The sequence below is a fragment of the Sphingomonas sp. GW821-FHT10C01 genome (genome assembly GCF_059415525.1).
Genome location: NZ_JBWKNK010000001.1, coordinates 2,082,310 through 2,138,545, shown reverse-complemented (window position 1 = coordinate 2,138,545; position 56,236 = coordinate 2,082,310). Strand labels below are relative to the sequence as shown.

Here is a 56,236-nt window from a genome sequence, read left to right as displayed (position 1 = left end):
TAGACCGCGCCCTTGGACAGGCCGGTCGCGGCTACCAGATCGGCCATGCTGGTGCCTTCATAGCCATGCTGGATGAACAGCCGGAAGGCGCTTTCGACAATGGCTGCGCGCGTATCCTTCATTCCGGCTCTCCAAAGGGCAGGAACATGCAATGGGCATGGACCGGGCCGAGGTCCAGTATCGTACGGTTTCGGAAGCCCCAGCGCTGGTAGAGCCGGACATTCGCCTCATTCTCGGTATCCAGCGCGACGCCTGTGGCGCGAGGATCGGCGCGAGTCCGTGCGATCGCATCCTCGACCAGATGGCGCCCGAAGCCGTGCCCCTGCGCCCCTGGCCTCACACCGACCATGACCAGATAGCCATGCGGATGGCGCGGAACCGCCGCGCGCGTCTGCTTCGTATAGGTGTTGAGAAAGACGGTTGCGCGCATGGGAAGTGCAAGCGCCACCGGAAGGAAACGAAGCGCGGACAGGGATGCGCCGAGCGTCGAGGCCAAGGGAGAAGCGGGCGGTTCGAGGAGCGCGCACGCGGTCAGCCGTCCGTCGACGAACACGCCGCGCGGCGCTCCGCGCATCAGGCGATTCATGTCGAACATGAAGGAGAGGAACGAGCTGACCCGGCGTTCCCAGCCCCGCTCCCCGCGCACGCCAAAGGCGGCGAGGAACAGCGGGTCCGCTTCGAATGCATGCGCCATCACCTCGATAAAGTCGGCTCGGTCGCTGGCGCGCAGGTCCCGGATGCGCGGTGCGTCAGCCATGGCGATAATGGTCGACCGCGAAGCTGAAGAGCACCTTGAGCATGAACAGTGCGCAGACCGCGGTCATGAAGGGCGACAGACCGGGCCACAGCGCGATTCCGGTGAGGCCGATCGCCAGCAGCAGGCCCGCGGCAAAGGTCTGAGACGGCTTGCCGGCACGCAGGTTGACGAGGATCGCTCCGGCGATGGTGAAGCCCCAGACGGCGATCGCCGGAACCAGGTCTGCGTTCAGCAGCGCCGCGACGGCGACGACATGGAGGTGGATGGCGATGAAGACCCAACGATTATGGGGACGCCCGGCATAGAAATCGCTGGTCCCGCGCGTGAAGTTGGCGACGCAGCCCGCCGCGATATCGAGCACCAGCAGCAGCGCCAGAACGGCACGCCACGGGGCCACGGCGCCGATCAGCCCGGGCGACGCCATGGCGAGGATGGCGGGCGCGGCGATACCGAACGCGAGGATCGAGACCAGCTGCCCCGGCCGCTGGGTTTCGCCGAATACGTCATGCAGATGACGATGCATATGAACTGAGTTCAACCTCACCTCCCGAATCAGACCGAACGGTCGGTTTGCAAATAAGGGTGGCACTTGCCCTGTCAATCGGCGCGATGACCGCCAACGAAAAACGCCCCAGCCACGTTATGTGGCCAGGGCGCTAGTCGTCGAATTCAGATGTCCGGCGGTGCCGGATCAGCCGCGGCCGATCAGCCGCTTTGCGATCGTGTCCGCGACCTCGCTCGCCGGGGCGCCCGAGCGGGCGCTTTCGTCCCAAACCTCGTTGAGGCGATCCGGGATGCGGGCGATGCGGGCCTCGACCTCGGCGCGGTTGCCCATGCCGAGATACTCGAGGCCGACATTGATGATGCCGCCGGCGTTGATGACGTAGTCGGGCGCGTAGAGGATGCCGCGCGCATGGATGCGGTCGCCATCGGCGCGCGTCGCGAGCTGGTTGTTGGCGCCGCCCGCCACCACCTTGGTCTCAAGCGCGGCAATCGACTCTTCGGTCAGGATCGCGCCGAGCGCGTTCGGGCTGACGATGTCCGCGGGGACGCGCAGGATCGCGTCGGCCGCGACGACGTCGGCCCCGAGTTCCTTCGCCAGCGCCGCCGCCTTGTCGGCGTTGACGTCGGCCAGCGTCAGCTTGGCGCCGTCGGCGGCGAGACGGCGGGCCAGACCGCCACCGACGCTGCCCACCCCCTGAACCGCGACGTGCACGCCGGCCATCGAATCGGCGCCCAGCGCGCGCTTCGCCGCAGCCTTGACACCGAGATAGATGCCAAGCGCGGTGAACGGGCCGGGATCGCCGCCCGCTTCCCCGCCTTCGACCGGCAGACCGGAGACATGGCGGGTACGGGTCGCGATGACCTTCATCCGCTCTTCCGACATGCCGACATCCTCGGCGGTGACGTAGCGGCCGCCGAGCGATTCGACGGCGTCGCCGAACGCGAGCAGCTGCGCTTCGCTGATCGTGGCGCCACGCTCGGGCGCCAGGACGACGCCCTTGCCGCCGCCGAGCGGAAGGCCGGCCATCGCGTTCTTGAACGACATGCCGCGCGACAGGCGGAGTGCGTCGGTGACCGCGGCGGCGCTGTCGGCATAGTGCCAGAAGCGCACGCCGCCCGCCGCCGATCCAAGCTTGGTCGAGTGAATCGCGATGACGGCCTTGAGTCCGCTCTGCGGGTCGCAGATCAGGTGCACGCCCTCGTGCTCGTCAAAATCGGGAAGATCCCAAACCGCGCTCATTCAACCTCTCCAATGACGCTAACAATATTTCCGGAGCGCGTAATATTGTTCCGCGCACCAGAGCGCCAGCCCCAAATTGAGGGTGGCGTATAACTGCGAAGGAGAATGGGGCGACCGACGGGACTTGAACCCGCAACTTCCGGCATCACAAGCCGGTGCTCTAACCAATTGAACTACGATCGCCGTGGAGGGGCGCGCTTAGCGGCACCACGGGCCAACCGTCAAGCCACTCCCTGCCTGATCATCGTCGAAGGCAAAATATGTGGGTGATTTACACCAATCGCGGAGCCGCCGGCGGTTGCGCGGGCAATCCGAATCGCCTCCTCGGTGGTGATCGCCCCCTCGCGTGCCAAGGTACGCGCGGACGATGCCAGAGTCGGAGCGGCCAGGAACGCGTGACGCGCGAGCAGAGCGGTATCCGCCCCCTTTGCAAGGAGTTCGTGGAGCGATCCGTCCACCACGACGGTCTCGAACACCAGGGCGCCGCCGGCATAGCCGGTCCCGTCGCAAGCCCCGCAACCCGCAGCACGGTAGATCACGGTGCCGGGATCGATACCCAGCAGCGCCGATTCGGACGCCCGGCCCTGCACCGGCAGGCGGCAATCACGACACAGCCGTGGAGACGCATGAGCGGCGACGGCAGCGCGAAGCGCCGCGCCCAGCAAATGTCGCTCAGCCTTTAGCGCGCGAACCTGTTCGATCGCGGCGACCGAACTGATCGCGTCGATCGCAATCACCATGCGTTGACCGGCCCTGGCAAGCTCAAGAGCAAGTGTCACAGTCGCACGATCCGCAACGCCGTCGATCAGGATCGCATCACAGTCCATCCGCGCCGCCGCATCGAGCGCGGAACGTTCCCCCTTGATCCACGGCGCATAGCCAGCGGGCGCGGCGAGCGTCTCGGCCAGATGACGGCGGGTTGCGGGCGAGGGGCTGGCGGCCAGCACCGCGCCGCCCGGAAGGTCCAGCGCCGCATGCAGCCTTGTCCGCATCGTACCCGGCATGCCGAGACCAGCCAGCGCGTCACGAGCCACGCCATGCGAGTCGATCCGGATGACGATGCGATCGTCCATCCGCGCGGCGCCGGGGTGGGCATGGGCGCTATCCAACCAGGGTATCGTAACCTCGAACTGTCCGAGCGGCGCCAGCACGCGCCCCTGCCGCGCCATCGCAGCCACCGAATTGCCGTCGAGATGGAGATGCAATGCGGTCGCGCCGTCGCGCACGGCAGTACCGATCAGGTCTTCGAGCGCGGGAACCGATGTCATGTGTCGCAGCTATGGCGCATACGTGACAAATCGACTGCGTTTTGATGACAGTTTGAGGACGGTCGTGACGGCTGGCGATGCCGTCACGCTTCTGGCATCTAGCCGGCATGATCGCACCTTCAGGCTATCCCATCGAACCCGTCATCGAACGCCTGTCGGTACAACCCGGCATCCAGAAGGTGCCCAGCCCCAAGCTGACGCTGTTCGTGCGCAAGAACTTCCTCGAGCCCGAACTCTGCGCCGAGGTGATGCGGCTGATCGATGAGAACCGCCGTCCGTCGCTGATTTCCGACTATAATGGCGACCCGGTCTTCCGGACGAGCGAGACCTGCGACCTGTCGAGCGACCTGACCGTGACGCAGGAGGTGGATCGGCGGATCACCGAGTTTTCCGGCCTCTCCCCCGCTCATGGCGAACCGCTGCAAGGGCAGCGTTACGAGGTCGGGCAGGAGTTCAAGGCCCATACCGACTATTTCGAACCGACCGGGATCGATTTCGAGAAATTCTGCTCAGTCGCCGGCCAGCGGACGTGGACGGTGATGATCTACCTCAACGAGGTGGAGGCCGGAGGCGCGACGCGGTTCAAGGCGATCGACAAGATCATCCAGCCCGAGACGGGCAAGCTGCTCGCCTGGAGCAATCTGCGCCCGGACGGCACGCCCAACCCGACGACACTGCATCATGCGATGAAGGTGCGCGCGGGGCTGAAGTACGTCATCACCAAGTGGTTCCGCGAGCGCCCCTGGGGTTGATCCGGCACTGGCCGCCGGTGCCCCGATAAGCGCGCGAACGAAAAGGCCCCGGTCGCATAGGGTAGCGACCGGGGCCTTCCCCCTTTTGCCCTGACCGGCGGGGGTAGCCGGTCAGGATCTTGCGTCAGAATTTCGCGCTGGCACCGATGCTGAACACGCGGCCCAGACGATAGCGGTTGATGTAGACCAGTCCGTGGTCGCCGAAATCCTGATATTCGTTGTACTTGGTTCCGGTCAGGTTACGCGCCTCGAACTTCAGTTCGAACTCGCCGCCCAGCAGTTCCACGCCCTGACGCGCGACCAGATCGAGCCGGAAGCCGGGCTTCTCGATGATGTCGGGCAGCAGGTTTGGGCCACGGTTGGTAACGCGCTCGCTGGCATAGTTGACCAGCAGCGTCAGCTGCGAGAGCGACTCGGTATCCTCGATCCCGAACTGGAAGTTGACCAGATGGTCCGACTGGCCGGTCAGCGGCGCGCCGTCGCGGAAGATCAGGTTCGCCGGCAACATCACCGGAGTGCCGCTGCCGTTCTGGATCGGGCTGGGCACCAGCGTCTTGTCGGCTTTGATCTTCGACTGGGTGTAGGTGTAGTTGAGCGAGAGCATCAGGCGGCGGGTCGAGAAGAACCCCTCCCCCAGCGAGTCGAGCGGAATGTACTTCACCGCCTCGAACTCGGCGCCATAGAGCTTCGCCGCCGGCGCATAGGAGAAGCCGGTCTGCAGCGGCGATTCGTTGGTCGGGAAGAACGCGACCTGCTCGGTCGGGTTCTTGATGTCCTTGTAGAAGCCGGCGACCGTGATCCGCTGCCCCTTGGGCATGAAGAATTCATAGCGCGCTTCGAAGTTCTTGAGCTCGGAGTCGCGCAGCTGCGGGTTACCGAAGAACAAGCGGTCCGATTCGAAATCGCGATAGACCTGCGGCGCCAGCTCGCGGAACTGCGGGCGGGCGATGGTCTTCGACCCGTGCAGGCGCAGCTGCATGTCGGGCGCGAAGTTCCAGGTGACCGTCAGAGCGGGCAGCCAATAGTTGTTGGCGAGCGTCGTGCCGACGAACTGCGCCGAGCTGGTCGTCACCTTTTCCTTGGCGCTCTCGTAGCGGACGCCGGCGGTGGCGCGCAGGCCATCCGCGATCTCGCCCTCGGCCTGGAAATAGCCGGCATGGATGCGCAGACCCGCCTCATAGGCGGCGGCGCCGTCGGCGCCCGAGACGTTGAACAGACGGATGCAGCCATCGCCCGCCGGGTTGGCGCAGGCGTTCATGATCCCGTCCTGCGACAGGATCAGGTCGGGGCGCAGATAGCTCCATGGCGCCGAGATGCCGCCGCCGAGGTACGAACGGTAGCGGAAGTCGTAGCGGAACGAGTCGCGCTGCGTATCGCTGTAGAAATAGCCGGCCGAAATGGTGATCGGGCGCGCGGTCGGCAGCTTGTAGGCGAAGTCGGCCTGGCCGCTCCAAAGCTCCTCATTGAGCTCGCTGAACGCAATGGTCGCGGCTTCGCCAAGGCCGTTGAGGCTGTTGACCCACGCCCCTTGCCCACGAGCAGCAGCCTTATCGTAGCGATAGCTGAAATAGCGCTCATACGGAGCGTTGCGTTCGGTCTTGGCGTAACTGCCGCGCAGATCGACCTTGAAGTCGTCGAATTTGAATTCGCCGACCAGCTGGGTGTTCATCAGCTGGCGTTCGAACCAGCTGGTGTTCTGCTGAAGCACCTGATCGCCGTTGCTGTTCGGATAGACCGTCGCCGCGCCCATCCGCGCCTGCTTGAGCGTGTCGTGGATATAGACATTGGTCCAGCGAATCTTGTGCTCGCCAAACTCGGCGCCGAAGCCGATCAGGCCGTTCACCACCGCGCGATTGTCGGTCAGCACGGTACGGAAGTCGCTGCGCAGCGCGCCGTTGGTGTCGGTCGTGTCCTGCTGGGTCGCGTCGCGGGTGCGGAAGCTGTTGCTGACGCTCGCCGAAGCGATCACGCCGAGACGGACCGAACCGACATCGACCGAGTGACCGAAGTTGAGATCACCGTTCCAGTTGGGCGGGATGTGGTAGTTCGCCTCGACCAAAGTGGTCTCCGCGTTCGTCAGCGAAGCAGCCTGGGCCGAACTGAAGACCGGCGTGGTCAAGCCACCCGCGCGGATGAACGCCGGTACGTCACGCTCGCCGGTGTCGTAGCCCAGCGTGTCGAGGCGGCCGCCGTCATAGACATAGCCGAATTCGCTGCTGGTGACGGTGTCGAACGCCACGCCGCCGCCGAGCTGGATGAAGCTCTCCTCCGGCACCGCGCGCGTCGTGAGGTTGATCACGCCACCGCCGAATTCGCCGGGATAGTTCACCGAATAGGTCTTCTGCACCAGCGCCGAGCCAACGATCGTGGTGGGGAAGATGTCGAGCGGGACGGTGCGCTTGAGCGGCTCGGGCGACGGCAACGGCGAACCGTTGAGCATCGACGAGGAATAGCGGTCGCCGAGGCCGCGCACGAAGACGAAGCCGTTGCCGACGACGCTGAGGCCGGTGACGCGCGTCAGCGCGCCGGCGATGTCGCCCTCACCCGTGCGGGCGATGTCCTCGGCCGTCAGGACCGAGACCACCTGCGGCGTCGCGCGGATGACGTTGGGGATGTTGCGGCCCGTGACGACGATTTCCTTGCCGGCATCGGCATCGAAACCCGGCGCGGAGACGTCGACGGTTTCTTCGGCCTGGGGTTCGGCCTCAGGCTGGGTTTGCGCCGGGGCCGGGGCCGGGGCCGCAGGCGCGGCAGCGTCCTGTGCCAACGCCGCCGGCGACACCAGCTGGGTCGAGACGAGGAGCAAGGTTCCAAATGCGAGGCGCTTGGTCATGGTCGCGGGATCCGAAGTCTTGAGGTCTGTTCTTGTTGGACTTGTGCCGGGACGGCGGATGAAACCGCCGCCCCGGCACGTGTCCGTCGAGTGCTGGGCGCGGATCAGGCGCCGTTGCAGGCGAAGTAGACCGAGTTGAACTTCGGCGGGCCTTCCTCCTGCAGTGCCGGATCGGCCGGGCGGATCGTGGTCTTGCCGCCCGCAGTCGTCGCGCCGGCGACGATGTTGAGGCACGGGACCGACGACTTCACGATGCCGTTGACGAAGGTGTAGTCGGCACCGCCGCGCAGGCGGATCGCCGCCGGAGCGTTCGCGGTCTGGATGAAGGTGAAGTTGGCCATGCGGCCGAACTGACGCGGCAGCGCGTCTTCATTGCCGTTCGAGTCGATCTCGGTCGAGAAGGAGTCGCTGGTGGCGCCGTTCGGCTTCTGCACCGCGATCAGGAACTGGACGAAACCGCGCCAACCCACATCCGTATCGAAGCCGTCGTCATCGGCGCCGGTGATCGCGATGTACTTGAGGTTGGTGGTGCCGCCGAAGATCTCGATGCCGTCGTCCGAGCTGTTGTGGACATGGACGTGGTCGATCACGGTGCCCGAACCGGTACCGCCGAGCGTCAGGCCCTGAAGCTCGTTGCCCAGGCTGATTTCGATGCCTGAGTAGCGGATCTGGACATACTGGACCGTGCCGCTGCTGTCGTTCTGGACATTGCCGCCGTAGAGCGCGTTGCCGGTACCCTCGACCACGTTCTCACAGGTGGTGCTGGTGCCACCGGCATCGTTCGAGCCGCTCGAGCAGTTCGAGATCGGCGCGCGGCCGGCGAGGATGATGCCGCCCCACTGGCCCTGGGTCGAATCCGAGGTGCTGGCCGGGTTCAGGTTCTGGGCCGAGGTAAAGATGATCGGCGCGCTGGCGGTGCCGATCGCGTTCAGTTTCGAACCGCGGTTGACGACGAGGAAGTCGTTGGCGGCGTCCGCATTGTTGGCGACAAAGAGTGCGCCCGCACCGACGTTCAGCGTCGCGGCGGCACCGCCCGCGCCGGTGGCGCCGACATCGGTGCCGACATCGACGCGGCCGTTGATCTGATAGGCAACGCCATCAACCGCATTCAACGTGACCGTGCCCGACACCAGAGCCGGCAGGCGGCAAAGACGATAATTGCTGTTGGTGCCCGCATCGGTCGTGCCCGCCGGGCAGGCGCTGGCCGCCGGCGCCGCCGCGCTGCGAGCGAGCGAGGTGACGCAGTTGTTGGTCGCCGGGATCGACGCGGCGCCGGTGAAGTTCGCCGTGCCCGAGCTGCAGGTCCAGTTCTGGAACGCGGTGTCGCCCGAACCGCCGATCGCGCCGATGAAGCTGGTGTTCACGAAGAACGAGTTGAGCGTCGAAGCGTTGAACGGCGTCACCGAGGCGGCGGCGCCCTGGGGGATCAGGCCGTTGAGCGGACCCGAACCTGCAACGGTGTTGTTGGTGCCGGCATTGAAGACGGTGAGTTGCTCGTCCTGCGTCACCGTGACACCGCTCTGGGTGGTCTGTGCGAACGAGGCCGTGGGCGTCGGGGTCGGCGACGGCGCCGGGGTAGGCGACGGTGTCGGGGTGGGCGACGGGATCACAATCGTGCCCGGGCCGGGCGACGCGACGCTCGACGCACCGTCGCAAGCGGCCAAGGTGGCGCCGGCGACGCTCGTCATCAGGATGAGGCTCAAACGCTTGAAGTCGGCCATGAAATTCTCCGTTCCGGGGATCCCGGTTCTGTCAGGATTCGGGCGTGCGCCCCGGATCGACTCGGACATCCCCCTGCCGACCACGCCGGTCGCGCTAGGGGTGGCGCATGACGCGCCGATGGGATTTCGGAGAAACTTCGGTGACTCTGATGTTACGTCTTCGTGACGTTTGTTTCAGCGATGTGAAATGATGCCCCCGTGTCGTTGTCGGGTCGCGGGCACAAAAGAGCCCGCCAGACCTAGCCTGGCGGGCTTTTGTGGAACACCGTTTGCGCCCGGCATCTGAAGCGCGGCAGCGCGATCCGCTAGGTCAACCGGTCCGGATCCGAGTGGATCACACGGTTCCGTCCCCCGATCTTGGCCCGGTACAACCGCGCATCCGCAACGCGGAGCGCATCGTCCAACGGCTCGACCAGCGCGGTCACCCCCGCCGAAAAGCTGACCATGCCCAGCAATTCACCCGTTTCCCGCGCCCGCAGTCGGCGCCTGGACAATTCTTCCCGCACCTTGTCGATGCAGCGAGCGGCCGTCGCGGAATCAGCTTCGTCGAAGACGACGATGAACTCCTCCCCTCCCCAGCGACCGACCAGATGCGGCGCACAGCCCTTTTCCAGCGCGTCCGCGACAACCTTTAGCACACGGTCACCAACCTCATGGCCATGGCCATCGTTGATGCCCTTGAACGAATCGATGTCGCACAACGCGATCGTGCGGGGCTGCTCGTCGAGCGCCGCGACATGATCGATCACGCCGCGCCGGTTCAGCAGGCCGGTCAGCGCATCGCGCATCGCATCGCTGCGCGCCTGCGCCACCTCTTCACGCAGCCGATCGATCTGTTCGACAGCGACAGCCAGCTTCTGTTCCGACGCGCGGGCACGTTCGACCATCGTGGTCACGATATTGGTTACCGCCGCCGCTTCCTGATCCAGATCGTCGAGACCGGCAGACAGGTCGCGGCCAAACTGGCCGGTCTCCGCCGCCGCCTGAGACGCGAGGTCGGCAAGTTGCAACGTCTGATGCCGCAAGCGTTCCTCGCCCGCCGCCACCGCTTCGCTCACCCCCGCGGCTGCATCGGTCGGCCCGGCCATCGCCGTCAGGATCGCATCGGCAGTGGTGTGGGTGAGTACACCGTCGCGCTCGACCACCTCATTCACGGCATGCGCGGCAATGCTGGTTCGATCGGTCAGTGCGGCATGGACCAATCCGTAATAGCGTGGCTCGGACGGAATGCCGCGCGCGCGCAGAAACATCAGCACCTCAAGGCCAGGATCGCCATTGGATGACACATCTGTCACCGCATCCTGAGCGGCTTCGCGTGGACGTTGACGCAAACGAGAGAGCATTCGTGGACCTTCCTAGTCGAAGCCCCGCTCTAATGCCCAACTGTTGAAGAAATGCTTTGAAAGCGGCAAAAACTTGCCGGTCCGCTACCCATTTCGAGGCAAAAACTTGCCGCGGCCACAGTATCGAGGTTTGGACCTACCGAATAGTAGTCCTGCCGACTGCCCTCGTGACGAGGCTCCAGGACATCATCGAAGAGATTGAGAACGGCTTCGGTGCACTGAAGAACACCGAAGCCGGCATCCTGCCATTCACTTCAAAGGAGAAGAAAATGACCGGATAGCCGGCTCTTGGGTGGTGGGCGCGGCAAGGATTGAACTTGCGACCCCTGCGGTGTGAACACAGTGCTCTACCACTGAGCTACGCGCCCGATACCCTGGCTTTGCGCCCCGGTTTCCCTGGGGCGTTCCGGCGAGCCGGAACCCCCGAAGTGGCTCGGGGAGCGGTGCCTCTAGGAGGACGGGGAAGGCTTGTCCAGCCCCGTCCTCCCGGAAATCATTCGAAGATCAGTTGACCGCGTCCTTGAGGCCCTTGCCGGCCTTGAACTTGGGCTGCGACGACGCCTTGATCGGCATCGGTTCGCCGGTGCGCGGGTTACGGCCGGTCGATGCCTTGCGCTTCGAAACCGAGAAGGTGCCAAAACCGACGAGACGAACCTCGTCCCCCTTCTTGAGTGCGGTGGTGACCGCGTCGAAGACCGCTTCAACGGCTTTGCTCGCATCGCCCTTGCTGAGGCCAGCGGTGTCAGCCACCGTCGCGATCAGTTCCTGCTTGTTCATGCCCTTAGAACCCCTGCTCTTCTGTGGCTATGTAATGAGAAGACTCAACGGCGCCGAGACGCCGGTGGGGCAGCAAACAGGCTCACGCCCCCGCTGTAAAGGGGAAAGCGTGCCAACGCGCCGAAACGACGCGAGAATCTACCCTTACGCCTTCTCAACCTAGTGGCGAAGCGGCTCACCACCCGAAGTGGATACCGGCGGCTGCGCCGCCAGCTCGTCCGCCTCGGTCCAGTCGATCGCGGCGAGCGGATCGGTGAGCGCAAGCTTGAGCACTTCATCGACATGCGCGACGGGAATAATCTTCAGCCCTTCGCGGATGTTCGCGGGAATCTCGGCCAGGTCCTTCTCATTCTCCTGCGGGATCAGCACGGTGGTGATGCCTCCACGGAGCGCCGCGAGCAGCTTTTCCTTGAGGCCGCCAATCGGCAGCACGCGGCCGCGCAGCGTCACTTCGCCGGTCATCGCCACGTCCTTGCGCACCGGTACGCCCGTGAGCGTCGAGACGATCGCGGTGACGATTCCGATGCCCGCCGACGGGCCGTCCTTGGGCACCGCACCTTCGGGCAGATGGATATGGATATCCTTGCGCGCAAAGATGCTCGGCTTGATGCCGTATGCCGGGCTGCGCGCCTTGATGAAGCTGAACGCGGCCTCGACCGATTCCTTCATCACATCGCCAAGCTTGCCGGTGGTCTTGATCGCCCCCTTGCCAGGTACGGTCACGCTTTCGATCGTCAGCAGCTCGCCGCCGACCTCGGTCCAGGCAAGGCCGGTAACCGCGCCGATCTGGTTCTCTTCCTCACCCAGGCCGTGGCGGTACTTCTGCACCCCGGCGAACTCGGAGAGGTTGTCGGGCGTGATCGTGACGCTCTCGGCCTTACCCTCAAGAATCTTGCGCAGCGCCTTGCGAGCGAGCTTGGCGATCTCGCGCTCGAGGGTGCGCACGCCCGCCTCGCGCGTGTACTTCTGGATCAGTGCGCGCAGCCCCTCATCGGTGAGGGTGAACTCACCTTCCTTGAGGCCATGTGCTTCGATCTGCTTTTCGATCAAATGGCGCTTGGCAATCTCGACCTTCTCGTCCTCGGTATAACCTTCGAGCCGGATGATCTCCATGCGATCAAGCAAAGGTTGCGGCAAATTCAAGGAGTTGGCGGTCGTAACGAACATCACGTCCGAAAGATCGACGTCGATCTCCAGATAGTGATCGTTGAACTTGCTGTTCTGTTCCGGATCGAGCACCTCAAGCAGCGCCGAAGCGGGATCGCCGCGGAAATCCTGACCGAGCTTGTCGATCTCGTCGAGCAGGAACAGCGGATTGCTGGTGCCGGCCTTTTTGAGGTTCGACACGACCTTGCCCGGCAGCGAGCCGATATAGGTGCGGCGGTGGCCGCGAATCTCGGCCTCGTCGCGCACACCGCCGAGCGACTGACGGATGAACTCGCGCCCGGTCGCCTTGGCGATGCTCTTGCCGAGGCTGGTCTTACCGACGCCCGGAGGCCCGACAAGGCACAGGATCGGGCCCTTGAGCTTGTTGGTGCGTGCCTGCACCGCGAGATACTCGACGATACGATCCTTGACCTTCTCGAGCCCATAATGGTCCGCGTCGAGTACCGCTTCGGCCTCGACCAGATCCTTTTTGAGCTTCGACTTCTTACCCCAGGGAAGGCCCAGCAGCACGTCGAGATAGTTACGCACGACGGTCGCCTCGGCGCTCATCGGCGCCATCGACTTGAGTTTCTTCAGCTCGCCCTGCGCCTTGGCGCGCGCTTCCTTGCTGAGCTTGAGCGTGGCGATCTTCTGGGTCAGCTCGGCGATCTCATCGCCCTCGCCTTCCTCGCCCTCGTTACCCAGCTCGCGCTGGATCGCCTTCAACTGCTCGTTGAGATAATATTCGCGCTGGGTCTTCTCCATCTGGCGCTTCACGCGCGAGCGGATCTTCTTTTCGACCTGAAGCACGCCGAGCTCGCCCTCCATGAAGGCGAACACCATTTCGAGCCGCTTCTGGGGATCGGTCTCGACCAGCAGCGACTGCTTGTCGGCGACCTTGACCGCGATGTTGCCGGCGATCGCATCGGCGAGACGCGACGCCTCCTCGATCTCGCCGAGCTGGACCGCGGTTTCGGCGGGCAGCTTGCGATTGAGCTTGGCGTAGTTCTCGAACTGGTCGACCGCCGAGCGCATCAGCGCCTGGATCTCCTTGCCCTCGACCGCCTTCTCATCGACCGGCGAAACGGTCGCCGTGAGGAAGCCGCCGGTTTCCTCCATCGTCTCGAGCTTGCCGCGCTCCTTGCCCGCGACCAGCACGCGGACGGTGCCGTCTGGGAGCTTGAGCAGTTGCATCACCTCGGCCGAGACGCCGATGTCGTAAAGATCGTCGCGACCGGGATCGTCCTGCGCCGGATCGAGCTGGGCGACGAGGAAAATCTCCTTGTCGTCATTCATCGCCGCTTCGAGCGCGGCGACCGACTTGTCGCGGCCAACGAAGAGCGGCACGATCATGTGCGGGAAGACGACGATGTCGCGAAGCGGAAGGACGGGATAGGTGGACTTCATGTGTACTCCAGTACCCACCACGAAGGGCGGATTCGTCCAACTATATGGGGTGCGGGGGCGTCGCATCAATCGGCTCTTGGCTTCGGCGCTGATTCTTCTGTCTTCCCCGGCACTTGCGCAGAAGGGCGAGCCGCCGATCACCCCCACTACCAAACAGTCGGGCGGCGAGATCGAGCCGGAGCGCGCGGCACTCAAAGTGGAACATGTGGCGCTCGATGTTGGGATCGATGCTGAACGCAGGTTCCTTTCCGGGGTGGCGGAACTGACACTCTCGACACGCATCGCGCAGACCCGGCTGCTGATCGACCTGGACAAGAATTTCGGGGTTTCTGGAATCGAGATCGACGGAACGCCGCTGAAAGCCGGAAGCTGGCGCAACCTCGACGGACGGCTCGTCATCGACCTGCCGAGGCCGGTTGCGGCCGGCGGCAAGGTCGTGGCGAAGATCCGCTATGCCGGGCGGCCGCACGAGGCGGTCAACGCGCCGTGGGACGACGGCATCGTCTGGTCGAGCTGGCAGGGCAAGCCGTGGATCGCGACCACCACGCAGGGCTATGGCTGCGACCTGTTCTGGCCGTGCCTCGACTTCCCCGCAGGCGAGGTGCCCGAGATCAGGCTGGCGATCACCGCGCCGCGCGGCACCCAGGCGATCGCCAACGGCAAGCTGGTCTCGGTCGAACCGGTCGCAGGCGGCACGACGCGCTGGACGTGGCTAGCCAAGAACATCAACCCCTATCTCGTCGCGATCAACATCGGCCCTTATGGCGAGATCAAGGGGACATATGACAGCAAGTTCGGGAACAAGGTGCCACTGCACTTGTGGCACCTGGCCGGCAAGGAGAAGCAGGCGCAGGGGCTGTTCGCCGAATTTCCCCCGACGCTCGATTTCTTCGAAAGCGTGATCGGCCCCTTCCCCTTCGCGGACGAGAAGCTGGGCGTGGTCGAAACGCCGCATCTGGGCATGGAGCACCAGACGGTCAACGCCTATGGCAACGACTATAGGAAGGACGAGACCGGGTTCGACTGGCTGTTCCACCACGAACTGGCGCACGAATGGTTCGGCAACCAGATGACCGCCGCCAACTGGGACGATTTCTGGCTGCACGAAGGCTATGGCCAGTACATGCAGCCGCTCTACGGCCAGTGGCGCGAGGGCGAGGCACGTTACGCCGCGATGATGGCCAACCAGCGCAAGTTCATCCTGAACTATATGCCGCTGACGTCCGGCAAGGTCAGGGCATCGGACGAGGTCTACCGGACCGAGCTGGGCGGGCCTGGGCAGGATATCTACTACAAGGGCGCCTGGGTGCTGCACACGCTGCGCTACCTGATCGGCGACAAGCCCTTCTTCGACGCGACGCGGCGGCTGGTCTATGGGCGGCCGGACCCCAAGCCGGGCAATTTCAAGCCACGCTTCACCTCGACCGCCGAGTTCGAGGGGCTGATGAACGCCGAGGCCGGCCGCGACCTCAGCTGGTTCTTCGACGTCTATCTGCGGGAGGCCGCGCTGCCCGAGCTGGTCCAGACGCGCACGGGCGCCAGGCTGACACTGGCCTGGAAGACGGCGAGGGGCGCGCCCTTCCCGCTCCCGATCGAGATCGCGGTGAACGGTACGACGCGTAAGCTGGCGATGGCGGGCGGGCGCGAGACGATCGAGGTACCGGCCGACGCGCACGTGGTGATCGACCCGATGGCGCGCGTGCTGCGGCGGAGCCCGGCAATAGAGGCGATGCAGCGCAAATGAGAGCGCTTACCGCATCGATCGCCATCGCGCTGACGGCCACGCCGGGTGCAACCGCCGCGCAAGCGCTGGATCTCTCGGCGATGTCGGCGGAGATCGAGGCGGGCAAGTATCGCAAGATCGAGGCGATCCGCGTGATCCGGCATGGGGAAACGGTGTTCGCGGGCGACTATCGCGGCAACACCCCGGAGAGCCGGATCGATGCACGCTCGAGCGGCAAGTCGATCACCGCCATCGCGATCGGCATGGCGATCGACGACGGAAAACTGGCGAGCATCGACCTGCCGGTGTTCGGCTTCTTCAAGGACCGCGAACCCTTTGCCCATGACGGCCCGGCGAAACGCGCGATCACGATCCGCGATCTGCTGACCATGTCCTCGGCGCTCGACTGCGACGACTGGACAGACGCCAGCCCGGGGAATGAGGAGCGGATGTACGAGACGCGCGACTGGACCCGGTTCGCGCTCGATATCCCGATCGCCAAGGATTACGCGCGGGGTTCAACCGGACTGGGACGCTATTCTTATTGCACCGCCGGCGCCTTCCTGCTCGGCCGTATCGTTGAGCGAACCACGGGCGAGCGGTTCGACGCCTATGTCCAGCGGCGGCTGTTCGATCCGCTGGGCATCACCGGTGCGCAATGGAAGGCTTCCCCCAATGGCGAGATCCAGAGCGGCGGCCAGTTGAGCCTGCGCGCGCGGGATTTCGCGGCGATCGGCCAGTTGATCCTGGATGGCGGCATGGCGGGCGGAAAGCAGATCGTCTCCCGCGCGTGGCTGCGCGAGATGCTGACCGTCCGCGCCAAGGCGACGCCACTCGACGGCTATGGCTATCTGTGGTGGGTCCGCGACTATCGCGAGCCGGACAATCCCCGCCCCTGGCCGGGATTCTATATGTCGGGCAATGGCGGCAACAAGGTGGTGCTGTTCCCGACCCTCAAGACGGTCGTGGTGATCCTGAGCACCAACTATAACCAGCGCGACATGCACCAGTTGAGCAGCGCGCTGATCGAGCGGCACATCCTGCCGGCGCTGGTGAAGGCCGAAGCGCCGAGGGTGGCGGCCAAGAATCCCAGATGACGTTCACAGCCTATTTAGCGACTCTGTTCGCTATCCAATTGGCGATCACCCTGTCGGCGGCCTTGATCTGGCGTAGGCGCCCGGTCAGGGCGGTCGCGGGTGCGATACTGACCTGCTGTCTACTGGCGACGGCCTACACGATTGTCTTCGATGCAGACGCACAGGCACCGATCGGCCTGTTGTATTTCTACGTGCCGGCTGTGTTCGCCGGAATCCTTGTCCTGGGACTCTGCCATCTCGTCAGGACATTCAGTCGTTGGCTGGCCGCCAGGCGCAGCTAACCCAACGGCAACAGCAAGCCGGAGAGGCAATGCCCCTCCGGCCCTTACTCAGTGCTTATGCTCTTCGGGCTTGCCGTCCTTCGGGCAGCAGCTGCAGTCCTTCATGTCCTTGCAGCATTTGCATTCGGTCTTAGGCCCCTCGGCAGCGAAGGCGGCAGAGGGAAAGGCAATGGCAATCGCCACGCCCAGAATGATCTTCTTCATGTGTTTAACTCCGTTTGATGCTTGAACGTTGGAAGTTCAGGCGGCGCGCGGAGGGGGATAGTCGGGCGGGTCGCGCAGACCCGTAAGCGGCCGAACCAATTGGGGTGCGGCGAATTGCGGGATAGTGGCGAGTTCCGTCGGAGCGGGAAGCGCACCGATCACCAGCACGCAGGGCGCGCGGCATATCGTGTCGCCCGGCTTTACCTTGTCGGGCGTCGAATCGCCGGAGGGCATGCCGGGCATCGATGCCTCGCACTCGCTCATCGCGACAGCCGGCGCGGCGGTCGCGACGCCGCACATCAGCCCGCTCGGCCCCGACACCAGCAGGAAGAGCGGTGCGAGCAGGCGGAACCAGCGGGATAGGCTCAGCGAGAACATGGCGCGAGCTTATCCGTGAAGCACGCGCCGACGCAATCGCGGATCGGCGTTGCGGAATCCGCCGGGAGGCAAGCGGCTGCCCAGCGATTGGGCGGCATTGCCCCCAGGTGGTGTGGATCCCGGTACAAGGCCGGGACGACGGCTGGAGTGCAGTTCAGGCCTGTGGACGGAGCATCGACCAGAAATGCGGGCCGCCGCCGGGGACGTCCCATTCGCCGACGACGCGGAAGCCGAGGCTTTCGTAGAAGCCGAGATTCTTCGGCTTTGACGTTTCGAGATAGACCGGGGCGTTGCCGATGCGGTCGAGGCCCGCCTGCACGATCGCGCGGCCCAGCCCTGTGCCGTGATGCGCCGGATCGACACCGGCGATCTGAAGATACCAGAAGGGTTGTGGCGGGAAATGCGCCTCGACCGCCTCACCCACGCGCTTGAGGCGGAAGATGGCGCTGCCGGTCGCGCGCCACATCCGCCACGCGGCGCGCAAGCCGATCTCGCCGGGCGTGTTCGGCGCCTGCCACAGCGTTACCGCAGCGCAGTCCGGCGTGACGAGGCGCATCCCGGGCGGCGTGTTTCCCGAGAAGAACAGGTCGAAGACCTTCGGCACGGATCGCGCGCGGGCGGCGGTATCGGGGAAGACCCAGTCGAAGACCGGATCCTGCTCGAACGCCCGGCTTAGCGTCGCAACGACGCGCGACGCATCCGCCGGCGTGGCGTCGCGGATATCAATGGGCGTCGGACTTGCCATGGAACAGCTTCCCAATGACGAAGGCGATGACGGCGCCGACAGCGAGGCCGACAATGCCGGAGCCGGTGGCGGTAACGATCCAGGTGATCACGCCATTATGCGAGATCGCTTCGGCAACGTGGTGGATCGCCTGCTCGGGCGCGTGCCAGCCAAGCTGTGCGGCGCCATGGACGAGGATGCCGCCGCCGACCCAGATCATCGCGGCGGTGCCGATGATCGACAGCGCGCGCATCACTACCGGCATGCCCTTGACCAGGCCACGCCCGATCGCCTGGGCGAGTTGCGAGGGACGGCGAGCCAGATGCAGGCCAAAATCGTCCATCTTCACGATCAGCCCGACCACGCCATAGACCAGCACGGTGATGCCGATGCCGACAATGGCGAGCACCACGCCGCGTTCCCACAGCGGCTTGTCCGCGACGTCCGCCAGCGCGATCGCCATGATCTCCGCCGAGAGGATGAGGTCGGTGCGGATCGCGCCGGAAACCTTGGTGGCCTCCAGATGCGCAGGGTCGCCGATCGCCTCTTCCTCGGCGCCGTGATCGCCGGCGCCGAAGGCCTCGATCACCTTTTCCGCGCCTTCGAAGCACAGGAACGCGCCGCCGATCATCAGCAGCGGCGTGATCGCCCAGGGGATGAGCCAGCTGAGCAGCAGCGCGCCGGGGAGCAGCAGCAACAGTTTGTTACGCAGCGACCCCATCGCGATCTTCCAGATGATCGGGAGTTCGCGGTCGGGCGAGAGGCCAGTGACGTAGCGCGGTGTGACCGCGGCATCGTCGACCACCACACCCATCGCTTTGCTGCCCGCCTTCCCCGCCGCGGCGCCGACATCATCGAGCGAGGCGGCGGCGAGCTTGGTGATAGCGGCAACGTCGTCAAGAAGCGCGGCGAGACCGGACGGCATGCGAATCCTTTCGGGAAGTGACTGACGAATCGCTACGCGGCGCGACGCGAAATGTCACACCCCGGCGTGTGCGTGCCTGATCTCCGGTGCGATCGCCTTGCTGGGCGCCCCCGCAGGCGCGCCAAGATAGAAGCCCTGAACCTCGTCGCAGCCTTCGCTTTCGAGCATCTGGAGCTGGGCGGCCGATTCGACCCCTTCAGCCAGGACCGGCACGTTGAGGCTCTGTCCCAGCGCCAGCACGGCGCGGATGATCGCCCGCGCCTGTGGGCTTTCGCCCGAACCCAACACGAACGACTTGTCGATCTTGATCTTGTCGAACGGGAAGGAGTGGAGCGTGTCGAGCGACGAATAGCCGGTGCCGAAATCGTCCATCGCGATGCTGATGCCCAGCGCCTTGATCCGGCGCAGCACCTGAAGCGCGCGGACCTTGTCACTGATGATCGCGCTTTCGGTGATCTCCAGTTCGAGGCGTGTCGGCGAGAGACCGGTTTCGAGCAGGATTTCGGTCACGCGCTCGGCCAGGTCAGGCTGCATGAGCTGGACCGGGGACAGGTTGACCGCGATCTTGGTGTTACCAGGCCAGCGGCCCGCCTCCGCACAGGCTTCGCGCAGCACCCATTGGCCGATGCGGAAGATCTCACCGGTTTCCTCGGCCACCGGGATGAAGTCGGACGGAGAGATCCAGCCACGCGTCGAATGGTTCCAGCGCAGCAGCGCCTCATAGCCGCTGAGTTCGCCGTCACGCAGTGAGTGCTGGGGCTGATAGGCCAGCGTGAATTCGCCGCGGTCGATCGCCTGACGCAGATCGTTGGCGAGCTGGCGGCGTGCACGCGCGGTCTCGTCCATGCCAGGCTGGTAATAGCAGGTCGCGGCGGTGCCGATGCTGGCCTTGGCGCGATACATTGCGAGATCGGCGTTGTTGAGGACCGTTTCGCGGTCATTGCCGTCGGTGGGATAGGCGGCGACGCCGATGCTGGCGCCGACCAGGAAGCTCGAATCGCGATTCTCGAACGGGTCGGCGAAGCAGGTTTCGAGGCGGGTGACGAATGCTTCCAGATCGCCGTCATTCGCGAAGATCTTCGCTGCGGCGAACTCGTCGCCGCCGAGACGCGCGACGACCTCGCCCTCGCCCAGCGCGGCGCTGAGCCGGGCAGCGAGCGCCTCCAGCAGCAGGTCGCCGGCGGCGTGGCCGTGGGTGTCGTTGATCTCCTTGAACCCGTCGAGATCCATCATGACCACCGCCAGACGCTGACCGGCACGCGTCGCGCGTTCCAGCTCGAAATCGAGCCATACGTTGAAGCGCGCGCGATTGGGCAGACCGGTCAGGCCGTCATGCATGGCGAGAAAGGCGATCTTCTCCTCAGAGCGGCGGCGTTCGGTAATGTCGTCGAAGGTGCTGACCCAGCCGCCATCGGGCAGCGCGCGGCTGGCGATGGAGAGGACGAGATTGTCGCCGATCTCGGCAATGACGGGCGCGGCATCGGGATCGGCAAGGCTGTGCGAGAGCGTATCCTGCATTCGCGCATGCCAATCGTCCCCGGCTGGAAACGCGTCACGGCCCCGCGTCACGGTGGCCGCGACCGCCTTCAAGGTCATACCGGGCGTGCAATCGTCCTCGTTGAGGCCCCACAGGTCGAGGAAACGCTGGTTGCGCAGGATCAGCCGCTCGTCGCGATCGAACAGGCACAGCCCCTGATGCATGTTGGAGAGCGCGAGATCGAGCTGGACGCGCAGTGCCGCCTGGGTCCGCCGGGTCACCAGCACCGCCGCGCAGGTCAGCAACAGGATCGCGATCGCGCCGGCCGCAAGGGAAAGCGACATGGCTCCGGACGAGAGCAGCATCGCGGGGACTTCGTCGCCTGGAATGGGAATGACTTTCAGCGCGGTCATGCCGGTGAAGTGGAGCAGCACGATCGCGAGCGTCATCAGCCCGGCGCCGGCCACGCCGCGCCAGAACCGGCCGCTGTCGAGGGTCAGCACCAGTGCCGGATAGATGGGCAGCACCGCGAACAGCAGCGACAGCGCCACATAGCCCGCACGCCACGAAAAGGTACCCGGGAACTGAACCGCCGACATGCCGACATAGTGCATGGTGGCGATACCGCCGCCGACCATCAGCGCCGCCAGCGCCCGTCGGAACCGGTTACGGCGTTGAATCGCTGTGACAAATCCGATCGTTGTCAGCGCCATCGCGATCACCAGCGACAGCGCGGTATGCTCAAGATCATAGCCGACGACGATCCCGGGGTCGTAGCCCAGCATTGCGACGAAATGGGTGGTCCAAATGCCAAGGCCAGTGGTGATGCCCGCCACGATCGACCAATGGACACGCCCACGGCTCCCCGACAGCTTCGCCTGACGCAGCAGCAGCACCGCCGATGCCGTCGAAACCAGGCACACGATTGCCGCCAACACTACCAATCGGAGATCATGCTCGCCGGTGATGCAATAATAGAGATCGAACATGGACGCCTCCGGAACAGCAGGCGTTCAAGCGGCATTCGCGGTAAAGATTTCGTCAAGCAATCCGGGGCGGAGCTGAGAAAATCGGCGGTTTTGCGATGAACCGAAGCTTTGGCCTACCGCGGATGAGAAACCCTATCCATTCCGGGTATGTTCCGCGGGAGAAAGCGCTGGCCCGGCGAAGTCCAGCTGGCCCCGTCGAATTGGTTCTATATTGATATTGTAATTGGCATGATGAATCATCTCTCCAACCAACAGGGAGGGAGAAGGATGAAACATTGGATCGCGCTGGGGCTTGCCGCCGTGACGATGCCGGCCGGGGTGGCGCAGGGCCAGACCGCCGAGCCTGTGATGCTCAACGAGCCCAGCGCCAACTGGTCCGTCTTCGGCGCCGGACAGACCCACAAGGGACGCAAGGACCCTGCAGTCCAAGGCGGCGGAGCGATGCGCGTAACGGTCGCCGCTAAGCCGGCAAACGCGTGGGACGTCGGGGCGTCGGCGCCGATCAAGGGTGCGATCATCAAGGGCGACAAGCTGGTGATGGCATTCTGGGCACGACTGGCAGGCGGTGGCACTGGGGGCCGCACCCATATATCGGCGAGCGTCGTGCAGGCGTCGGCACCCTATACGCCGGTGCTGGGCGGGTCGGTCGAGCTGACCGACAGCTGGAAGCTGGTGCATGTGAAGGGCCTAGCCGCGGCAGACCATGACGCTGGAACCGTCAATGCGGCGCTGACGCTGGGCGGCGCGGCGCATACGGTCGATCTGGGTCCAGTGTTCGTGTTCAAGAACCCCTGACGCGAAACGGGCGCCGGTTAGAGCCGGCGCCCGTTCGCATTTCGGAATTGTCCGACTTGATCAGGCGGCGTCGCCGCTCCCCGACTTCTTCTTCTCCGCGTAGACGCGGATCGGTTCCTTGCGGCCCTCGACCACGTCCTTGTCGATCATCACCTCGTCCACGCCATCCATCGACGGCAGGTCGAACATGGTGTCGAGCAGGATGCCTTCGAGGATCGAGCGGAGTCCGCGCGCACCGGTCTTGCGCTCGATCGCCTTCTTGGAAACCGATACCAGCGCGTCGTCGGTGAAGCTGAGCTTCACATTCTCCATCTCGAACAGCTTCTGATACTGTTTCACCAGCGCGTTCTTCGGTTCGGTCAGGATCTTGACCAGGGCCGCGATGTCGAGATCCTCGAGCGTCGCGACGACCGGCAGACGACCGACGAATTCGGGGATCAAACCGAATTTGAGCAGATCCTCCGGCTCGGTCTGGCGTAGCACCTCTCCGGTGCGACGCTCTTCCGGCGCGGCGACATAGGCGCCGAAGCCGATCGACTTGCCCTGCAGGCGATCGCCGATGATCTTTTCGAGGCCCGAGAAGGCGCCACCACAGATGAACAGGATGTTGGTCGTGTCGACCTGGAGGAATTCCTGCTGCGGATGCTTGCGGCCGCCCTGCGGCGGGACCGAAGCGGTGGTGCCTTCCATCAGCTTGAGCAACGCCTGCTGAACGCCCTCACCCGACACGTCGCGCGTGATCGAGGGATTCTCGGCCTTGCGGCTGATCTTGTCGATCTCGTCGATATAGACGATGCCGCGCTGCGCCCGCTCGACGTTGTAGTCGGAAGCCTGGAGCAGCTTGAGGATGATGTTCTCGACGTCCTCGCCGACATAGCCGGCTTCGGTGAGGGTCGTGGCATCCGCCATAGTGAAGGGCACGTCGAGGATGCGCGCCAGCGTCTGTGCCAGCAGCGTCTTGCCGCAGCCGGTGGGGCCGACGAGCAGGATGTTCGACTTGGAGAGCTCGACATCGGCACCCTTGGCGCCGTGGTTGAGCCGTTTGTAATGGTTATGGACCGCGACCGACAGCACCCGCTTCGCGCGGAACTGGCCGATGACGTAATCGTCGAGGACATCGCAGATTTCCTGCGGAGTCGGAACGCCGCCGTCCTTCTTGCTGACGAGCGCCGACTTGGTCTCTTCACGAATGATATCGTTGCAGAGCTCAACGCACTCGTCGCAGATGAACACGGTCGGTCCGGCGATGAGCTTGCGTACCTCGTGCTGCGACTTCCCGCAGAACGAGCAGTAGAGCGTGCTCTTCGAATCGCCGCCACTCAATTTGGTCATTCAATCACCTTTCGCACCAGAAGGGGGCGCGTTCCTTTTCCGGGCACATATCCTAACGCGCACGGGTAAACCCACAATAAAAATCCGGCATCGCTAGCGAAGCGTCGCGTCGCTCTGCCGCATTGCCTCAATATAGTCATGGGCTTCCCTAAGCCCAACCCCGGTCCGGTCCCGCACCAGCTTGATCGCCATGATCGGATTTCCGGTGTGGATCAGCTTCCACAGTTCGAGCCGAAGCTCCTCGGAAATCTCGACCGGTTCCGCCGCGACCGGTGCGGCCGCGGGAACGGGAGAGGGCCGCGATTCGGCCCTTGGCGGGGCAATAAGATCGTTCCGTTCCCCCGCCCCCCGGCACAATACCCAGAAAAGCACCGCTAGCACGACGACCGCGCCGAGGATCAGCAGGGGAAGCGGAATGAAGATCGTCCGGTCCCCGCTCAGGCGGCGCTGCCGCCCTCACCTTCAGCCGGCTGCGGACGCTTCTCATAGACTTCGTCGACGAGGCCAAAGGCCTTGGCCTCATCCGCCTCGAGGAAAGTGTCGCGGTCCATCGCGCGCTCGATCTCTTCGAGCGACTTGCCGGTGTACTTGACGTACAGGTCGTTCATCCGGCGCTTGATGCGCAGGATTTCCTTCGCCTGGATCTCGATGTCCGACGCCATGCCCTGGGCACCACCCGACGGCTGGTGGACCATGATGCGGGCATTTGTGAGCGCGACGCGCAGGCCCGGCTCACCCGCAGCGAGCAGGAAGCTGCCCATCGACGCGGCCTGACCGATGCACACCGTGCCGACGCGCGGTCGGATATACTGCATGGTGTCGTGGATCGCCATGCCGGCGGTGACCACGCCACCCGGCGAGTTGATGTACATCCAGATATCCTTCTTCGGGTTCTCGGACTCGAGGAAGAGCAGCTGGGCGGTGATCAGCGAGGCCATATGGTCTTCGACCGGCCCGGTGATGAAGATGATGCGCTCACGCAGCAGGCGCGAGAAGATGTCGAAGCTGCGCTCACCGCGGCTCGACTGCTCGATAACGATGGGAACCAGCGCGCCGGTGACGGGGTCGGCGGTCATCTGACCGATAAGGGGATGCATGTGCGGGAATCTCGTGCGTTTGTGTTTGCCCGCGAACTACATCGGCGCTCGGCAAGCCGGGCGCAAGGGGGCAAGGTGGTGAACGGGCGGCTTCCGCCCTGCCCGGTCAGGTTCCGGTGCGAGGCAAGCGCACGCGAACGGTGAAGACGCCGCCTTCGCGCTCGAAGCCGATTTCGCCGCCATGGCTGCGCACCGCGTCGCGGCTGATGGTGAGGCCAAGGCCGGTACCGCCGGTTTCCCGCCCGCGCGAGCTTTCGAGCCGGACGAAGGGCGCGAAGGCGCGTTCGGCGTCCTCGGGCGAAATGCCCGGCCCGCGGTCACGGAAGGCGATCGAGACCCAATCCACTTCCACCGTCAGCACGATATGGACTGCCTCGCCATATTTGCAGCCATTGGCGATCAAGTTGGCAAAGGCGCGGCGCATCGCAACCGGACGGCAGTGGATGTCGAAATGCTCGGGCCCCTCATAGACCACGTCCTCGCCCAGATCGTGATGGGTATCGGCGAGGCTGATCAGCATCGTCGCGAGATCGACCGTCTTCGGCGGCTCGTGACTCGCCTCTTCCCGCATGAAGGCGAGCGCGTCGGCGACCATCGACTCCATTTCGGCGACGTTGGACCGCAACTGCTCGCGCTGGTCCCCGTCCTCGACATACTCGGCGAGCAGCCGCAGCCGGGTCAGCGGCGTACGCAGATCGTGCGAGATCGCGGCGAGCATCTGGATCCGCTCGTCGACGAAGCGCTTGAGACGCTGTTGCATCGTGTCGAAGCTGCTGGCGATCGCGGCGAATTCGGGCAGGCGCATGTCGCCGATCAGCGTCGGCTCACGATCGCGGCCAAGCCGCTCAGCGGCATTGGCGAGGCGGGTGAGCGGCGCGACGATGCTGCGCGCCATCCAGATCGAGAAGATCATCAGGATCAGGAAATTACCCGCGAACGTCAGCACCATCCGCATCTGGTGCCAGCGCGCATCGGTCGTGCGGCGCGCGGTGACCAACAGCCAGCGCCCGTCGGCGCGGCGCACCGCCATCTCGAGCCGACCGAGCACACTGCTGCGATTACTCGCCAGTTCCTCCGCTGTCAGCAGCATCGGCACCTTTGGAATGATCGCAACGGCGGTATCGGAGGACCGCTCCCACGCATTGTCACTGAAGGTATCCGCCCATATGCGGACATCCTGCTCCGGTCGGCTCAGCGCTTCGGCCAGCGACGCGCGGAGTCCACCGGCGAACGCCGCTCCGCGACCGCCCTGCTCGAACGGAGGCGCGGTCACGGTCGCGAACACGAGATAGTCGGCAGCATCCGCCGGGCGCTTCGTTCCTTCGGGCGCCCGCGCCGCGTCGGCGACGGTCGCGACCAGCCAGTCGCGCTCAACCATCAGGAAGGGCGGCGGCGGGATCATCATGCGCAGTGTTTGATCGAGCAGAAAGGACGCCAGCACCGCGAGGATGATCGCGATACCGAGCCGTACCGACAGCTTGAGGCGAGGCAGCTTGAGAAAGGGCTGGCGCGGCATCATGTGGCAGCTACCGGATCGACCGCGGCCGAGAAGAAATAGCCGCCGTTGCGGACGGTCTTGATCAGTTCGGGCGCCTGCGGATCGGGCTCGACCTTGCGGCGCAGGCGACTGACCTGGACATCGATGCTGCGATCGATGTTCAGGCTGGAGCGGCCATGGACATAGTCGAGCAGCTGGTCGCGGCTCAGGACCTGTTGCGGATGCTGGACGAGTGCCGCGAGCAGGTCGAACTCGCCCGTGGTCAACTCGACCAGCGAGCCGCCCGGCGAGACCAGCGTGCGGCGCCCCGTGTCGAGCACCCAACCGGCGAAATGAAAGCGATCCGCGACAATCTCCGGCGCCGCGCTCGCCACCATCGCGGCGCGGCGCAATGCGGCGCGGATCCGCGCGAGCAGCTCACGCGGGTTGAATGGCTTGGCCACATAATCGTCGGCGCCCAGCTCGAGCCCGATCACGCGATCGGTATCCTCGCCGCGTGCGGTGAGCAGGATGATCGGGACGTTACTGCGTGCACGCAGGCGCTGGCACAGGATGAAGCCATCGTCGCCCGGCATCATCACGTCGAGCACGACGACGTCGAAATTGAACTTGCCGATCAGGTCGGTCATCTGCCGCCCGTCCTCAGCCGCCGTCACACGCAGGCCATTGTCGCTCAAATAGCGGGCCAGCATCGTACGGATCTGCCGATCGTCGTCGACGACCAGAATGTGCGGGTTTTCCTGCCTTGCCATGTTCGCCAGATAGCGCCCGGCAAAGGCCGAGTCTGCACCCGTAACAATCTGCAACAATCCGATACCGGCGCGAAATCGGGGGCAGCGGCCAGCGGCGTATAGGCCGGACACCCCAATTCCATGGCCAACCCCTTGGCCCAATCCCCTGGAGTATCCCCGATGCCAGTCATGCTTGCACTCCGCTGCCGCGTCAGTCTCAGCAACCCGCTGCCGCTCCTGATCCTTCCCGCGCTCTGCCTGTTCGCGTCGCAGGCCCGCGCGCAATCCGCCGAAGCGCAGCAGGGCGACTGGCAGGTGATGTTGGGTGCAGGCGGCATTTATGCGCCCGACTTCGAAGGATCTGACGAGTTCGAATTCCAGCCCTTCCCCTTCGTCTCGGTCGAGTATCGCGACCTCGCCTACATCCGCGGGCCGGAGATCGGGGTGAACATCATCCGGCTGAAGCCGTCGGAGGATTTCGCGATCAAGGCCGGCCCACTGGTACGCTATCGCCGCGACCGGAAGGAGAAGCGCAACAAGGACCTGCGCGGACTCGGCGATGTCGGTACCGCGATCGAGGCCGGCGGCGCGCTCTCGCTCGAGTATCGCCAGGCCTGGGTCCGCGTCTCGCTCGCCAAGGATGTCGCCGGCGGACATGAGGGGCTGGTCGGCGAAGGCGAGGCCGGCATCCGCTTCAACCTGAGCGATACGCTTTTCGCATCGGCGAGTGCCAAGGCGAGCTGGGCCGACAAGGACTATATGGGCACCTATTTCGGGGTGACCGCGGCGCAGGCGGTGCGGAGCGGCCTGCCGGTCTATCGCGCAGAAAGCGGCCTGAAGGATGTCGGCGCGGGCTTGAACCTCAGCTACATGCTCGGCCGGAACTGGATGGTCACCGCCGTCGGCGGCTATTCGCGGCTGATGGGCGACGCCGCCGATGCGCCGCTGGTGGTGCGGCGCGGGTCCCCGGACCAATGGCATGGCGGGCTGTTCGTCGCCTACCGCTTCTAGGGTCCGCTCAAACGCCTCCCCGCCTTCCTCCTCCGCCATCTCCCTCCGGCGGGGGAGGATTTTCTATTCGGGGCGAAGCGGCCCAGGCACGGCCAGATAGGCGAGGCGGCGCATCTCGCGTCGTCCCCGCACCACCGTATCGAGGATCAATCCCGCGAACAGGCTGAGCGCCGACAGGATGACGAGGCCCGTGGCGAGGATCGCCGTCGGGAAGCGCGGAACCAGGCCGGTATCGGCATAAGTGAGCGCCAGCGGCACCGAAAGGATCACCGCCAGCAGCGCCAGCGCGGCGGCGACCAGTCCGAAGAACAGGATCGGCTTTTCGATCCGATAGAGCGTCAGGATGGTCCGCGCGATGCGGAAGCCGTCGCGATAGGTGGAGAGCTTCGACGCCGAGCCTTCGGGTCGGGCGAGATAGCGGGTCTCCACCTCCCCCACCGGCATCTTGAGCTCGAGCGCGTGGACGCTGATCTCGGTTTCGATCTCGAACCCGGCCGAGAGCACGGGAAAGCTCTTCACGAAGCGACGCGAGAAGACGCGATAGCCCGAGAAGATATCGGTGAAGCTGCGCCCGAACAGCCGCGCGAGCAGTCCGGTCATCGCGCGATTGCCGAGGACATGACCGCGGCGATAGGCATCGGCGGCCTCATGGATGCGGGTACCGACGACCATGTCGAGCCCGTCGTTCAGTACCTTGTCGATCATCGCGGGCGCGGCGGTGGCGTCATAGGTCGCGTCGCCATCCGCCATCACATAGATATCGGCATCGACATCGGCGAACATGCGGCGGACGACATTGCCCTTGCCCTGCATCCGCTCGCCGCGGACGATCGCGCCAGCCGCACGCGCCACCTCGACCGTGCGGTCGCGACTGTTGTTGTCGTAGACATAGATGGCGGCGCCAGGGAGCGCCGCACGGAAGGCCGCGACGGTCTGCCCGATCGCGGCTTCTTCGTTGTAGCAGGGCAGGATGACAGCAACGGAAGGATTCATCGCGTCAGCCATAAGGGGGATGCCGTCAGTATTCGACCCTTTTGTCGTTTGACGACGTGCTTTCCCGCCGCCATCTCGACCATAAGATCGGGGAGAAAAGATATGCGTGCAGGCGAGTTGCAGATTCTTGCTATCGTCGTGCCGATCCTTGTCTTCATCGACGCGATCATAATACCGATCCTGCTGGCTTGGTTGACCTTCGCTCCGGCATCCTATCTCATTTACGCCCTGCTCGTGCAGCATATCTATCCGTTTGCGATCATGGGCGTATGGGCTCTGACGCTGATCGTCTTCGGACGTTGGATCTATGTGGCGGGCCGCAACCTCGTCGATTGCGGGGTCGAGGGAATGAAGTTCAGCCCCGCGTCCCGAATCTGGTGGTTCGTGGTTCCTTTCGCCAACCTGATCATGCCTGTTGAGGCGATGCGCGAGCTATGGAACGCGAGCCACGGCGAAACGGACCATTCGAAGAATCATTGGGTGATCACCAGTTGGTGGATACTGTGGCTGGGCAATGGTGTCCTGGCCTTTCTTGTCCGCAGCTTCGGCGAGGAAAACGGCAATATTCCCTTGATGATCAAGGGTGCGGTCGGGCTGATGCTGGCCAGCGTTGCAATCATACTGGTCCGCCGGGTTACGGTTGCTCAACTGAAGCTCGGCAGCACGCCAAAACTGACCGAAATCTTCGCCTGAAACGAAGAACCCCGCCGCGCCGGGTGGCGAGGCGGGGTCCTTGTATCGCTTGCGCGTGAGAAAGCCTTAGTCGGCCTTCTTCTTGGCCGGAGCCTTCTTCTTCGGCGCTTCCTCAGCCGCGTCATCGGCCTTGGCAGCCGCCTTCTTGGCCGGGGCCTTCTTGGCAGGCGCCTCGGCTTCCTCAGCCGCCGTTTCTTCCTTCTTCGCCGCAGCCTTCTTGGCCGGCTTCACGTCCTCGGCCGGAGCGGCCTCGTCCTTCTTGGCCTTGGCCTTCTTCGCCGGCTTGTGGTCGTGGTCATGGTCGTGACCGCAGCCCGGACCGTGGACGTGGGGGACGGCGCCCTCCTCGCTCTCGATCGCGGCTTCAAGCTCCTCGCGCGTCACTTCGCGCTCGGTCACTTCGGCCTTCTCGAACAGGAAGTCGACGACCTTGTCCTCGTACAGCGGCGCGCGCAGCTGAGCAGCTGCCATCGGCTCCTGCTGGATGTACTGAACGAAGCGCTGCTGGTCCTCCGGACGATACTGCTGAGCGGCCTGGGCGATCAGGCGGTTCATCTCCGCCTGGGTTACCTCGACGCCGTTCGCCTGGCCGATTTCCGACAGGAGCAGGCCAAGGCGCACGCGACGCTCGGCAATCGCCTGATAGTCGCCCTTCTCGGCTTCCAGCTCGGCCTTCGCGGCCTCGGGATCTTCCTCGTGGCTCGCTTCATGCTCGAGCTGAGCCCAGATCTGCTGGAACTCGGCTTCGACCATCGACGGCGGAACCGGGAAGTCATGGCCGGCGGCGAGCTGGTCGAGCAGCTTGCGCTTCATATAGGTGCGCGTGAGGCCACCGGTCTCGCTCTCGAGCTGGCCCTTGAGGATACCGCGCAGCTGATCGAGGCTCTCAAGACCGAGATTCTTGGCGAAATCCTCGTCGACCTTGGTCTCGCCCGAGGTCTTCACCGAAGTGATCTTGAGGTCGAAGGTCGCGGGCTTGCCGGCGAGCGTGTCGACACCATAGTCCTCGGGGAAGGTCACTTCGATCTGGGTCTCGTCGCCGGCCTTCACGCCGACGAGCTGGTCCTCGAAGCCCGGGATCAGACGGCCGGTGCCGATCTCGACCGCCATCGCTTCACCGGTGCCGCCGTCAAAGGCGACGCCGTCGACCTTGCCGACAAAGTCCATCGTGACCTGGTCGCCCTGCTTCGCCTTGTGCTTGGCGGGGGCGTCTTCCCAGGCCTTTTGCTGGCCGGCGATCTGCGCGAGCTGCGCGTCGATCGCACTCTCGTCCACCGGAACGAGCAGACGCTCGAGCTTCAGGCCCTCGATCGACGGGGTCGGAACGTCGGGCAGCACTTCCAGTTCGACCTTGACTTCGGCGTCCTTGCCGGGCGCGAAATCGCCTTCCAGGCTGACCGAAGGCTGCATCGCGGGGCGCAGCTTGTGATCGGCCAGAAGCTGCTGAACGCCCTGCTGGATCGTGGTGTTGAGCGCGTCCTGGGTCAGCGCTTCGCCGTGCATCTTGCGGACGAGGTTCGCGGGAACCTTTCCGGGGCGGAAGCCGGGCATACGAATGGTCGGCGCCACGCGCTTGACCTCGGCATCGACGCGTGCGTCGATATCCTTCGCGGTGATCTTCAGGGTGTAGGCGCGCTTCAGGCCCTCGTTCAACGTCTCGACAGTCTGCATTTCTTTCAGGCTTCCTGCTCTGGAAGTGGAATCGGTTTCGCGGCGTCCAACCACGCGCGCCGGGCGGAAACTGGTGCGGGCGAAGGGACTCGAACCCCCACATCTTTCGATACTGGTACCTAAAACCAGCGCGTCTACCAGTTCCGCCACGCCCGCATTCAGGACACCGCAGGTCGGCGCGCTCTATAGCAAGGCAGGTGGCCGGGGCAAGCGGCGATGCATGCACGATGTGACAGAGACGTTGCGCGACGAGACTGGCGGAGATGAACCAGGGCTCGGCGTGGTGCGTTAACCGGGCAAAGGAGTCTTCCGATGCCCGTAGAACCCCCGATCCGCCCCACCGTGCCGCCACCGGAGGCACCCCCTGCCCCCAAGCCTGGACAACCGACACCGGGCGGACCGGAGATCCACCCGCCCCAGCCTGACATCGACGTGCCCGCGCCCGCGCCGCAGGGCGATCCGCCCGCGACGCCGATGCAGCCGGTGGCGTAAGCCTATTGCGTTGCCGTCAGATCGACGATGCGGTCGCGGTCGTATCGCATGACGCCCGCGATCGGCGGCATGCGCCCGACCGACACACCGAAATAATTGGGCATCTTCCCAACCGGCCAGAATTTGGCGGGCACGATCGTCGCACTGGAAAGCCGTGGATCGAGCGGCCATGAAGCCGGTGCTGCCTGGATGAACTGATAACCCGCTACCTTCTCGCCGTCGAACAGGCGGGTCGCGTCGCCCTCCTGCGGCTTGACCTCGTCCGGCATCAGTGCGCGCAAATAGCCGAGGTCGGTGACCTGTCCCGCCTTCACCTCGAACGCGACGCTGCCCATGCAGAAGCAGCCTCCCGCGGCGCCCGCGCTCGGCAGCGTCGAAAGCGTGCCATAGATGCGATATTTTCCGGGCGTGATCTCGTGGAGATAGGTCGATGCGCCCGCCTCCCCCTTGGCGAAGCGGAAGAGCGGGCCGATCGACACGCCCGTCATCAATCCGAAGGGAACGAACTCGAAATTCGCCTCGGTCGGCTCGACCAGCTCCACGGGCGGCACCGGCTTGACCACGGTCCTGGGCGACTTGTCATAAGCCGCCTTTGCCTTGTCATACGCTGCCCTCGCCTTCTCGTAGTCCGCCTTCTTCTTGGTGTATTTCTCACGTGCCTCGGCGAAGGCGTCCGCCTTCAGGGCATCATATTTCGCCTGATCCTCGCTGCTCGGGATACGCATCAAATGCAGCGGCATCGCGACGTTGGAGCGGATCAGAATATATGCGCGCGCAGGGTCGAGCGCGAGGGCGGGCTGGTCCTTCACGGCAGAGGCCGTGACGAAGACGATTTTGTCCTTCTTGGCCAAAGCGGGCGAGATGCAGACGGCAAGCGCCGCGGTGGCGATCAACACGCGCTTCACAGCCCCAGCTCCTTTCCTTCGGGTTTCGCGGACGCCGCGACCAGCGCCTGGCGCTTGAGATAGTCGAAGCGGCGGCTTTCAGGCATGTCGGAAAGCCCTTCCTCGAAGTGGAATTCCTCCCACAGATCCTTCTTAAGGCCGTGACGCGCATAGCCCTTGTAGTACATGCAGCTACGCATGTTCACGCGGCGCATGCGGCGTTTCTCGGCCGACCCGAAGATCATCATCGCCATCGCGTTGCCGATCATGCCGCCCGCCGCACCAGCGAACGTGCCGTAATAGGGATACGGGACCTGGGTATAGGTCACCCCGCTCTGCAGGCCACGCGCGTAGCCGTCGCACTCGACGATGTCGCGATAGGCATCCGCATAGGAAACCCCAGTGCGAACGAAGTAATAATATTTGTCGAAGTCCTTCTCGTCCGCGGGCGTCGAAGCGAATGCCAGCTTGGGCATTTCGAGCTTCGCGGCGTCCTCATCAGAGACCTCGACCGCGCCGAACGGCGAACCGCTATCCGTGAGATAGGCCGGCGCCGGCGCGGCAACCGCTGGTACTGCCGCAGCGGTTGGTTGTTGAACCGCCGAATCCTGTGCCGCGGCAATGCCCGGCAAGATCACGGCAACGGCCGTCAGCGTGGCGCACGCATGACGCACCAATCCCTTGGATGGCATCGAAATCCCCCTGTTCAAAAGCGTTCCGGCGAGTCGCCGGAACGCTGCCCCGGGAGGAAATTATCGCACGAATGGACGCGCGCAAGCGGGATCAGATTCCGCCAGACCGCAGCGCTAGCGGGTGCAGAATGTCACGAAGCGCTTGATCGCCTGCTTGCCTGCCGCGCTACCGGTCATGCCGGTCGCCTGGCCCAGCGCGGTCATCCGCAGCCAGCCATTGGCGGCGAAGGCACGGATGAACGGGGAGTTGCCCACGATCTCCTGCGAGGTGAAGTGCGGCGGCTCGTCCTCGTTCGCCTCGGTCGTGCCCGGAAGGCGCAAGCTTTGCGGGCCCGAACTGAGGACGATCCCGCGCAATGCCGGATCGCCGCCGGAAATGCTCGCGAAGATCCGGTTTCCACCTTGTTCGCAGCTGAAGTTGAGCGGCTGATCGTCGGTGCCGTCGACCTCATAGGCGAGGATAGCGCTCGGCACGCGGCTCTCCTCGTCGATGCGAATCGCCCAGTCATAGCCGTCGTTGACGGGCGGCGGAGCGATGCGTTGCGCCGTGGCCGGGCCAGCAAGCAGCAGGCCGAGCGCGGCAAGGGGCAGGAACGGCATGTGCTTCATCGATCTGTCCCCTGCCCGTTCAGCCGACGAGCGCCTTCTTGAGCAGCTCATTGACCACGCCCGGATTGGCCTTGCCGCCCATCGCCTTCATCGTCTGGCCGACGAAGAAGCCGAACAATGCCTCCTTGCCGCCGCGATATTGTTCGAGCTGGCCGGGATTCTTGGCGAGGACGTCAGCGATCACCGCCTCGATCGCGCCGGTGTCGCTGGTCTGCTTGAGGCCGCGTTCCTCGACGATCGCCGCCGGGCTGCCGCCGGTTTCGAGCATGATCTCGAACACCTGCTTGGCGAGCGTGTTGGAGATGGTGCCGTCAGCGACGAGGCCAAGCAATTCGGCCGCCTGAGCGGGTGCGACCGGGCTGTTCTCGATATCCTTGCCCAGCTTGTTGAGCGCGCCGAACAGTTCCGAGGTGACCCAGTTGGCCGCCGCGGGACCCTTGGCGCCCGCGGCGAGCAGCGCGTCGAAATAGCGCGCGGATTCGACCTCGGCGGTCAGCACGCCCGCATTATACGGGGTGATGTCGAGCGCGAGGTAGCGCGCGCGCTTGGCGTCGGGCAGCTCGGGGAGCGAGGCTCGGCACGCGTCGAGGAACGCGTCGTCAAGCTCAAGCGGGAGCAGGTCGGGATCGGGGAAATAGCGATAGTCATGCGCGTCCTCCTTGGAGCGCATCGACCGTGTCTCACCCTTGTCCGGATCGAATAGGCGAGTTTCCTGGACGATCTTGCCGCCGCTCTCGATCACGTCGATCTGGCGCAATGCCTCGATCTCGACCGTCTGCATGACGAAGCGGACCGAGTTGACGTTCTTGGTCTCGGTACGAGTCCCGAATTCCTCACCCGGACGCCGCACCGAAACGTTGACGTCGGCGCGCATCGAGCCCTGGTCCATATTGCCGTCGCACGAGCCGACATAGCGAAGGATCGAGCGCAGCTTGGACAGATACGCCCCCGCCTCGGCGGGCGAGCGCATGTCGGGCTTGGAGACGATCTCCATCAGCGCCACGCCCGAGCGGTTGAGATCGACATAGGACAGGCGCGGATGCTGGTCGTGCATCAGCTTGCCGGCATCCTGCTCGACATGAATGCGCTCAACGCCGATGGTCTTGGTGGCGCCCTCCACCTCGATCTCGATCTCACCCTCGCCCACCAGCGGGTGGTAGAGCTGGCTGATCTGATAGCCCTGCGGCAGATCCGCGTAGAAATAATTCTTGCGGTCGAACCGCGACCATTTGTTGATTTGCGCGTCGATCGCCATGCCGGTGCGCACCGCCTGACGGATGCACTCACGGTTGGGCACCGGGAGCATGCCGGGCATCGCGGCGTCGATCAGCGATACCTGCGTGTTCGGCTCGGCGCCGAATTCGGTCGCGGCGCCCGAGAAGAGCTTGGCGTTGGACGTGACCTGGGCGTGGACTTCCAGGCCGATCACGACCTCCCACTCACCGGTTGCGCCTTTGATGCGATAGGTCGAAGTTGAAGTCTCGGTCATGCCGAACCCGCTAGCACGGCCTTTTTGCCGACGACACCCCCAAGCGTTGCGGATTTTCCATCAGAATCGACCGCGCTGCGCCGCGCTCAGGGCCGTCCTATCCCGCTTGCGAATACCGGCATCGCTGTCAGTATCGGTAACGAAACGACTTTTGGAGGGGAAGTCAGTGGGGGACCAGGATACGGACAGCAATGATTCGGCTCAACTGCGTGCACTCAACTTCCAGAAAGTAGACGCGCTCTACCGCGCGCACATCGACTATGTCCGCCACGAAAATGAACTGATGCACCAGCGCACGACATGGTTTCTGGCCATTCAATCCGTGCTGCTGGCCGGCTTCGGCTATCTGGTCCTGAACTATTTCGAATCGACAACGCTGGCCGTTCAGGGTCGCCCCGACGAGGGCATTGTAAAGATCGCGGAATTCCTGCTGGAATGGTTTTTCATCGCAAGCTTCGGCTTCGCGTCCGCATTCTCGGCCAGCCTGTCGATTGGCGCCGCAGACACTGCGCAGCAGGCGATCGCCCGCAACTGGCAACGGGTAAAGGCTGAATGTGCCAACTCCGAACCCGCGCTCGAATATTATCCGGGGCTGCTGGGCGGCGGGGACGACAGTGCAGGCAGGCTTGGCGGCTTTCTGGCCACCAGCATCGCCTACGTCACCACTCTATTCTGGTTCGTCGCCTTAGCGATCCAGCTTATCACGAGCGGGGTCGTCCTCAATTGTTATCACGACGACCCGGCGATATTCGCGAAGGCGGAGCAGAAGAGTGCCGAACGTGACGACAAGCGCCGTTAGGCGCTTACCACCACTGCTCCGGCCGCGCCGTGAACCCGGCCCGCTGTTCGATCGCGAGTGACGCGTTGAGCACGCCCTGTTCGTCGAACGGCTTGCCGATGATCTGGAGGCCGAGCGGGAGCCCGTCCTTGTCGAGGCCGCCGGGCACCGACATCGCCGGGATGCCCGCGAGGCTCGACGGCACGGTGAAGACGTCGTTCAGATACATCGCCAGCGGATCGGCCGACTTCTCGCCCAGCGCGAACGCAGCCGAAGGCGCGGTCGGGGTGAGCAACAGGTCGCACTGCGCCCATGCTTTCTCGAAATCCTGCGCGATCAGCGTGCGGACCTTCTGCGCCTGCGTGTAATAGGCGTCGTAGAAGCCCGCCGACAGCACATAGGTACCGATCAGGATACGGCGCTGCACTTCGGGGCCAAAGCCCGCGGCGCGGGTCGCGGCGTACATCTCCTGAAGGTTCGCGCCATCAGGCAGGTCGCGCTGGCCGTACCGCACGCCGTCATAGCGGGCGAGGTTAGACGAAGCTTCCGCCGGGGCGATGATGTAATAGGCCGGGAGCGCGTATTTGGTGTGCGGCAGCGAGACCTCGACGATCTCCGCGCCCGCGTCCTTGAGCCAGTCGATACCCTGCTGCCACAGCGCCTCGATCTCGGCAGGCATGCCGTCAACGCGATATTCCTTGGGGATGCCGACCTTCTTGCCGCGCAGATCGGCGGACAGGGCAGTTTCCCAATTGGGCACGGCCATGTCCAGCGAGGTCGCGTCCTTCACGTCGAACCCCGCCATCGCCTCGAGCATGATCGCGCAGTCGCGCACATCGCGCGCCATCGGACCGGCCTGATCGAGCGAGCTGGCGAAGGCGACCACGCCCCAGCGCGAGCAACGGCCATAGGTCGGCTTGATGCCCGAAATGCCGGTGAACGCCGCAGGCTGGCGGATCGAGCCGCCGGTGTCGGTGCCGGTCGCGGCGGGAACGAGGCGCGCGGCGATCGCCGAGGACGAACCGCCCGAGCTCCCGCCAGGAGCGAGCGCGGCGTTGCCGCCGTCCTTGCGCCGCCACGGCGAGATCACATTGCCGAAATAGCTGGTCTCGTTCGACGAGCCCATCGCGAACTGATCGAGGTTGAGCTTGCCCAGCATGCCCGCGCCCGCGTCCCACAATTTCTGCGAAACGGTCGATTCATAGACCGGCGTGAACCCCTCCAGCATGTGGCTGGCGGCGGTGGTCTGCACGCCCTTGGTGCAGAACAGGTCCTTCATGCCGATCGGCACGCCGGCGAGCGGCTTGAGCGTCTCACCCGCCGCACGCGCGGCATCGGCGGCCTTGGCCGCGGCGATCGCATGATCGGGCGTCTCGACGATGAAGGCGTTGAGCGGCTTGGCGGCGCTCACCTTGGCGACGAAGGCGTTGGCGACCTCGACCGCGGAAAAGTCGCCGGTGCGGACACCGTCGCGCAGCGCGGCGACGCCGAGAGTTGTAACGTCGGTCATTATTCGATCACCTTCGGCACGGTGAAGAAGCCATGCTCGGCGAGCGGGGCGTTGGCGAGCACGTCGTCGCGGATGCCGCCGTCGGTGACGACGTCGTCGCGCAGGCGCAGCGTGTTGGGAATAACGGCGGTCATCGGCTCGACCGACGAGGTATCGACCTCGCCGAGCTGCTCGATCCAGCCGAGGATGTTGTTGAGCTCGGGCGCGAGGCGCTCGGCATCGGCATCGCTGATCGCGATGCGCGCGAGGCTCGCGACCTTCTTCACGGTTGCGGTATCTACGGACATGAAGGGGCGCCTAGCAGCGACGCCCCCATTGCATCAAGCGCGGTTATTCGAAGGGGTCGCCGACGGGCTCTCCGCCGACGAAAATCTGGCGGCGTTCGACCTTGCGGATCTGCACTGCACCGGATTTGATCCCTTCGGCAATCCGGGCGCGTGCAGCCGGGTCTTCAGCCCGACCTGGAAGCTTGTCGATACTGATCCACTTACCGCCGTTCAACACGTAGCGTTCCGGGCTCCCAATCGGACAATAGGCGCGCGCGGGCACCGTCACGACGGGTGGAGAACCGGCCTCCGCTGCCGGGGCGGCTGTTGCCGTGGGCGACGGCAGGTAGCAGGAATCGACCAACAGCAACGCCTCGCGCTCGCCCGGCTGGAAGCTCAGCGTGCACGGTTTGTCGCGACACTGCCAATTGGCCGCAATCGCCACGCGCAGTTCGGGTGCTAGCGCAGTTCCGGCGGGCAGGATACGCAATGTCTTGCCAAGTGCCTCCTCGCGCACTGCCTTGTCGCCATCAGGCGCTTCCCAGCGATCCTTTGCGGCGAACGCTTCGGTCGCCTTGGTGCGGATCGTCGAGATGGACGATTTCTTGAGCCGTTCGAGTGCGTGACGCCCCGGCGCTCCAAAGTCGAACGCAAGCGCGCGCCAATCAAATTTGTCCGGGCTGATCCGCCCCGATTCGAGCCGCGCGACCTGATCGCGGGTCGAGATCGCGTTGAAGCTGAGGATTGGCGTAGCAAGAAGCAAGGCAACGCCGCAGGTGACGATGGCCAGGTTGAGGTTGGCAGGACGCACCTTCTCTGCCCAACCGGCACGACCACGGATCACGCTGACGAGATAGGCCATGGCCACCACGCTGGCGAGAATGACGAAGGTCAGCGCCCAAAGCCGCTCGGGCGTGAAGCCATATTGGCCGATGCGAAGGCCCGTGGCGACTGCGGCGATCCCGGCGAGTGGGAAGATCACGAGTGCAAGCAACAACGCCGCCCAGCGCAGCACGCGGTTGCGCGATGTGTCGTCGGCGCCGTTGCCGATCACCGCGTTGACCAGCAACAGCGCGCCAAGTGTGCAGCCGAGCAGGATCGGGGTGGTCGACTTGGTCGCGTCCCACAGTGGCTGAAGCCCCGTGAAGGGCAAGGCCAGCAGGAACAGGCCCAGGCCTATCGCCAGCACCGGCGCCAGTACGCCCAGAACCAGCATCGCGACGCTCCGGAGCAGCGAAACGATCCGGCTATGCTCGCGCAGCAGCGCGAGGCCGACGCCGAAGGCCAATCCGATCAGCGGACGCCAGAACCATTCCTTCTGGAGCAGATCATTGAGGAAATCGATCTTGATCAGTTGGAACAGGGCAGCCAGCAGGAAGCTCAGCAACAGTGTCACGCCGACGAATGCCCAACCCAGACACCACAGGATGGCGTTGGTCCAGGCATGGTCATAGGCGAGCGGGTAGGAAATCGGCCGGAAGCCCGATTCACGGCCCGCCTGGAACAGCGGCGCGGCGATACCGATCGCCAGCGCCAGGCTGAATACGCGCCACCCCTCCGTATCGCCCCAGTCCGACGTGGCCCCGTTGAAATACAGGATCAGCGCCGAAATCACGCCGCAGCCCAATGCGAAGCCGATCGAACGCCGCAGATCATCGCGAACCGCCACAAAGGCAAAGACCAGCGCCGAGACGGTGACGAAGCTCAGCAACGCCAGGCGAACCGCACTGATCTGCGGCTGATAGCCGGTGCCGAGGATCAAATGGGCGACCAACCCGGTAACAAGGCCCAGGCCGGCCAGCAGGAAAGGTAGGAGCGGCCAGCGCTCATCTTGATCCTGAATGCGAATCGTCATGCGCCTGCCCTTCCCCTACGGTGCAACGTCATCAAGGTTGCATCCTTCGCAACCATCGCGCAACGGAACGCGATTGCCCGGCAGCGCATTATGCTGCAATGCACAACAGGAGCCCTGAGTGGCACGCAAGTTCCTCTATATCGTGGCGGTATTGATCGTGCTCGCGATTGCAGCAACCTTTGCCTATCGAATCTGGGGTGCCGAACTGCTGCGGCAGGCGATGGTGCCGGGCGGACGATTCGAGTCGCAGGCGGCGCTGCCCGCCGACAGTTACAAGCGCGCCGAGATGTGGCTGGCGCGGCCCGACAAGCCGGGCAATCCGGCGCTGTGGGTACCGGAAGGATATGCGGCGGCGAAGGAACCGGTGGCTGCGGTCTTCTTCATCCACCCGACCTCGTACCTCAATCGCGCGCACTGGAACGCGCCGTTGGAGGACAAGGAGGCGAATGACCGCGCCGCCCTGTTCCTGCGGGGGCAGGCAAGCGCGTTCAACGGCGCGGGCGCGGTGTGGGCGCCGCGCTATCGCCAGGCGACCTTCGGCGCGTTCCTGACCAGCAAGGAAGATGCGCAGCAGGCGCTGGACCTCGCCTATCGCGACGTCACCGCCGCGTTCGACCAGTTCCTGAGCGAAGCGGGCGGCCGTCCGATCATCCTTGCCGGCCACAGCCAGGGCGCGTTGCACCTGACGCGGCTGTTGCACGACCGGGTGGCGGGACAGCCGCTCGCGAAGCGTGTGGTCGCGGCCTATGTCGTGGGCTGGCCGGTGTCTAAGACGGCGGACCTCCCGAAACTGGGCCTCGGCGAATGTACCGCCGCCAACCAGACCGGCTGCATCCTGTCGTGGCAGAGCTTCGCCGAGCCGGCCGATCCCTCGCTGCTGCTCGACACGTTCGACGCCTCGAATGGCTTCACCGGTCAGAAGCGCGCGGGAACGCCGATGATCTGTACCAACCCGATCACCGGGACACCGGACGTGAGCGCCGAGGCATCGGCCAATCTCGGCACCCTCATCCCCTCCGCCGATTTTTCGAGCGCGGCGCTCCAGAAGGGCATTGTTGCGGCACGGTGCGACGCGCGTGGCGTCCTGACGATCGGCAACCCGCCCGAGGGAATCGGCGGGCAATATGTGCTACCCGGCAACAATTATCATGTGTTCGACTATTCGCTGTTCTGGGCGAATGTCCGCACCGATGCCGAGCGGCGGCTCAAGGCGTTCAAGTCTTGATCACGACCGATCGTGACGCCTTTCGCGAGGCGCTGCCACAGGGCGGGCGGCTGCTGGGCCTCGACGTCGGAACCAAGACGATCGGGACGGCGCTTTGCGATGCGGGCTGGTCCTTCGCCAGCCCAGCGCACCTTATCAAGCGAACCAAGTTCACCGCCGATAAAGCAGCGCTGGCAGTCCTGATCGCGGAGCAGCAGGTGAAGGGGCTGGTGATCGGCCTGCCCCTCAATCTCGACGGCACCGACAGTCCGCGTACCCAGTCCACCCGCGCCTTTGCACGCAATGTCGAGGACATGGGCCTGCCGGTGCTGCTGTGGGACGAGCGCTGGTCGACCGCGGCGGTCGAGCGGCAGATGATCGCCGAGGACCTGTCGCGCGCCAAGCGCGCCGAGCGCGTGGATAAGCTTGCCGCCAGCTACATCCTTCAGGGGGCAATCGACGGGCTGGCCACCGGCTGAGCGGTTTCCCGTGAGACAATGTTGCACAAGCGCTCGCGAATTGGCAGCGTCGCGCAACTTCTAGAGACTCGGGGGTTTCCATGCGTCAGTTGCTTCTCGCCGCCACCTTCCTTGCCATGCCCGCTTTGACACCGGTTGCGCTCGCACAGGATAAACCCGCCACACCCAAGGACGCCAAGGCCGAGGCCGAGGCCGCACAGGTCCGCGCGCCGGTCGAGGAGCAGAGCGCCGTCAGCAAGGGCAGCGTGACGGTTGGCGGGCAGCGCATCGCCTATACCGCGACCGCCGGCACGCTGACGATCCGCGATGACGATGCAAAACCCTCCGCGAGCTATTTCTACACGGCGTATACGAAGGACGGCGGCGGCGCGGATCGCCCGGTCACCTTCTTCTACAACGGCGGACCGGGTTCGCCGACGATCTGGCTGCATATGGGCAGCTTCGCGCCGATCCGCGTCACCACCGCCAACCCGGAATATATCCGCCCTGCCCCTTATGGCTTCGGGCCCAATCCCTATTCGCTGATCGACAAGAGCGACCTCGTCTTCATCGACATGGTCGGCGCGGGCTGGTCGCGCCCGCTGGGCGAGAAGACGGGCAAGGATTTCTGGGGCGTCGATCAGGATGCCGAGGGCTTCGCGCGGGCAATCACCCGCTATATCACCAAGAACAACCGCTGGCGCAGCCCTAAGATCCTGTTCGGCGAGAGCTATGGCACGCTGCGTAACCCGGTCGTCGCGGCAAAGCTGGAGCAGGCGGGCGTCAGCCTCAACGGCATGGTCCAGTTCTCGACGATCATGAACTATGGCGTTCGCCAGTCGGGCTATGACCAGAATTACCTGACTTTGTTCCCGACGATGGCAGCGACGGCGTGGTACCATAATCGCCTGCAGAACCGCCCGGCAGACCTGCGCGTCTTCCTCAACGAAGTACGCGGCTTCACCACCGGTGCCTATGCCGCGGCGCTAGCCAAGGGATCGAACATTCCGGCGGAGGAGAAGCAGGCGGTCGCGAAGCAGATGGCCGCCTATATCGGGCTCAGCGAAGCCTTTATCCTGCGCGCGGACCTGCGCATCGATCTGTCGCACTTCCAGACCGAGCTGCTGCGCGACCGGCGGCTGGCTGCGGGGCGGCTCGATTCGCGCTACACGCTCAACATGACCGACGCCAATGCGGACAGCCCGGGCGACGACCCCTCATCGACCGCGATCTCTGGCGCGTTCGTCGCGACATTTCAGGATTATGCGACGCGCGTGCTCGGCTACAAGACCGACCTCACCTATCGCATGACCGCCCGCGGCCCCGGCTTCAACTGGGACTGGAACCACCGCGCGCCCAATACGACACAGCCCCAGACCACGCCCAACACCGGGCTGGACCTCGCCTGGACGATGCGCACCAACCCCTATCTCAAGGTGATGTTCGTCAACGGCTATTACGACTTCGCTACCCCGTTCTTCGGCGCGGAGTTCGATGCCTCGCACATGCTGCTCGACGAAGGGCTGCAGCGGAACATCGACTTCACTTATTATGAGGCGGGGCACATGGTGTATTTGAACCCCGACGAGCTGGCGAAGATGCATGCCGACCTTGGTCGTTGGTATGACAAGGCGCTGTCGGCCCCTGCCCGCCCCGCGCCGCGGCCGGCGACGCAGCCGGGGGACTAGCCAGTTAGGCCGGGGGCGGTCCGTAGCGATTGTCCCCCGGCGTACCGCGCAGCATCGTGAAAAGCATGAGCAGCGCGATCGTGCCCAGATAGATCACGTTGTTGAGGAACAGCAGGGCAAGTCCCTGTAAATCCGATTCCGGCGCTGGATTCCCCAGTAACTGCTTCGTGCCCCACAGACCGGCGCACAGGAACGGTAGCGGTAGCGATGCCCAGAGTCCGCTGCGGTCGGTATCGTGAAGGCGACGGACAAGCGAAGCGCCGAGGAGAACGATTGCGATCATTGTGACAGCGGCGGTCAGTTCAATGAACGCGCCGAAATCGGGCATCAGTTCCGGATGGGATCCCTCGATGGTCACCGAATAATGGCCGGGGCCGACCGTGCGGGTGGCCAGTTCCGGATTTTCACGCGCGAAACGGTCCATTCGCGCGAAGGAACTGACCATCAAGGGCATCACGGCGAGAATGAACGCGATGAACAGCAGGCAGACCACCGTCCCTGCCCACGCCCAGAACCGGTCAACGGTATCGCGCCCCGAGAAACGGTGCAGGCTGGTGAGGTGATGCCGCAGGATCGCGAAATAGGTCTTCATCGCGCATCAACGTCTCGCAGGCGAAACGATCGGTCAAGCGGCTTGCACCCTCCGCCTTGCACCGCTAACCGCAGGGTTTAATGCAACCGCCGATCGATCATCGCCCCGGCGCCCAGATTCAGGGGCGCGCCGTGTTTCCGCACGCGCACCTGACGGGCATTTCCGGGCTTCAGCCGCACGAGATATTGTTCCTGCTCGACGAAGCGGAACAATGGATCGAAGCCAATCGCAGCCGCGCCAAGAGCGACCACCGGCTCGCTGGCCTTACCCAGATCAACGCCTTTTTCGAGAATTCGACGCGGACCTTGCTGTCTTTCGAGATCGCGGGGAAGCGGCTGGGCGCGGACGTGGTCAACATGCACGCCGCGCAGTCGAGCGTGAAAAAGGGCGAGACGCTGATCGACACGGCGATGACCCTCAACGCCATGCGCGCCGACGTGATCGTGATCCGGCACATGTCGTCCGGCGCGGTGCAACTGATCGCCGACAAGGTCGACTGCCCGGTGCTCAATGCCGGCGACGGCAGCCATGAGCATCCTACACAGGCGCTGCTTGACGCGCTGACGATCCGCCGCCGCCGCGGGAGTATCGCGCACCAGCGGGTCGTGATCTGTGGCGACATCCTGCACAGCCGCGTCGCGCGGTCGAACATCCTGGCACTGACCGCTCTGGCCGCCGAGGTGCGGGTAGTCGCGCCTTCGACGCTGATGCCGGCGGCGATCGAGAAGATGGGCGTCACGCCCTTCACCGATTTCGATGCGGCGCTGGAGGGGGCGGACGTGGTGATGATGCTGCGCCTTCAGAACGAGCGCATGTCGGGGGCGTACATCCCCTCGACCCGCGAATATCACCTCAATTACGGCCTCACCGAAGAACGGTTGAAGCGGGCCAAGCCAGATGCGCTCGTCATGCATCCCGGACCGATGAACCGCGGGGTCGAGATCACCTCTTCCGTGGCAGACATGCCAGGCCGTTCGGCCATCACCGAACAGGTCGAGATGGGCGTCGCGGTGCGCATGGCGTGCCTCGACGTGCTGACACGACGCGCGCGCGGCGTGGAGGGCTGGGCATGAACCTGATCTTCCGCAACGCCCGGCTGGTCTGCCCTGAGGGCGGCGAACGCCAGGGCGACCTGTTCGTCGCCAATCACGAGATCGCCGCCGATGCGCCCGATGGCGCTGAGGTCGTCGAGTGCGGGGGCAAGCTGCTCGCCCCTGCCCTGATCGATCTCGGCGCCTTCGCGATGGACAAGGCGGCGTGCCGTGCAGGCGGCATCGCGCGCATCGGGCTGATGCCCGACCAGTCACCGGTGCTCGACGGCCCCGGCATCGTCCAGCGCGCCGCCGACATGGGCAAACCCGAGCTGTGGGTGCACCCGATCGCCGCAGCGACACGCGGGCTGGACGGCACGGACCTCGCCGAATTCGCGATCAATGCGGAAGCCGGTGCCCGCGCGGTATCGACCGGGCGCCGCTGGATCGCCGATTCGGGCGTGATGCGCCGCGTGCTCGCCTATGCGCGCGACTGCGGCCTGACCGTCATCGCCCATGCCGAGGATGCCGGACTGGCCGGGCAAGCGGTGGCGACCGAGGGCGAGACCGCGACGCGGCTCGGACTTCCCTCGGCCCCGGCAGTGGTCGAGGCGCTGGCGATCGCGCGCGACCTCATGCTGGTCGAACAGACCGGCGCGGCGATCCACTTCCGTCAGGTGACCACGGCGGCGGGCTTCGACCTGATCCGCCGCGCCAAGGATCGCGGTCTGCCCGTCACCTGTGGGATTACCCCGGCGCACCTGCTGTTGTCGGACATCAACGTCACCGATTTCCGAACCTTCGCCCGCCTCTCTCCGCCGCTTCGCGACGAGAGCGACCGGCGCGCGGCACTCGCGGCATTGACGGATGGGACAATCGACATCCTGTGCTCGAGCCACGATCCGCGCGGGCCGGAGGAGAAGCGCCTGCCCTTCGCCGATGCGACGCCGGGCATGGCGGGCGCGCAGACGCTGCTGACGCTGGCCCTCGGCCTCGTCCGCGACGAACGGATCACGCTCGACCGGCTGTTCGCGCTAGTTGCGAGTAACCCCGCGAAACTGCTTGGGATCCAGGCCGGAACGCTAGCGACGGGAATGCCTGCCGACTTGGTCCTGATCGACCCGGAAGCGCCGTGGCAGATCAACTCGGACCGGATGACAGGCAAGGCGGGCAACACCCCGTTCGACGGCCTGCCGGTTCAAGGCAAGGCTGTTCGTCTGTTCAAGGGTGGCGCGGAAATCGCCTGAAACGGAAAAGGCCGGGCGACATGCCCGGCCTTCCCCCTTGTTCCTTGATCCGTGCGTTTAGCGCGAGGCGACCTGCACGCGTCCGGGCTTGCCCCAGCTCGCTACCTTGTCGCCCGCGCCCGAGCGGACGAAGCATTTACCGCCGCCTGCGCGCACCTTGCGGCACAGCGTATCGGCGCCGGCACGATCGAAGCCACCGACCGCGAGCCGCTGGAAATTGCCAGCGCCGGTCGTGACGCTGGCACTGGTCGGGGTCATGCCCTTGAGCAGCGGGGTACGGCGAACCGCGCGGCCCCACGCATCCTGTGCGACACCGGCATTGTCATAGGCGCCAAGCTGGACGGACCAGCTGCCCTTGCCGGGCTTGAATTCTTCCACCGGCGCCTTGATCGCGATGGCAAGCGGCTTGCGCGCGCCGACCTCGACGCGAGCCGGAGCCGGCTTGACCGCCGCGGCGGCTCGAGCCGGGATCGCCTGGACAACCTCCTGGCGCGGCGCGAAGACGATCTGGTTACCGCTGGGCGCGGTGATCGCCGGAGCAATCACGGTCCCGGTCATCGCGGTATCGACCGCAGTTGCCGCTGGCGCCGCAGCAGCGGCGGAAGCCACGCCGGTGTCGGGCATATACGCCTCAACTGGGTCGGCAACCTGCTGCGCGGCGACCGCTGTGGTCATCGAACGGGCGAGCGCGAGTTGTTCGGGCCGGCCGCGATCGTCAATCGGCGTCACGCCGAGCAGCGAAGCGACCTGATCATAGGCGTTCTGCGGGCGCGAGAAGCTGGCCCATTGCATGATCCGAGCGTCGAGCTGGCCGGGCGAGACATCGAAGCTCGCGACCGCACGTGCCTGCTGCCAATTGCCGGCAAGCGCTAGGCTGAGCGCGAGGTTCTGGCGCGTCTTGGCGTCGGCGCCTGGCTGACGCGCGGCGTCAGACAGCAACGCTACGGCGGTGCCGGGGTCACCCGCGAGCGCGATCGCGAGGCCGCGATCGCTGGCCGGGATGCTGCCCGCATGGGTTTCGAGCGTCTGGCGCGCTGTGTTCCACTCACCCACCGCGATCTGCGCGAGCGCGAGGTTGAGCGCGGTGCGACCATTGGCCGGATCGAGCGACAGCGCTTCGTTCAGCGCCTGCGTCGCCGAGACGAAGCGTCCGGCAAAGAGGTAGGTTTCACCCAGAAGCTGGCGATACTCGCCATTCTTCGGGTCGAACGCGACCGCCGCCTCGGCATGGGTCACGGCCTTTTGTGGGTTGCCACCCTTGAGCGCCTTGCGCGCCGCCTGGGCTTCCTTCGCGGCCCTTTGCATGTCCTGCGCGACGGCATCGCTGGCGACGGCGAGACCGCCGATCAGCGACGGACCGCCCACGATCGGCGCACCAAGCACGAAGGCCGAAACCCCGATGGTGAGAAAACGACGTGCGTTCATGGCTCCAATCCCCCGGTTCAGCGAGCCTTGCCCGCGGGGAGCCGGTCAGCCAGCGCCCCCACTTCGGGCAATGTGTCCAGAAACGCGTCGAGCGCTTCGGTAACGAGTATCTGCGCCGAGCGGCCTGACAGGGCCGAGGCGAGACGCAGTTTGAGATGACGTTCGGTATCGAGCCGCAGCGTGAAGGCAGCCTTACCCTTTTTCGAGGCGACCTCACGCCCGATGCGAGCGGCGGTAGCGGTCGAAACGGGGCGCGGTGCCGGCGTTTCAGGCGCTGCAACGATCACCGGCGCGCGTTCGGCGACGGGTTCAGGCTGTACGATCGGTGCGGGCTGCGCGACGGGCTCCGGCTCGAGAAGCGGCTGCGGCCGCTCCACGACTGGCGGTGCAACCGGCGGCTGCGGCGCGAACTCCTCGGCGAGCGCATGGCGCTGCGCGAGAACCTGCGGCATCTCATGATTCACGGGCGGCGCGGATTCGAAGCCCTCGAAGCCCATGTCGTTCCAGCCGAGATCGTCAAGCGACGTCCCCGGATTGAGGCCGACGAACCCCTGCGGGCGCATCGCGGGACGGGCTTGGCCCTTACGAGCCAGGAGGCCCGAGGAGAGCGACGCGGTGGGTTTTGCGGAACCGAACATCAGCTCACCACCCGGCGGCCAAAGCCACCCTGAGTGCGCCCCGTGAATGCGACATGGGTCGCGGCGGGCGCAGTGAAAACGGTACGGCGGAAATTCTTCTCGAGCCGATCGCCGATATACTGCCAGAGCGCAGTAACCTCAGCCGCCGACTTGCCGTTCGGGTCGATTTCCATGACCGTGCGGCCATCGATCATCGACGACGCGAAATCGGTGCGCTGATGGAGTGTGACCGGAGCGACCGTGCCATGCTGCGACAGCGCGACCGCGGCCTCGCTGGTGATCTTTGCCTTGGGCGTCGCGGCGTTGACCACGAAGATCAGCGGCTTTCCGGCGCGGTCGCATAGGTCGACCGTAGCGCCGACCGCGCGCAGATCGTGCGGCGAAGGTCGGGTCGGAATGACGATCAGTTCGGCGACCTGGATCACGCTCTGGATCGCCATGGTAATGGCGGGAGGCGTATCGATCACCGCGAGACGAAAGCCCTGCTGACGCAGCACTTCGAGATCGGCGGCGAGCCGGGCAACGGTGGTCTGGGCGAAGGCGGGGAAATCCGTCTCACGCTCGTTCCACCAGTCCGACAACGACCCTTGCGGATCGATATCGATCAGCACGACCGGGCCATGGCCCGCGCGCTGTGCCTGCACCGCCAGGTGCCCGCTGAGCGTGGTTTTACCCGATCCGCCCTTTTGTGATGCCATCGCGAGTACGCGCATCTACCCCTCTGAAAATCCCGGTTGCCCAACGCTGGGATGCCAGTGGGAAGCTAAGAAGCCGTTAATGAAGCGGTTAATGGGACAATCATGGGCGCAATGTTCATTTCGGGTATCATCGGACCGCGCTTAACGCTTGCTCAAGCATTACTTGGCCAGATGTTGGTTAACTGGCATTATCCAATGGATGCCGATGCGAGCAGGAATTGGCCGTATGCGTAAGATTTCCCTGGCGATATTGCTGACCGCGAGCCTCCTTACCGGAGCGCCCGCGCATGCCGATGTGAAAGCCGGCGTCGATGCCTGGCAGCGCGGCGACTATAAAAAGGCCCTCGCCGAATGGCGCGGCCCCGCCAATGCGGGCGACGCCGACGCGCAGTTCAACATGGGCCAGGCCTATAAATTGGGTCGTGGCGTTCCGGTCGATCGCGCGATTGCGGAGGAATGGTACCGCAAGGCCGCGCTCCAGGGCCACCCGCAGGCCGAAGAAAGCTATGGCCTGACCCTGTTCGAGAACAACAAGCGCGCGGAAGCCGAGCAATGGCTGATCAAGGCTGCCGGCCGTGGCGAGCAGCGCGCGCAATATGTGCTGGGTACGATGTACTTCAACGGCGACGGCGTGGCGCGCGATTGGGTGCGCGCCTATGCGCTGACCGTGCGCGCGGCGGCGCAGGGCATGACCCAGGCGTCCACCGCGCAGGCGCAGATGGACCGCCATATCCCGCTGGCCGACCGGCAAAAGGGGCTGGAGCTCGCCCGGCAATATGAACGCGACGCGGGTCGGCCTCAGGTCGCCGCGGTGCTGCCCCCGCCATCCTCGCGCCCCGGCAATCCGATCGCACGCGTTGACATCCCGGCGGGTCCGGTACCCATGGCGACCGAGGAGCGCCCGCCCCAGACCGGGCAGACACGCCCCGCCCCGCCAATCGTACGTCCGGCATCACGCCAAGCGCCCCCAGCGGTTCAACCCGCCGCCCCGCCGCGTCCGGCGCCGGTCCGCGATGGCGGCTGGAAGCTCCAGCTGGGCGCGTTCGGCGATCCGGGCAACGCACGCCGCCTTGGCGCGCAGATGAGCGGCCGCTTTCCCGGACGGCAAATCTCCTATGTGAAGGCGGGCAACCTCACCCGCGTGCTGGTCGGCCCCTTCGCGTCCAACGCCGAAGCAAGTGGCGCGTGCCGCGGGGTTGGATCCTGCGTGCCGGTGCGGAACTAGGCGGTCAGTCGATCCACTCGCCGCGCGGGATGCCCTGAGCATAGAGCAATGCGGTGAGATCGTTATGATCGATCCGCGCCCCTGCGGCGGCTGCGACGATCGGCTTGGCATGATAGGCGACGCCGAGGCCCGCTTTCCTGATCATCGCGAGATCGTTGGCGCCATCGCCTACCGCCAGCGTCTGGCTTGCGTCGAGGCCGAGTTCGGCGACCGCGCCAAGCAAGGTCGTCTCCTTGGTCGTGGAATCGACGATCGGCTTGGTCACGGTGCCGGTCAGCGCATCATTCTCGATCAACAGTTCATTGGCGATCACCCGGTCGAAGCCGATCTGTTCGCCCACCGGCTGGGCGAACCGGGTGAAGCCGCCCGAGACGAGGATCGCGGTCGCGCCATTGGCCTTCATCGTCTGCACCAGCGTCCGCGCGCCGGGCATCAGTTGCACGCGCTCGGCAAGGCAGCGGTCGATCGCGTCGGCGCCCAGCCCCTTGAGCAGCGCGACGCGGGCATCGAGCGCTTCGGCAAAGTCGAGCTCGCCACGCATTGCCGCCTCGGTCACCTCGGCGATCTGCGCCTTGATGCCGGCATAGTCGGCCAGTTCGTCGATGCACTCGACCGTGATCATGGTGGAGTCCATGTCGGCGACGATCAGGCGCTTGCGGCGGCCCTCGCTGGGCTGGACGACGATGTCGACACAGTCGAATGCGCCTTCAAGCGCGACGCGAGCCTGGTCCGGGTTGGCGACGAAGGGAATATCCACCGCCCTGCCCGCTTCCAGCTCAAGCACTTCGCCGGGCGCGCAGCCGGCATCGCGCAGCTTGTGTTGCGCGGAGGAAATATCGCCCGCTTCAAGCCGATCCGCTGCTATCAGCGTAACGATGAACATGCCGCACTCCCAAAAGCCAAGGGTGGCGCTCATTGCAGGACCGACCGCCAGCGGCAAGTCCGCTTTGGCGATCGCGCTCGCACAGCGCACCGGCGGGACGGTGATCAACGCGGATTCGGCGCAGGTCTATGCCGAGCTGCGCGTACTCAGCGCGCGGCCATCGGTGGAAGAGGAAGCGCAGGCGCCGCACCGGCTGTTCGGCCATGTCACGGGGGCCGCGGATTACTCGGCGGCACGCTGGGCGGAGGAAGCGAAGGTGGAGATCGCGGCGGCGCATGAGCGCGGGAGCCTGCCGGTGCTGGCGGGCGGGACCGGTATGTATATCCGCACCCTGCTCGACGGGATCGCGCCGGTACCGGAGATCGATCCCGAGATCCGGGCCGACGTGCGCGCGCTTCCGGTCGCGGAAGCCCATCGCCAACTCGACGAGGCGGATCCCGACGCCGCTGCACGCCTCAACGCGGCCGACACGACGCGCATCGCCCGCGCGTTGGAAGTCGTACGATCGACCGGCCGAACGCTTGTGGCTTGGCAGGCCGAGCGCATCGGCGGGATTGGCGAGGCGATCGACCTCGTGCCACTGATCCTGCTTCCCGACCGCGCCTGGCTCGCTGAACGTTGCGATCGTCGCCTATGCGCGATGTTCGACGAAGGGGCGATCGCGGAGGTCGAAAGCTTGCTGCAGCGCAGCGACATCTCCGCCAACGCGCCGGTGCGCCGGGCGATCGGCGTCGCGGAAATCGCTGCGTTTATAAGGGGTTCGCTTACCCGAGACGAGGCGCTGGAGCGTGCACAGGCGGCAACGCGGCAATACGCGAAGCGGCAGTATACCTGGCTGCGCCACCAGCCTCCAGCGGACTGGCCGCGCACAGATTCGACAGATATTACCAACCAACTCGCTAATTTAGCATGATTATTACAATCTTTATGCTTGACACGTAGTTTTAATACGCATAGCAGCGCCATTCCCCAACTGCTATTGCAGTGCGGAAAAACCGGAAGGAGACGTACAGTGACCGAGAAAAGCGGAGCAGACATCCTGATCGAGGCGTTCAACGACCTCGGTGTGGAAGTCATCTTCGGTTATCCCGGTGGCGCCGTACTTCCCATTTACGACGCGATCTTCAAGCAGACGAAGATCAAGCACATCCTAGTCCGCCACGAACAGGCGGCGACCCACGCGGCGGAGGGCTATGCCCGCGCCACCGGCAAGCCCGGCGTCGTGCTGGTCACGTCCGGCCCCGGCGCGACCAACGCCGTTACCGGCATCACCGACGCGCTGATGGATTCGATCCCGATGGTCGTCATCACCGGACAGGTGCCCTCGCACCTGATCGGATCGGACGCTTTCCAGGAAGCGGACACGGTGGGGATCACCCGCCACTGCACCAAGCATAACTATCTGGTGAAGGACCCGGCGCATCTTGGCGCGACCGTCCATGAGGCGTTTCATATCGCCACATCGGGCCGCCCCGGCCCGGTGGTGATCGACATCCCCAAGGACGTCCAGATCGCGACGGCCCGCTACAGCAAGCCCGGCCCGATCCAGCACAAGACCTATCGCCCGCAGGTCAAGGCCGACAAGACGCTGATCGAGAGCGCGGTCGAGATGCTCGCCGCGGCCGAACGCCCGATCTTCTACACCGGCGGCGGCGTCATCAACTCCGGCCCCGGCGCGTCGCAGCTGCTGCGCGAGCTGGCCAAGATCACCGGTGCGCCGGTCACGTCGACACTGATGGGCCTTGGCGCCTTCCCGGCCTCATCCGACCAGTGGCTCGGCATGCTGGGCATGCACGGCACCTATGAAGCCAATTATGCGATGAACCAGGCGGACCTGATCATCGCGGTCGGCGCGCGGTTCGACGATCGCGTGACGGGACGTCTGGACGCCTTCGCGCCGCATGCGCGGAAAATCCATATCGATATCGACCGGTCGTCGATGAACAAGACGGTGCGCGTCGATCTGCCGATCGTGGCCGATGTCGGCCATGCACTGGAAGACATGATCCGCATCTGGAAGGCGCGGCAGCATCCAAAGCCCGACCTGTCCGAATGGTGGCGGCGCATCGAAGGGTGGCGTGCGGTCAAGTGTCTCGACTTCCCCGAGGACGGCAACGAGATCATGCCGCAACGCGCCATCCGTGCGCTGTGGGAGGCGACCAAGAACAAGGCGCCGATCATCACCACTGAAGTCGGCCAACACCAGATGTGGGCGGCCCAGCATTTCGACTTCGAAAGCCCGAACAAGTGGCTGACGAGCGGCGGCCTTGGCACGATGGGCTATGGCCTGCCCGCCGCGATCGGCGCGCAACTGGGTCATCCCGATGCGCTGGTGATCGACATCGCCGGCGAAGCCAGCATCCAGATGAACATCCAGGAGCTGGCCACGGCGACCCAGTATCGCCTGCCGGTCAAGATCTTCATCCTCAACAACGAATATATGGGGATGGTGCGCCAGTGGCAGGAACTGACCTATTCCAGCCGTTATTCAGAGAGTTATAGCGACGCGTTGCCGGATTTTGTGAAGCTGGGCGAGGCCTATGGCTGGAAGGGCATCCGCATCGAGGGCAACGATCAGCTCGACGACGGCATCGCCGCGATGCTCGCCCATGACGGGCCGGTGATCGTCGATTGCCGCGTGGCGAAACTCGCCAATTGCTTCCCGATGATCCCATCGGGTGCCGCCCATACCGACATGATGCTCCAGTCCGCCGAGGTTTCCGGCGAAATGGACGACGAAGCCAAGGCACTGGTCTGAACCCATGCACATCAAGGAAGAGAAAGCCGAACGGCATACGCTTGCCGTGATCGTCGACAACGAGCCGGGCATCCTCGCCCGGATCGCCGGCCTGTTCACCGCGCGCGGCTATAATATCGAGAGCCTGACCGTGTCCGAGATTACGTCGGACAAGGCGGTGAGCCGGATTACCATCGTCACCTCGGCCAGCCCCCATGTGCTTGAGCAGATCGTGGCGCAGCTCGACCGGCTGGTCCCGGTGCACAAGGTCCACGACCTGACCGCCGAGGGCGACCACGTCGAGCGCGAGCTGGCGCTGGTGAAAGTGGCCGGCACGGGGGACCACCGGATCGAGGCACTGCGCCTGGCCGATGTCTATCGTGCCCGAGTGGTGGATGCGACCACGTCGAGCTTCGTGTTCGAGGTGACCGGTTCGACCGAGAAGATCGACAAGTTCATCGAACTGATGGGCGAAGTTGGCCTGATCGAGGTCGCGCGGACAGGCATCGTCGCCATCTCGCGGGGCAAAGAGGCGGCCTGACGGCGCTACGGATCAACTGAAGCCCGATAGCGGGCATGAAATCAGGGCGCGGCGGAATGACGCCGACCGCGCACGAATGACGAAAGGGAATTTTCGAAATGCGTGTCTATTACGATCGTGATGCCGACCTGAACCTGATCACCGGCAAGAAGATCGCCATCGTCGGCTATGGTTCGCAGGGCCACGCCCATGCGCAGAACCTGCGCGACAGCGGCGTCAAGGAGGTAGCGATCGCGCTTCGCGAGGGTTCGGCGACCGCGAAGAAAGCGGAAGCCGCCGGCTTCAAGGTTCTGTCGAACAAGGAAGCGGCGCAGTGGGCCGACATCGTCATGATCCTGGCGCCCGACGAGCATCAGGCCGCGATCTGGGAAAGCGATCTCAAGGGCAATATGAAGCCCGGCTCGGCGCTCGCCTTCGCCCACGGCCTCAACGTCCATTTCGGCCTGATCGATCCGCCCGCGGACATCGATGTCATCATGATCGCGCCCAAGGGCCCGGGTCATACCGTGCGCAGCGAATATGTTCGCGGTGGCGGCGTCCCCTGCCTCGTCGCGATCCATCAGGATGCGTCGGGCAACGCGCATGACGTGGCGCTCGCCTATGCCAGCGGCGTCGGCGGCGGCCGCTCGGGCATCATCGAGACCAATTTCCGCGAGGAATGCGAGACCGACCTGTTCGGCGAGCAGGCCGTGCTGTGCGGCGGCATCACCCATCTGATCCAGGCCGGGTTCGAAACGCTGGTCGAGGCGGGCTATGCCCCGGAAATGGCCTATTTCGAGTGTCTCCACGAGACCAAGCTGATCGTCGACCTGCTCTATGAGGGCGGCATCGCCAACATGCGCTACTCGATCTCGAACACCGCCGAATATGGTGACATCAAGACTGGCCCGCGCATCATCACCGACGAGACCAAGGCCGAGATGAAGCGCGTGCTTGCCGACATCCAGTCGGGCCGCTTCGTCAAGGACTTCGTCCTCGACAACCGCGCCGGCCAGCCCGAGCTGAAGGCGAGCCGCAAGGCCGCCGCCGCCCACCCGATCGAGAAGACCGGTTCGGAACTGCGCGCGATGATGCCTTGGATCAAGGCGAACCAGCTGGTGGACAAGGAAAAGAACTAAGAGCCTGCAAATAAGTCCTGCAAAAGGACGGAGAGGAGACTGGGGCGGGGTTGGATTCCCCGCCCCAGCCACATAAACCGGGGTATGTTCCGCCCCGCCCTGCCCCTCGCCGCCGCGTTGGCATTGCTTGCGGGTGGCTGCGATCGACGGCCCGACGATATCGCGGTGGTGGTGAGCGCGATCGGCGGCGATGCGAAGCTCGCCGATCCGGCGCGCAACGAGCTCGATCTCACCAACCGCCTCATGATCGATTCTACCGCACAGGGGCTGGTCCGCTACGATGCCAGCGGCGGGATCGAACCTGGGCTGGCCGAGCGCTGGATCGTCACCGATGGCGGCCGCAGCTACATCTTCCGTCTGCGCGCGGCGGAATGGCCCGATGGCAAGCAAGTCACCGCCGCCGATGTCGTACGCAGCCTCAATCGTGCGATCGCACCGAACAGTCGCATCGCCATCGCTCCCTTCGTTGCGGTGATCGACGAGGTGGTCGAAATGACCCCGCAGATCGTCGAGGTGCGGCTGAAGCGCCCGCGCCCGGACCTGCTCAAGCTGTTCGCCCAACCCGAACTCGCCATCCTGCGCCGTCCTACCCTAGCGGGAACGGGGCCGTTCCGTGTCGAACCGGGCGCGGGTCCGGTTCTGCTACGCCCGGGCTTCGATCCTTCGCACGCGGGTGAGGATGCCGAGGAACCAGACCCCGCCGACAATGTGCGGCTGCGCGGCGAGCGGGCGGCGAAAGCGATCGTCCGCTTTGCGGCGCGGCAATCCGATCTCGTGCTGGGCGGCACCTATCTCGACTGGCCGATGCT

At 65.0% G+C, this 56,236-nt stretch carries 54 protein-coding genes and 3 tRNA genes (2 of these 57 running past the window's edge); 20 read left to right on the top strand and 37 right to left on the bottom strand.

The features are described 5' to 3' along the window. From AC07M1_RS10410 to AC07M1_RS10385, 6 genes are all read right to left on the bottom strand, one after another. Positions 1–122, bottom strand: the 5' end (the start) of a protein-coding gene (locus tag AC07M1_RS10410; RefSeq protein WP_495162470.1) for a TetR/AcrR family transcriptional regulator. 460 nt of this gene lie to the left of the window's left edge; 122 of the gene's 582 nt are visible here — the first part of the coding sequence; it begins with the start codon at positions 120–122; its stop codon lies off the left edge, out of view. After that, positions 119–757: a GNAT family N-acetyltransferase gene (locus AC07M1_RS10405; RefSeq protein ID WP_495162469.1), complete on the bottom strand. Its 639-nt coding sequence runs from the start codon at positions 755–757 to the stop codon at positions 119–121. Before AC07M1_RS10405 ends, AC07M1_RS10410 begins: the two co-directional genes overlap by 4 nt. Further along, on the bottom strand, positions 750–1,280 hold the full coding sequence (locus AC07M1_RS10400) for a hypothetical protein (protein ID WP_495162468.1): 531 nt from the start codon (positions 1,278–1,280) through the stop codon (positions 750–752). Before AC07M1_RS10400 ends, AC07M1_RS10405 begins: the two co-directional genes overlap by 8 nt. Before the next feature lie 168 nt (positions 1,281–1,448). Beyond that, positions 1,449–2,501, bottom strand: coding sequence for a Leu/Phe/Val dehydrogenase (locus AC07M1_RS10395; RefSeq protein ID WP_495162467.1), 1,053 nt, complete (start codon positions 2,499–2,501; stop codon positions 1,449–1,451). 106 nt (positions 2,502–2,607) lie between these two features. After that, positions 2,608–2,684: transfer RNA gene (locus AC07M1_RS10390), tRNA-His, on the bottom strand. 38 nt (positions 2,685–2,722) lie between these two features. Continuing rightward, the gene (locus tag AC07M1_RS10385) at positions 2,723–3,769 is read right to left on the bottom strand and encodes an ATPase, T2SS/T4P/T4SS family (protein WP_495162466.1); all 1,047 of its coding nucleotides are present in this window, start codon (positions 3,767–3,769) and stop codon (positions 2,723–2,725) included. A 107-nt stretch (positions 3,770–3,876) separates the two neighbouring features. Between AC07M1_RS10385 and AC07M1_RS10380 the strand changes: the two genes are divergently transcribed. Then, complete coding sequence (locus tag AC07M1_RS10380) at positions 3,877–4,521, top strand: prolyl hydroxylase family protein (protein ID WP_495162465.1); 645 nt, start codon at positions 3,877–3,879, stop codon at positions 4,519–4,521. 124 nt (positions 4,522–4,645) lie between these two features. On the opposite strand, the gene AC07M1_RS10375 is transcribed toward AC07M1_RS10380, so the two are convergent. From AC07M1_RS10375 to lon, 6 genes are all read right to left on the bottom strand, one after another. Continuing rightward, complete coding sequence (locus AC07M1_RS10375) at positions 4,646–7,354, bottom strand: TonB-dependent receptor domain-containing protein (RefSeq protein ID WP_495162464.1); 2,709 nt, start codon at positions 7,352–7,354, stop codon at positions 4,646–4,648. Positions 7,355–7,458: 104 nt separating this feature from the next. Then, complete coding sequence (locus AC07M1_RS10370; protein ID WP_495162463.1) at positions 7,459–9,075, bottom strand: beta-helix domain-containing protein; 1,617 nt, start codon at positions 9,073–9,075, stop codon at positions 7,459–7,461. Between the two features lie 305 nt (positions 9,076–9,380). Beyond that, positions 9,381–10,370, bottom strand: coding sequence for a GGDEF domain-containing protein (locus AC07M1_RS10365; RefSeq protein WP_495162462.1), 990 nt, complete (start codon positions 10,368–10,370; stop codon positions 9,381–9,383). Between the two features lie 341 nt (positions 10,371–10,711). After that, positions 10,712–10,786: transfer RNA gene (locus AC07M1_RS10360), tRNA-Val, on the bottom strand. 136 nt (positions 10,787–10,922) lie between these two features. After that, positions 10,923–11,195 (bottom strand): HU family DNA-binding protein, encoded by a 273-nt coding sequence (locus tag AC07M1_RS10355; RefSeq protein ID WP_066580003.1) that lies wholly within the window; start codon positions 11,193–11,195, stop codon positions 10,923–10,925. Between the two features lie 159 nt (positions 11,196–11,354). Continuing rightward, positions 11,355–13,748, bottom strand: coding sequence for an endopeptidase La (gene lon / locus AC07M1_RS10350; protein ID WP_495162461.1), 2,394 nt, complete (start codon positions 13,746–13,748; stop codon positions 11,355–11,357). Positions 13,749–13,824: 76 nt separating this feature from the next. On the opposite strand from lon, the gene AC07M1_RS10345 reads away from it, so the two are divergent. The 3 genes from AC07M1_RS10345 to AC07M1_RS10335 are packed head-to-tail and all read left to right on the top strand — an operon-like array spanning position 13,825 to position 16,849. Continuing rightward, the gene (locus AC07M1_RS10345; RefSeq protein ID WP_495162460.1) at positions 13,825–15,492 is read left to right on the top strand and encodes a M1 family metallopeptidase; all 1,668 of its coding nucleotides are present in this window, start codon (positions 13,825–13,827) and stop codon (positions 15,490–15,492) included. Next, positions 15,489–16,568 (top strand): serine hydrolase domain-containing protein, encoded by a 1,080-nt coding sequence (locus tag AC07M1_RS10340; protein ID WP_495162459.1) that lies wholly within the window; start codon positions 15,489–15,491, stop codon positions 16,566–16,568. The genes AC07M1_RS10345 and AC07M1_RS10340 overlap by 4 nt, the downstream gene beginning before the upstream one ends. Next, entirely contained in the window at positions 16,565–16,849 is a 285-nt protein-coding gene (locus AC07M1_RS10335) for a hypothetical protein (protein WP_495162458.1), read from the top strand. The genes AC07M1_RS10340 and AC07M1_RS10335 overlap by 4 nt, the downstream gene beginning before the upstream one ends. A 48-nt stretch (positions 16,850–16,897) precedes the next feature. On the opposite strand, the gene AC07M1_RS10330 is transcribed toward AC07M1_RS10335, so the two are convergent. The 5 genes from AC07M1_RS10330 to AC07M1_RS10310 all read right to left on the bottom strand — a co-directional run bounded on the left by AC07M1_RS10330 (position 16,898) and on the right by AC07M1_RS10310 (position 21,546). Beyond that, positions 16,898–17,053: a hypothetical protein gene (locus AC07M1_RS10330; protein ID WP_495162457.1), complete on the bottom strand. Its 156-nt coding sequence runs from the start codon at positions 17,051–17,053 to the stop codon at positions 16,898–16,900. Between the two features lie 36 nt (positions 17,054–17,089). Then, positions 17,090–17,431: a hypothetical protein gene (locus tag AC07M1_RS10325; protein ID WP_495162456.1), complete on the bottom strand. Its 342-nt coding sequence runs from the start codon at positions 17,429–17,431 to the stop codon at positions 17,090–17,092. A 154-nt stretch (positions 17,432–17,585) separates the two neighbouring features. Beyond that, a complete protein-coding gene (locus AC07M1_RS10320) occupies positions 17,586–18,176 on the bottom strand; it encodes a GNAT family N-acetyltransferase (RefSeq protein WP_495162455.1) in 591 nt (196 codons plus the stop codon). Continuing rightward, positions 18,154–19,080 (bottom strand): DUF808 domain-containing protein, encoded by a 927-nt coding sequence (locus AC07M1_RS10315; RefSeq protein WP_495162454.1) that lies wholly within the window; start codon positions 19,078–19,080, stop codon positions 18,154–18,156. The genes AC07M1_RS10320 and AC07M1_RS10315 overlap by 23 nt, the downstream gene beginning before the upstream one ends. Positions 19,081–19,134: 54 nt before the next feature. Next, a complete protein-coding gene (locus AC07M1_RS10310; protein ID WP_495162453.1) occupies positions 19,135–21,546 on the bottom strand; it encodes an EAL domain-containing protein in 2,412 nt (803 codons plus the stop codon). A 267-nt stretch (positions 21,547–21,813) separates the two neighbouring features. Here AC07M1_RS10310 and AC07M1_RS10305 point away from each other — a divergent pair, with 267 nt between their 5' ends. Continuing rightward, entirely contained in the window at positions 21,814–22,341 is a 528-nt protein-coding gene (locus AC07M1_RS10305) for a hypothetical protein (protein WP_495162452.1), read from the top strand. Positions 22,342–22,401: 60 nt separating this feature from the next. On the opposite strand, the gene clpX is transcribed toward AC07M1_RS10305, so the two are convergent. The 5 genes from clpX to AC07M1_RS10280 form a co-directional block, all read right to left on the bottom strand. Beyond that, the gene (gene clpX / locus AC07M1_RS10300) at positions 22,402–23,673 is read right to left on the bottom strand and encodes an ATP-dependent Clp protease ATP-binding subunit ClpX (protein ID WP_495162451.1); all 1,272 of its coding nucleotides are present in this window, start codon (positions 23,671–23,673) and stop codon (positions 22,402–22,404) included. Positions 23,674–23,766: 93 nt separating this feature from the next. Next, complete coding sequence (locus AC07M1_RS10295) at positions 23,767–24,054, bottom strand: hypothetical protein (protein ID WP_495162450.1); 288 nt, start codon at positions 24,052–24,054, stop codon at positions 23,767–23,769. A gap of 56 nt (positions 24,055–24,110) precedes the next feature. Next, a complete protein-coding gene (locus AC07M1_RS10290; RefSeq protein ID WP_495162449.1) occupies positions 24,111–24,770 on the bottom strand; it encodes an ATP-dependent Clp protease proteolytic subunit in 660 nt (219 codons plus the stop codon). Between the two features lie 106 nt (positions 24,771–24,876). Beyond that, positions 24,877–26,286: a sensor histidine kinase gene (locus AC07M1_RS10285; RefSeq protein ID WP_495162448.1), complete on the bottom strand. Its 1,410-nt coding sequence runs from the start codon at positions 26,284–26,286 to the stop codon at positions 24,877–24,879. Then, positions 26,286–27,020: a response regulator gene (locus AC07M1_RS10280; protein ID WP_495162447.1), complete on the bottom strand. Its 735-nt coding sequence runs from the start codon at positions 27,018–27,020 to the stop codon at positions 26,286–26,288. Before AC07M1_RS10280 ends, AC07M1_RS10285 begins: the two co-directional genes overlap by 1 nt. 159 nt (positions 27,021–27,179) lie before the next feature. On the opposite strand from AC07M1_RS10280, the gene AC07M1_RS10275 reads away from it, so the two are divergent. Then, positions 27,180–28,010, top strand: a complete 831-nt coding sequence (locus AC07M1_RS10275; RefSeq protein WP_495162446.1) for a MipA/OmpV family protein — start codon at positions 27,180–27,182, stop codon at positions 28,008–28,010. 63 nt (positions 28,011–28,073) lie between these two features. Here AC07M1_RS10275 and AC07M1_RS10270 read toward each other — a convergent pair whose 3' ends face one another. Further along, positions 28,074–29,003: a glycosyltransferase family 2 protein gene (locus tag AC07M1_RS10270; protein ID WP_495162445.1), complete on the bottom strand. Its 930-nt coding sequence runs from the start codon at positions 29,001–29,003 to the stop codon at positions 28,074–28,076. 102 nt (positions 29,004–29,105) lie between these two features. Here AC07M1_RS10270 and AC07M1_RS10265 point away from each other — a divergent pair, with 102 nt between their 5' ends. Further along, positions 29,106–29,696, top strand: coding sequence for a DUF4328 domain-containing protein (locus tag AC07M1_RS10265; protein WP_495162444.1), 591 nt, complete (start codon positions 29,106–29,108; stop codon positions 29,694–29,696). Between the two features lie 66 nt (positions 29,697–29,762). On the opposite strand, the gene tig is transcribed toward AC07M1_RS10265, so the two are convergent. Continuing rightward, positions 29,763–31,367 carry a trigger factor gene (gene tig, locus AC07M1_RS10260; RefSeq protein WP_495162443.1) on the bottom strand — a complete coding sequence of 535 codons (1,605 nt, stop codon included), beginning with the start codon at positions 31,365–31,367 and terminating at the stop codon, positions 29,763–29,765. A gap of 71 nt (positions 31,368–31,438) precedes the next feature. Further along, a tRNA-Leu gene (locus AC07M1_RS10255) sits at positions 31,439–31,523 on the bottom strand. A 156-nt stretch (positions 31,524–31,679) separates the two neighbouring features. On the opposite strand from AC07M1_RS10255, the gene AC07M1_RS10250 reads away from it, so the two are divergent. Then, on the top strand, positions 31,680–31,859 hold the full coding sequence (locus AC07M1_RS10250; RefSeq protein ID WP_495162442.1) for a hypothetical protein: 180 nt from the start codon (positions 31,680–31,682) through the stop codon (positions 31,857–31,859). A gap of 2 nt (positions 31,860–31,861) precedes the next feature. On the opposite strand, the gene AC07M1_RS10245 is transcribed toward AC07M1_RS10250, so the two are convergent. The 4 genes from AC07M1_RS10245 to gatB all read right to left on the bottom strand — a co-directional run bounded on the left by AC07M1_RS10245 (position 31,862) and on the right by gatB (position 35,533). Then, positions 31,862–32,764 (bottom strand): hypothetical protein, encoded by a 903-nt coding sequence (locus tag AC07M1_RS10245; RefSeq protein ID WP_495162441.1) that lies wholly within the window; start codon positions 32,762–32,764, stop codon positions 31,862–31,864. Continuing rightward, positions 32,761–33,435, bottom strand: a complete 675-nt coding sequence (locus tag AC07M1_RS10240) for a hypothetical protein (protein WP_495162440.1) — start codon at positions 33,433–33,435, stop codon at positions 32,761–32,763. The genes AC07M1_RS10245 and AC07M1_RS10240 overlap by 4 nt, the downstream gene beginning before the upstream one ends. Positions 33,436–33,549: 114 nt before the next feature. Next, entirely contained in the window at positions 33,550–34,044 is a 495-nt protein-coding gene (locus tag AC07M1_RS10235; protein WP_495162439.1) for a hypothetical protein, read from the bottom strand. A gap of 19 nt (positions 34,045–34,063) precedes the next feature. Beyond that, complete coding sequence (gatB, locus tag AC07M1_RS10230; RefSeq protein ID WP_495162438.1) at positions 34,064–35,533, bottom strand: Asp-tRNA(Asn)/Glu-tRNA(Gln) amidotransferase subunit GatB; 1,470 nt, start codon at positions 35,531–35,533, stop codon at positions 34,064–34,066. 166 nt (positions 35,534–35,699) lie between these two features. Between gatB and AC07M1_RS10225 the strand changes: the two genes are divergently transcribed. Continuing rightward, a complete protein-coding gene (locus AC07M1_RS10225) occupies positions 35,700–36,332 on the top strand; it encodes a hypothetical protein (protein ID WP_495162437.1) in 633 nt (210 codons plus the stop codon). Positions 36,333–36,336: 4 nt separating this feature from the next. Here the strand turns inward: AC07M1_RS10225 and gatA are convergent, their stop codons facing one another. From gatA to AC07M1_RS10210, 3 genes are read right to left on the bottom strand one after another with little or no spacing between them, the layout of a single operon-like run. Next, a complete protein-coding gene (gatA, locus tag AC07M1_RS10220; RefSeq protein WP_495162436.1) occupies positions 36,337–37,821 on the bottom strand; it encodes an Asp-tRNA(Asn)/Glu-tRNA(Gln) amidotransferase subunit GatA in 1,485 nt (494 codons plus the stop codon). After that, positions 37,821–38,108, bottom strand: a complete 288-nt coding sequence (gene gatC, locus AC07M1_RS10215; protein WP_495162435.1) for an Asp-tRNA(Asn)/Glu-tRNA(Gln) amidotransferase subunit GatC — start codon at positions 38,106–38,108, stop codon at positions 37,821–37,823. The genes gatA and gatC overlap by 1 nt, the downstream gene beginning before the upstream one ends. 43 nt (positions 38,109–38,151) lie before the next feature. Further along, complete coding sequence (locus AC07M1_RS10210; RefSeq protein ID WP_495162434.1) at positions 38,152–39,942, bottom strand: DUF4153 domain-containing protein; 1,791 nt, start codon at positions 39,940–39,942, stop codon at positions 38,152–38,154. Between the two features lie 118 nt (positions 39,943–40,060). On the opposite strand from AC07M1_RS10210, the gene AC07M1_RS10205 reads away from it, so the two are divergent. From AC07M1_RS10205 to AC07M1_RS10195, 3 genes are all read left to right on the top strand, one after another. Then, on the top strand, positions 40,061–41,167 hold the full coding sequence (locus tag AC07M1_RS10205) for a DUF3089 domain-containing protein (protein WP_495162433.1): 1,107 nt from the start codon (positions 40,061–40,063) through the stop codon (positions 41,165–41,167). Next, positions 41,164–41,625 (top strand): Holliday junction resolvase RuvX, encoded by a 462-nt coding sequence (gene ruvX, locus AC07M1_RS10200; RefSeq protein ID WP_495162432.1) that lies wholly within the window; start codon positions 41,164–41,166, stop codon positions 41,623–41,625. Before AC07M1_RS10205 ends, ruvX begins: the two co-directional genes overlap by 4 nt. An 80-nt stretch (positions 41,626–41,705) precedes the next feature. Beyond that, positions 41,706–43,292 carry a S10 family peptidase gene (locus AC07M1_RS10195; protein ID WP_495162431.1) on the top strand — a complete coding sequence of 529 codons (1,587 nt, stop codon included), beginning with the start codon at positions 41,706–41,708 and terminating at the stop codon, positions 43,290–43,292. A gap of 4 nt (positions 43,293–43,296) precedes the next feature. Here the strand turns inward: AC07M1_RS10195 and AC07M1_RS10190 are convergent, their stop codons facing one another. Beyond that, a complete protein-coding gene (locus AC07M1_RS10190) occupies positions 43,297–43,884 on the bottom strand; it encodes a DUF805 domain-containing protein (protein ID WP_495162430.1) in 588 nt (195 codons plus the stop codon). Between the two features lie 80 nt (positions 43,885–43,964). Here AC07M1_RS10190 and AC07M1_RS10185 point away from each other — a divergent pair, with 80 nt between their 5' ends. Further along, complete coding sequence (locus AC07M1_RS10185) at positions 43,965–44,957, top strand: aspartate carbamoyltransferase catalytic subunit (protein WP_495162429.1); 993 nt, start codon at positions 43,965–43,967, stop codon at positions 44,955–44,957. Beyond that, complete coding sequence (locus AC07M1_RS10180; protein WP_495162428.1) at positions 44,954–46,162, top strand: dihydroorotase; 1,209 nt, start codon at positions 44,954–44,956, stop codon at positions 46,160–46,162. Before AC07M1_RS10185 ends, AC07M1_RS10180 begins: the two co-directional genes overlap by 4 nt. A gap of 57 nt (positions 46,163–46,219) precedes the next feature. On the opposite strand, the gene AC07M1_RS10175 is transcribed toward AC07M1_RS10180, so the two are convergent. From AC07M1_RS10175 to AC07M1_RS10165, 3 genes are read right to left on the bottom strand one after another with little or no spacing between them, the layout of a single operon-like run. Beyond that, the gene (locus AC07M1_RS10175; RefSeq protein ID WP_495162427.1) at positions 46,220–47,587 is read right to left on the bottom strand and encodes an SPOR domain-containing protein; all 1,368 of its coding nucleotides are present in this window, start codon (positions 47,585–47,587) and stop codon (positions 46,220–46,222) included. A gap of 17 nt (positions 47,588–47,604) precedes the next feature. Continuing rightward, positions 47,605–48,225 carry a hypothetical protein gene (locus tag AC07M1_RS10170; RefSeq protein ID WP_495162426.1) on the bottom strand — a complete coding sequence of 207 codons (621 nt, stop codon included), beginning with the start codon at positions 48,223–48,225 and terminating at the stop codon, positions 47,605–47,607. Continuing rightward, the gene (locus AC07M1_RS10165; protein ID WP_495162425.1) at positions 48,225–48,938 is read right to left on the bottom strand and encodes an AAA family ATPase; all 714 of its coding nucleotides are present in this window, start codon (positions 48,936–48,938) and stop codon (positions 48,225–48,227) included. Before AC07M1_RS10165 ends, AC07M1_RS10170 begins: the two co-directional genes overlap by 1 nt. Positions 48,939–49,149: 211 nt before the next feature. Between AC07M1_RS10165 and AC07M1_RS10160 the strand changes: the two genes are divergently transcribed. Beyond that, positions 49,150–50,148 carry an SPOR domain-containing protein gene (locus tag AC07M1_RS10160; RefSeq protein WP_495162424.1) on the top strand — a complete coding sequence of 333 codons (999 nt, stop codon included), beginning with the start codon at positions 49,150–49,152 and terminating at the stop codon, positions 50,146–50,148. A gap of 4 nt (positions 50,149–50,152) precedes the next feature. Here AC07M1_RS10160 and serB read toward each other — a convergent pair whose 3' ends face one another. Next, positions 50,153–51,031 carry a phosphoserine phosphatase SerB gene (serB, locus tag AC07M1_RS10155; protein WP_495162423.1) on the bottom strand — a complete coding sequence of 293 codons (879 nt, stop codon included), beginning with the start codon at positions 51,029–51,031 and terminating at the stop codon, positions 50,153–50,155. On the opposite strand from serB, the gene miaA reads away from it, so the two are divergent. The 5 genes from miaA to AC07M1_RS10130 all read left to right on the top strand — a co-directional run. Next, a complete protein-coding gene (gene miaA, locus AC07M1_RS10150) occupies positions 51,024–51,944 on the top strand; it encodes a tRNA (adenosine(37)-N6)-dimethylallyltransferase MiaA (RefSeq protein WP_495162422.1) in 921 nt (306 codons plus the stop codon). The two genes, serB and miaA, sit on opposite strands and share 8 nt — an antisense overlap. Positions 51,945–52,043: 99 nt before the next feature. Further along, positions 52,044–53,789: an acetolactate synthase 3 large subunit gene (locus AC07M1_RS10145; RefSeq protein ID WP_495162421.1), complete on the top strand. Its 1,746-nt coding sequence runs from the start codon at positions 52,044–52,046 to the stop codon at positions 53,787–53,789. 4 nt (positions 53,790–53,793) lie between these two features. After that, positions 53,794–54,309 (top strand): acetolactate synthase small subunit, encoded by a 516-nt coding sequence (ilvN, locus tag AC07M1_RS10140; RefSeq protein WP_495162420.1) that lies wholly within the window; start codon positions 53,794–53,796, stop codon positions 54,307–54,309. A gap of 98 nt (positions 54,310–54,407) precedes the next feature. Further along, on the top strand, positions 54,408–55,427 hold the full coding sequence (gene ilvC, locus AC07M1_RS10135; RefSeq protein ID WP_495162419.1) for a ketol-acid reductoisomerase: 1,020 nt from the start codon (positions 54,408–54,410) through the stop codon (positions 55,425–55,427). Positions 55,428–55,511: 84 nt separating this feature from the next. After that, positions 55,512–56,236, top strand: partial view of an ABC transporter substrate-binding protein gene (locus AC07M1_RS10130; RefSeq protein WP_495162418.1) — the 5' end (the start) only. It continues 736 nt past the right edge of the window; 725 of the gene's 1,461 nt are visible here — the first part of the coding sequence; its start codon is at positions 55,512–55,514; its stop codon lies beyond the right edge, outside the window.

Coding starts and splice junctions, on each gene's coding strand:
- AC07M1_RS10335 (WP_495162458.1), top strand. CDS start 16,565: ATGACGTTCACAGCCTATTTAGCGACTCTGTTCGCTATCCAATTGGCG.
- AC07M1_RS10305 (WP_495162452.1), top strand. CDS start 21,814: ATGAAACATTGGATCGCGCTGGGGCTTGCCGCCGTGACGATGCCGGCC.
- AC07M1_RS10310 (WP_495162453.1), bottom strand. CDS start 21,546: ATGTTCGATCTCTATTATTGCATCACCGGCGAGCATGATCTCCGATTG.
- AC07M1_RS10400 (WP_495162468.1), bottom strand. CDS start 1,280: ATGCATCGTCATCTGCATGACGTATTCGGCGAAACCCAGCGGCCGGGG.
- AC07M1_RS10210 (WP_495162434.1), bottom strand. CDS start 39,942: ATGACGATTCGCATTCAGGATCAAGATGAGCGCTGGCCGCTCCTACCT.
- AC07M1_RS10195 (WP_495162431.1), top strand. CDS start 41,706: ATGCGTCAGTTGCTTCTCGCCGCCACCTTCCTTGCCATGCCCGCTTTG.
- gatA (WP_495162436.1), bottom strand. CDS start 37,821: ATGACCGACGTTACAACTCTCGGCGTCGCCGCGCTGCGCGACGGTGTC.
- AC07M1_RS10265 (WP_495162444.1), top strand. CDS start 29,106: ATGCGTGCAGGCGAGTTGCAGATTCTTGCTATCGTCGTGCCGATCCTT.
- AC07M1_RS10405 (WP_495162469.1), bottom strand. CDS start 757: ATGGCTGACGCACCGCGCATCCGGGACCTGCGCGCCAGCGACCGAGCC.
- AC07M1_RS10380 (WP_495162465.1), top strand. CDS start 3,877: ATGATCGCACCTTCAGGCTATCCCATCGAACCCGTCATCGAACGCCTG.
- AC07M1_RS10395 (WP_495162467.1), bottom strand. CDS start 2,501: ATGAGCGCGGTTTGGGATCTTCCCGATTTTGACGAGCACGAGGGCGTG.
- AC07M1_RS10165 (WP_495162425.1), bottom strand. CDS start 48,938: ATGCGCGTACTCGCGATGGCATCACAAAAGGGCGGATCGGGTAAAACC.
- ilvN (WP_495162420.1), top strand. CDS start 53,794: ATGCACATCAAGGAAGAGAAAGCCGAACGGCATACGCTTGCCGTGATC.
- AC07M1_RS10330 (WP_495162457.1), bottom strand. CDS start 17,053: ATGAAGAAGATCATTCTGGGCGTGGCGATTGCCATTGCCTTTCCCTCT.
- AC07M1_RS10240 (WP_495162440.1), bottom strand. CDS start 33,435: ATGCCATCCAAGGGATTGGTGCGTCATGCGTGCGCCACGCTGACGGCC.
- AC07M1_RS10270 (WP_495162445.1), bottom strand. CDS start 29,003: ATGAATCCTTCCGTTGCTGTCATCCTGCCCTGCTACAACGAAGAAGCC.
- AC07M1_RS10370 (WP_495162463.1), bottom strand. CDS start 9,075: ATGGCCGACTTCAAGCGTTTGAGCCTCATCCTGATGACGAGCGTCGCC.
- miaA (WP_495162422.1), top strand. CDS start 51,024: ATGAACATGCCGCACTCCCAAAAGCCAAGGGTGGCGCTCATTGCAGGA.
- lon (WP_495162461.1), bottom strand. CDS start 13,748: ATGAAGTCCACCTATCCCGTCCTTCCGCTTCGCGACATCGTCGTCTTC.
- ilvC (WP_495162419.1), top strand. CDS start 54,408: ATGCGTGTCTATTACGATCGTGATGCCGACCTGAACCTGATCACCGGC.
- AC07M1_RS10385 (WP_495162466.1), bottom strand. CDS start 3,769: ATGACATCGGTTCCCGCGCTCGAAGACCTGATCGGTACTGCCGTGCGC.
- AC07M1_RS10185 (WP_495162429.1), top strand. CDS start 43,965: ATGCAACCGCCGATCGATCATCGCCCCGGCGCCCAGATTCAGGGGCGC.
- AC07M1_RS10170 (WP_495162426.1), bottom strand. CDS start 48,225: ATGTTCGGTTCCGCAAAACCCACCGCGTCGCTCTCCTCGGGCCTCCTG.
- AC07M1_RS10340 (WP_495162459.1), top strand. CDS start 15,489: ATGAGAGCGCTTACCGCATCGATCGCCATCGCGCTGACGGCCACGCCG.
- AC07M1_RS10285 (WP_495162448.1), bottom strand. CDS start 26,286: ATGCCGCGCCAGCCCTTTCTCAAGCTGCCTCGCCTCAAGCTGTCGGTA.
- AC07M1_RS10190 (WP_495162430.1), bottom strand. CDS start 43,884: ATGAAGACCTATTTCGCGATCCTGCGGCATCACCTCACCAGCCTGCAC.
- AC07M1_RS10325 (WP_495162456.1), bottom strand. CDS start 17,431: ATGTTCTCGCTGAGCCTATCCCGCTGGTTCCGCCTGCTCGCACCGCTC.
- gatC (WP_495162435.1), bottom strand. CDS start 38,108: ATGTCCGTAGATACCGCAACCGTGAAGAAGGTCGCGAGCCTCGCGCGC.
- AC07M1_RS10175 (WP_495162427.1), bottom strand. CDS start 47,587: ATGAACGCACGTCGTTTTCTCACCATCGGGGTTTCGGCCTTCGTGCTT.
- AC07M1_RS10355 (WP_066580003.1), bottom strand. CDS start 11,195: ATGAACAAGCAGGAACTGATCGCGACGGTGGCTGACACCGCTGGCCTC.
- AC07M1_RS10315 (WP_495162454.1), bottom strand. CDS start 19,080: ATGCCGTCCGGTCTCGCCGCGCTTCTTGACGACGTTGCCGCTATCACC.
- AC07M1_RS10180 (WP_495162428.1), top strand. CDS start 44,954: ATGAACCTGATCTTCCGCAACGCCCGGCTGGTCTGCCCTGAGGGCGGC.
- clpX (WP_495162451.1), bottom strand. CDS start 23,673: ATGACCAAATTGAGTGGCGGCGATTCGAAGAGCACGCTCTACTGCTCG.
- serB (WP_495162423.1), bottom strand. CDS start 51,031: ATGTTCATCGTTACGCTGATAGCAGCGGATCGGCTTGAAGCGGGCGAT.
- AC07M1_RS10375 (WP_495162464.1), bottom strand. CDS start 7,354: ATGACCAAGCGCCTCGCATTTGGAACCTTGCTCCTCGTCTCGACCCAG.
- AC07M1_RS10250 (WP_495162442.1), top strand. CDS start 31,680: ATGCCCGTAGAACCCCCGATCCGCCCCACCGTGCCGCCACCGGAGGCA.
- AC07M1_RS10275 (WP_495162446.1), top strand. CDS start 27,180: ATGCCAGTCATGCTTGCACTCCGCTGCCGCGTCAGTCTCAGCAACCCG.
- AC07M1_RS10160 (WP_495162424.1), top strand. CDS start 49,150: ATGCGTAAGATTTCCCTGGCGATATTGCTGACCGCGAGCCTCCTTACC.
- AC07M1_RS10320 (WP_495162455.1), bottom strand. CDS start 18,176: ATGGCAAGTCCGACGCCCATTGATATCCGCGACGCCACGCCGGCGGAT.
- tig (WP_495162443.1), bottom strand. CDS start 31,367: ATGCAGACTGTCGAGACGTTGAACGAGGGCCTGAAGCGCGCCTACACC.
- AC07M1_RS10280 (WP_495162447.1), bottom strand. CDS start 27,020: ATGGCAAGGCAGGAAAACCCGCACATTCTGGTCGTCGACGACGATCGG.
- gatB (WP_495162438.1), bottom strand. CDS start 35,533: ATGACCGAGACTTCAACTTCGACCTATCGCATCAAAGGCGCAACCGGT.
- AC07M1_RS10235 (WP_495162439.1), bottom strand. CDS start 34,044: ATGAAGCACATGCCGTTCCTGCCCCTTGCCGCGCTCGGCCTGCTGCTT.
- AC07M1_RS10290 (WP_495162449.1), bottom strand. CDS start 24,770: ATGCATCCCCTTATCGGTCAGATGACCGCCGACCCCGTCACCGGCGCG.